The sequence below is a fragment of the Mesorhizobium sp. M0676 genome, assembly GCF_040320535.1.
GTDB lineage: Bacteria > Pseudomonadota > Alphaproteobacteria > Rhizobiales > Rhizobiaceae > Mesorhizobium.
Genome location: NZ_JAMYPU010000036.1, coordinates 1 through 43,866 on the forward strand (window position 1 = coordinate 1; position 43,866 = coordinate 43,866).

41 protein-coding genes, 1 tRNA gene and 2 pseudogenes are annotated in these 43,866 nt (G+C 63.7%); 15 read left to right on the top strand and 29 right to left on the bottom strand.

Translation table 11 applies throughout. The annotated features are described in order from the left end of the window. Positions 1-181: 181 nt before the first annotated feature. From ppa to NKI35_RS27640, 7 genes and pseudogenes are all read right to left on the bottom strand, one after another. A complete protein-coding gene (ppa, locus tag NKI35_RS27610) occupies positions 182-715 on the bottom strand; it encodes an inorganic diphosphatase (protein WP_023668623.1) in 534 nt (177 codons plus the stop codon). A 123-nt stretch (positions 716-838) separates the two neighbouring features. After that, a complete protein-coding gene (locus NKI35_RS27615) occupies positions 839-1,345 on the bottom strand; it encodes a GNAT family N-acetyltransferase (RefSeq protein WP_023668622.1) in 507 nt (168 codons plus the stop codon). A gap of 168 nt (positions 1,346-1,513) precedes the next feature. Continuing rightward, complete coding sequence (locus tag NKI35_RS27620) at positions 1,514-2,152, bottom strand: TPM domain-containing protein (protein WP_023755945.1); 639 nt, start codon at positions 2,150-2,152, stop codon at positions 1,514-1,516. A gap of 6 nt (positions 2,153-2,158) precedes the next feature. Continuing rightward, positions 2,159-3,049, bottom strand: a complete 891-nt coding sequence (locus NKI35_RS27625; protein WP_352741951.1) for a TPM domain-containing protein — start codon at positions 3,047-3,049, stop codon at positions 2,159-2,161. Positions 3,050-3,084: 35 nt separating this feature from the next. Beyond that, a pseudogene (locus tag NKI35_RS27630) lies at positions 3,085-3,540 on the bottom strand (TPM domain-containing protein); the annotation flags it as partial. Positions 3,541-3,589: 49 nt separating this feature from the next. After that, positions 3,590-4,360 (bottom strand): TPM domain-containing protein, encoded by a 771-nt coding sequence (locus NKI35_RS27635; RefSeq protein ID WP_196813610.1) that lies wholly within the window; start codon positions 4,358-4,360, stop codon positions 3,590-3,592. A 239-nt stretch (positions 4,361-4,599) separates the two neighbouring features. Next, a complete protein-coding gene (locus tag NKI35_RS27640; RefSeq protein ID WP_023755947.1) occupies positions 4,600-5,232 on the bottom strand; it encodes a LemA family protein in 633 nt (210 codons plus the stop codon). Positions 5,233-5,394: 162 nt separating this feature from the next. Between NKI35_RS27640 and NKI35_RS27645 the strand changes: the two genes are divergently transcribed. From NKI35_RS27645 to NKI35_RS27670, 6 genes are all read left to right on the top strand, one after another. Then, positions 5,395-5,646 carry a hypothetical protein gene (locus NKI35_RS27645; RefSeq protein ID WP_023818268.1) on the top strand — a complete coding sequence of 84 codons (252 nt, stop codon included), beginning with the start codon at positions 5,395-5,397 and terminating at the stop codon, positions 5,644-5,646. A gap of 133 nt (positions 5,647-5,779) precedes the next feature. Next, a complete protein-coding gene (pdxY, locus tag NKI35_RS27650; protein WP_352741953.1) occupies positions 5,780-6,664 on the top strand; it encodes a pyridoxal kinase PdxY in 885 nt (294 codons plus the stop codon). Further along, a complete protein-coding gene (locus NKI35_RS27655) occupies positions 6,661-7,425 on the top strand; it encodes a DUF429 domain-containing protein (protein WP_352741955.1) in 765 nt (254 codons plus the stop codon). Before pdxY ends, NKI35_RS27655 begins: the two co-directional genes overlap by 4 nt. A gap of 149 nt (positions 7,426-7,574) precedes the next feature. Next, positions 7,575-8,219, top strand: a complete 645-nt coding sequence (locus NKI35_RS27660; RefSeq protein WP_023668613.1) for a carbonic anhydrase — start codon at positions 7,575-7,577, stop codon at positions 8,217-8,219. Between the two features lie 67 nt (positions 8,220-8,286). Continuing rightward, entirely contained in the window at positions 8,287-8,700 is a 414-nt protein-coding gene (locus NKI35_RS27665) for a hypothetical protein (protein ID WP_023668612.1), read from the top strand. Between the two features lie 88 nt (positions 8,701-8,788). Next, complete coding sequence (locus NKI35_RS27670; RefSeq protein WP_352741957.1) at positions 8,789-10,843, top strand: M3 family metallopeptidase; 2,055 nt, start codon at positions 8,789-8,791, stop codon at positions 10,841-10,843. Positions 10,844-10,972: 129 nt separating this feature from the next. Here NKI35_RS27670 and NKI35_RS27675 read toward each other — a convergent pair whose 3' ends face one another. From NKI35_RS27675 to NKI35_RS27690, 4 genes are all read right to left on the bottom strand, one after another. Continuing rightward, a complete protein-coding gene (locus NKI35_RS27675) occupies positions 10,973-12,448 on the bottom strand; it encodes a M81 family metallopeptidase (protein WP_352741959.1) in 1,476 nt (491 codons plus the stop codon). Positions 12,449-12,473: 25 nt separating this feature from the next. Beyond that, positions 12,474-13,298 (bottom strand): carbohydrate ABC transporter permease, encoded by an 825-nt coding sequence (locus NKI35_RS27680; RefSeq protein ID WP_023668609.1) that lies wholly within the window; start codon positions 13,296-13,298, stop codon positions 12,474-12,476. Beyond that, positions 13,295-14,164: a carbohydrate ABC transporter permease gene (locus NKI35_RS27685; protein WP_352537773.1), complete on the bottom strand. Its 870-nt coding sequence runs from the start codon at positions 14,162-14,164 to the stop codon at positions 13,295-13,297. Before NKI35_RS27685 ends, NKI35_RS27680 begins: the two co-directional genes overlap by 4 nt. A gap of 441 nt (positions 14,165-14,605) precedes the next feature. Next, complete coding sequence (locus NKI35_RS27690; RefSeq protein WP_023726097.1) at positions 14,606-15,838, bottom strand: ABC transporter substrate-binding protein; 1,233 nt, start codon at positions 15,836-15,838, stop codon at positions 14,606-14,608. A gap of 177 nt (positions 15,839-16,015) precedes the next feature. On the opposite strand from NKI35_RS27690, the gene NKI35_RS27695 reads away from it, so the two are divergent. Genes NKI35_RS27695 through NKI35_RS27705 form a run of 3 tightly spaced genes read left to right on the top strand, consistent with a single transcriptional unit; the run spans position 16,016 to position 18,788 of the window. Further along, entirely contained in the window at positions 16,016-16,786 is a 771-nt protein-coding gene (locus tag NKI35_RS27695; RefSeq protein ID WP_352538949.1) for an SDR family oxidoreductase, read from the top strand. A 2-nt stretch (positions 16,787-16,788) separates the two neighbouring features. Beyond that, positions 16,789-17,856, top strand: a complete 1,068-nt coding sequence (locus NKI35_RS27700; protein WP_352741961.1) for an ABC transporter ATP-binding protein — start codon at positions 16,789-16,791, stop codon at positions 17,854-17,856. 50 nt (positions 17,857-17,906) lie between these two features. Further along, positions 17,907-18,788, top strand: coding sequence for a MurR/RpiR family transcriptional regulator (locus tag NKI35_RS27705; protein ID WP_023681445.1), 882 nt, complete (start codon positions 17,907-17,909; stop codon positions 18,786-18,788). 117 nt (positions 18,789-18,905) lie between these two features. Here NKI35_RS27705 and NKI35_RS27710 read toward each other — a convergent pair whose 3' ends face one another. Continuing rightward, on the bottom strand, positions 18,906-19,217 hold the full coding sequence (locus tag NKI35_RS27710; RefSeq protein WP_352538947.1) for a DUF167 family protein: 312 nt from the start codon (positions 19,215-19,217) through the stop codon (positions 18,906-18,908). A gap of 13 nt (positions 19,218-19,230) precedes the next feature. Continuing rightward, a complete protein-coding gene (locus NKI35_RS27715) occupies positions 19,231-19,521 on the bottom strand; it encodes a YggT family protein (RefSeq protein WP_023668602.1) in 291 nt (96 codons plus the stop codon). 148 nt (positions 19,522-19,669) lie between these two features. Here NKI35_RS27715 and NKI35_RS27720 point away from each other — a divergent pair. Continuing rightward, a tRNA-Ala gene (locus NKI35_RS27720) sits at positions 19,670-19,745 on the top strand. Positions 19,746-19,792: 47 nt separating this feature from the next. Here NKI35_RS27720 and NKI35_RS27725 read toward each other — a convergent pair. After that, a complete protein-coding gene (locus NKI35_RS27725) occupies positions 19,793-21,754 on the bottom strand; it encodes an acyltransferase family protein (protein ID WP_023834657.1) in 1,962 nt (653 codons plus the stop codon). A gap of 103 nt (positions 21,755-21,857) precedes the next feature. Then, on the bottom strand, positions 21,858-22,466 hold the full coding sequence (locus NKI35_RS27730) for a TetR/AcrR family transcriptional regulator (protein ID WP_352520792.1): 609 nt from the start codon (positions 22,464-22,466) through the stop codon (positions 21,858-21,860). 107 nt (positions 22,467-22,573) lie between these two features. Between NKI35_RS27730 and NKI35_RS27735 the strand changes: the two genes are divergently transcribed. From NKI35_RS27735 to NKI35_RS27745, 3 genes are all read left to right on the top strand, one after another. After that, on the top strand, positions 22,574-23,260 hold the full coding sequence (locus NKI35_RS27735) for a PspA/IM30 family protein (RefSeq protein ID WP_352520791.1): 687 nt from the start codon (positions 22,574-22,576) through the stop codon (positions 23,258-23,260). Positions 23,261-23,371: 111 nt separating this feature from the next. Beyond that, positions 23,372-23,659, top strand: a complete 288-nt coding sequence (locus tag NKI35_RS27740; protein ID WP_023668598.1) for a YiaA/YiaB family inner membrane protein — start codon at positions 23,372-23,374, stop codon at positions 23,657-23,659. A 131-nt stretch (positions 23,660-23,790) separates the two neighbouring features. Next, a complete protein-coding gene (locus tag NKI35_RS27745) occupies positions 23,791-27,177 on the top strand; it encodes an acyl-[ACP]--phospholipid O-acyltransferase (RefSeq protein ID WP_352741964.1) in 3,387 nt (1,128 codons plus the stop codon). Between the two features lie 48 nt (positions 27,178-27,225). On the opposite strand, the gene NKI35_RS27750 is transcribed toward NKI35_RS27745, so the two are convergent. The 12 genes from NKI35_RS27750 to exbB form a co-directional block, all read right to left on the bottom strand. Further along, on the bottom strand, positions 27,226-28,437 hold the full coding sequence (locus tag NKI35_RS27750) for a hypothetical protein (protein ID WP_023730197.1): 1,212 nt from the start codon (positions 28,435-28,437) through the stop codon (positions 27,226-27,228). Between the two features lie 49 nt (positions 28,438-28,486). Beyond that, complete coding sequence (locus NKI35_RS27755; protein WP_352626012.1) at positions 28,487-29,437, bottom strand: hypothetical protein; 951 nt, start codon at positions 29,435-29,437, stop codon at positions 28,487-28,489. A gap of 128 nt (positions 29,438-29,565) precedes the next feature. Continuing rightward, positions 29,566-31,347 (bottom strand): ABC transporter ATP-binding protein, encoded by a 1,782-nt coding sequence (locus NKI35_RS27760; RefSeq protein ID WP_023698727.1) that lies wholly within the window; start codon positions 31,345-31,347, stop codon positions 29,566-29,568. 187 nt (positions 31,348-31,534) lie between these two features. Further along, positions 31,535-32,479: an acetamidase/formamidase family protein gene (locus NKI35_RS27765; RefSeq protein WP_352741966.1), complete on the bottom strand. Its 945-nt coding sequence runs from the start codon at positions 32,477-32,479 to the stop codon at positions 31,535-31,537. Further along, positions 32,469-34,064, bottom strand: a complete 1,596-nt coding sequence (locus NKI35_RS27770) for an ABC transporter substrate-binding protein (RefSeq protein ID WP_502897179.1) — start codon at positions 34,062-34,064, stop codon at positions 32,469-32,471. The genes NKI35_RS27765 and NKI35_RS27770 overlap by 11 nt, the downstream gene beginning before the upstream one ends. 76 nt (positions 34,065-34,140) lie before the next feature. Then, positions 34,141-35,061, bottom strand: a complete 921-nt coding sequence (locus tag NKI35_RS27775) for an ABC transporter permease (protein WP_023815305.1) — start codon at positions 35,059-35,061, stop codon at positions 34,141-34,143. Positions 35,062-35,074: 13 nt separating this feature from the next. Then, entirely contained in the window at positions 35,075-35,977 is a 903-nt protein-coding gene (locus NKI35_RS27780; protein ID WP_023693235.1) for an ABC transporter permease, read from the bottom strand. Beyond that, on the bottom strand, positions 35,955-36,554 hold the full coding sequence (locus tag NKI35_RS27785; protein WP_352741970.1) for an ANTAR domain-containing response regulator: 600 nt from the start codon (positions 36,552-36,554) through the stop codon (positions 35,955-35,957). Before NKI35_RS27785 ends, NKI35_RS27780 begins: the two co-directional genes overlap by 23 nt. Then, positions 36,551-37,645, bottom strand: a complete 1,095-nt coding sequence (locus tag NKI35_RS27790; RefSeq protein ID WP_023824328.1) for a transporter substrate-binding protein — start codon at positions 37,643-37,645, stop codon at positions 36,551-36,553. The genes NKI35_RS27785 and NKI35_RS27790 overlap by 4 nt, the downstream gene beginning before the upstream one ends. A gap of 171 nt (positions 37,646-37,816) precedes the next feature. Next, positions 37,817-38,779 (bottom strand): energy transducer TonB, encoded by a 963-nt coding sequence (locus NKI35_RS27795; RefSeq protein ID WP_352445022.1) that lies wholly within the window; start codon positions 38,777-38,779, stop codon positions 37,817-37,819. Then, complete coding sequence (exbD, locus tag NKI35_RS27800) at positions 38,776-39,234, bottom strand: TonB system transport protein ExbD (protein WP_023726082.1); 459 nt, start codon at positions 39,232-39,234, stop codon at positions 38,776-38,778. Before exbD ends, NKI35_RS27795 begins: the two co-directional genes overlap by 4 nt. A gap of 6 nt (positions 39,235-39,240) precedes the next feature. Further along, positions 39,241-40,218: a tonB-system energizer ExbB gene (gene exbB / locus NKI35_RS27805; protein ID WP_352445020.1), complete on the bottom strand. Its 978-nt coding sequence runs from the start codon at positions 40,216-40,218 to the stop codon at positions 39,241-39,243. Positions 40,219-40,562: 344 nt separating this feature from the next. Between exbB and NKI35_RS27810 the strand changes: the two are divergent. Continuing rightward, positions 40,563-41,236: pseudogene (locus NKI35_RS27810) on the top strand (cysteine hydrolase family protein). A 214-nt stretch (positions 41,237-41,450) separates the two neighbouring features. On the opposite strand, the gene NKI35_RS27815 reads toward NKI35_RS27810, so the two are convergent. Beyond that, positions 41,451-42,437 carry an LLM class flavin-dependent oxidoreductase gene (locus NKI35_RS27815; protein WP_352741973.1) on the bottom strand — a complete coding sequence of 329 codons (987 nt, stop codon included), beginning with the start codon at positions 42,435-42,437 and terminating at the stop codon, positions 41,451-41,453. A 157-nt stretch (positions 42,438-42,594) separates the two neighbouring features. After that, positions 42,595-42,750 (bottom strand): hypothetical protein, encoded by a 156-nt coding sequence (locus NKI35_RS27820; protein WP_023670454.1) that lies wholly within the window; start codon positions 42,748-42,750, stop codon positions 42,595-42,597. Positions 42,751-42,984: 234 nt separating this feature from the next. Between NKI35_RS27820 and NKI35_RS27825 the strand changes: the two genes are divergently transcribed. Further along, the gene (locus tag NKI35_RS27825; RefSeq protein WP_023686096.1) at positions 42,985-43,752 is read left to right on the top strand and encodes an SDR family NAD(P)-dependent oxidoreductase; all 768 of its coding nucleotides are present in this window, start codon (positions 42,985-42,987) and stop codon (positions 43,750-43,752) included. Positions 43,753-43,866 lie beyond the last annotated feature (114 nt).

A 43,866-nucleotide genomic window follows, 5' to 3' on the forward strand; every position in this document is an offset into this window, starting at 1 on the left:
CCCTCAAGGGGGGAGATTGGCAGCTTCGCTGGCGGCGCTTTTTATTTCGGCGCGGAAAATTGACGAAAGCCGTTGCGACATCCGATCTCCCCCCTTGAGGGGGAGATGGCCGGCAGGCCAGAGGGGGGTGCCTCGCTGGCGTTTGCCGCTTACTTGAACGAGACGCAGGCCTCTCTCGGCGCTACTTTGCCGCCTTCGCCCGTGCGATCGCGTCGACGATCATCTTCTTGGCGTATTTGGAATCGTGCCAGCCTTCGATCTTGACCCATTTGCCGGGCTCGAGATCCTTGTAGTGCTCGAAAAAGTGCTGGACCTGGTCGCGGGTGATCTCGGGCAGCTGCGTGTATTCGGTGACGTTTTCGTAGCGCAGCGTCAGCTTCGGCGACGGCACGGCAATGACCTTCTCGTCCTGGCCGGCATTGTCTTCCATCACCAGCACGCCGATCGGTCGCACATTGATGACGCAGCCCGGCACCAGCGCGCGCGTGTTGCAGACCAGCACGTCGATCGGGTCGCCGTCGCCCGACAGCGTGTGCGGCACGAAACCGTAATTGCCGGGGTAGCGCATCGACGTATGTAGGAAACGGTCGACGAACAGCGTGCCGGCCTCCTTGTCCATCTCGTACTTGATCGGCTCGCCGCCGATCGGCACCTCGATGATGACGTTGATGTCCTCGGGCGGGTTCTTTCCGATGGCTATGGCTTCGATTCGCATGGCTTAAATCCCTCTCTCGATGTCCAAGATCGATAGCGGGCGGCGCGGCATGGTGCAATGCGGCGATTGGTGCGAAGCGCTAACGGAAGCGCACGGTTTATGATGATTTGTAACCGAGGCCGGTCATTCCCAGACGAAGGCGACCTTCTTGAGCGCCCTCTGCTCGAAAATCTCGACGCCTTCGGCGACGTCACGGCCACCCGCGCCGGCATAGAAGGAAAGTGCGTTCTGGTTGTCTTCCAGCGCCCACACCACCATTCCCTTCAGCCCGTGGTCGGCAAGCCGCGCCCGCGCCGCCTTGAACAGCCGGCTGCCGAGCCCGATGCCTTGATATTCCGGACGCAGGTAAAGTTCGTAGATTTCGCCCTGTTGCTTCAGCTCGCGGGCGCGGTTCTTGCCGATCGTGGCATAGCCGGCGATGGTGCCGCCGATCTCGACCACCAGAACGGTGGCGGCGCGGCGGATGGCGTTGGCCCACCAGTCGGCGCCGCGGCGGTTGATCATGGAGGTCAGCGAGCGATGCGGGATGATGCCGGAATAGGCGCCCTCCCAAGCCTGCTGGTGCACGTCCGCAATGGCGCCAGCGTCGCGCGGTTCGGCTTTCCTGATGTCGATGCTCAGCGTATTCATGATTTGTTAACCATAAACCCGCATCGGCCATTTGCAAGAGTCGAGGTCAGCCCGCCGACCGCTTTCTCACAGCCGATCGCGACACTGCTGACAATGGGCAAAGCCTGCCTGGAAAACGCACCCAGCCGGCGCGGTCAGGCGTCCGTCCGGGTAGCGCGTGCTGGCTTTTCAGATCTCGACGAGATGATCGTCCAGTTCATTGGCATCGCCCAACGTCACCGGGAAATGCTCGGCCAGCACCGCGCCGACCTGCCCGATCGCCTTGACGAAGCCGTCGGCGAGCCGGTCGTGACCGGCATGCTGCAGGAGATCGCGCACCACGCCGTCCCAGACATGCTGGCCGACCTTGCTGTCGATGCCCGAATCGGCGACCACTTCGGCATAACGCTCGGCGATCGACACGAAGACCAACACGCCGGTGCGCGCCGTGGTGCGGTGGACATTGCGGGCGAGGAACTGCCTGAGCGCATTGTCATGTGCCGCCTGATAACGCTGCCGGCGCGGCACCAGATGGATGCGCAAGCCCGGCAGCGCCCACAAAAGCACCAACACCGAGGCCAGTGCCAGCAGTTGGACAATGACGAAATGCGGCAGCCGGATCGACAGCCACCAGGCTTCCAGCCCATAGGCGACGGCGAGGCTGGCAATCAGCATGCCTGATGTCGCCATGAAGGCGGCGGGAAAGAAATAGCCGTCGCTGGCATGCGCAACGACGCAGTAGATCTCGCCGTCGGTTTTGGCCTCGGCCGCGCGGATCGCGGTGGCGATGCGCTCATGGTCCTGTGGGCTGATCGGTCGTGTTGCCATCTTCTCTCACCAGCTCCCTGAAGACCCGCCACCGCCAGACGAACCGCCGCCGCCTGAAAACCCGCCGCCGCTGCTTGAGCCCGAAGACCAGCTGCTGCCCGAACTTCCCGATGACCATCCGCTGCCCGACGACGAACTTGTTGTCCAGCTGCTGGAGCCCGAGGACGCTCCGCTCGGCCCCTGGCCGTAGCGAAAGGTCATGCCCAGCCATTTATACACGCCCGGCGACAGCTTGGTGCCGAAGATCGGCGGCATCAAGGCCATCGCCAGGCCGCCGAAGAACATCGCCGCCCACAGGATCAGGAAGACCGCGACGACGGGATCGATGGGCGTGCTGCGGTCGGCCGGGTTGCGCTTGCCGCGCGCCTCCAGCTCTTCCGGGTTGCCTTCCAGCACCATGACCATGTCGTCGACGGCCTTGGAAATGCCGCCGGAGAAATCACCGGCGCGGAACGCCGGCACCATGTCGTTTTCGATGATCAGTTTGGTGTGCAGGTCGGTGAGCGTGCCTTCCAGCCCGTAGCCGACCTCGATGCGCATCTTGCGGTCGTTCGGCGCCACCAGAAGCAGCACGCCATTGTTCTCGCCGGCCTGGCCGAGCTTCCAGAAGCGGAACAGCCGGTTGGCGTAGGGTTCGATCTCCTCGCCGTCGAGGCTGTTGATCGTGGCGACGACGATCTGGTCGGAGCCTTTGGTCTCGAAATCCGCGAGCTTCTGCGTCAGTGCCGCCTTGGTCGCGGCGTCGATAATACCGGCATTGTCGACCACCCGCCCGGTGAGTGCCGGCAGGTCTGCCGCCAAGGCTACAAACAGCATGGTGAGCATCGTCAACAGGGCGATGCCGATCGTCGCGGCTGCGCGGCCAGGTCTTGGCGGATTGAAGACGCGTACTGTCATGCCGTCACCAGTTCCCCTCAACCACCATGACTGTCCTCAATCACCATGATCATGTCGTCGACCGCTTTGGAAATACCGCCGGAGAAATCCCCGGCGCGGAAGGCCGGCACCATGCCTTCAATGATCCGTGTGGCGTGCTGGTTGGTGAGCGTGGCTTCCAGCCCGTAGCCGACCTCGATGCGCATCTTGCGGTCGTTCACGGCCACCAGCAGAAGCACGCCATTGTTCTTGGCCTTCTGGCCGAGCTTCCAGGCGTTGAACAGCCGGGTGGCGTAAGGCTCGATCTCCTCGCCGTCGAGGCTGGGAACCGTCGCGACGACGATCTGGTCGGAGCCTTTGGTCTCGAAATCGGCCAGTCTTTGGGTGAGCGCCGCCTCGGTCGCGGCATCGATGATGCCTGCATTGTCGACGACACGACCGGTGAGGGCGGGCAGTTCCGCCGCCAGCGCCGCGAAGCTGACGAGCAAGACCAGCAAGGCAGCGCCGGTCATCGTGGCGAAGCGGCCATGCCAGGGATTGGCGATGCGTGTTGTCATCTCGTCACCAGCTTCCCGAGGAGCCGCCGCCGCCGGACGAACCGCCGCCGCCGGAAAAGCCGCCACCACCGCTTGAACCCGACGACCAGCCGCCCCCGCCCGAAGACCAGCCGCCGCTGGACGACCGCCGGCCCGGCTCGAATGTCATGCCGAGCCAGCGATAGCGGCCGGGACCGAGTTTTTGGCCGAAGATCGGCGGCAGGATGGAGGCGGCCATGCTGCCGAAGAAGATGATTGCCCAGATGCTGATGAAGACGCCGAAGAACAGATTGTCGGTATTGATGGGCGGCTTCTGGTTGCGCTCGCCGCGCGCCTCCAATTCCTCCGGATTGCCTTCCAGCACCATCACCATGTCGTCGACGGCCTTGGAAATGCCCCCGGAGAAATCGCCGGCGCGGAACGCCGGCACCATGTCGTTTTCGATGATCAGCTTGGTGTGCAAATCGGTCAGCGTGCCTTCCAGCCCATAGCCGACCTCGATGCGCATCTTGCGGTCGTTCGGCGCCACCAGCAGCAGCACGCCGTTATTTTCCTTGGCCTGGCCAAGCTTCCAGAAGCGAAACAGCCGGTTGGCGTAAGGCTCGATCTCCTCGCCGTCGAGGCTGGGGATGGTGGCGACGACGATCTGGTCGGAGCCTTTTGTCTCGAAGTCGGCGAGTTTCTGGGTGAGCGCGGCTTTGGTGCCTGCATCGATGATCCCGGCGTTATCGACGACGCGGCCGGTCAGCGCGGGGAGGTCGGCGGCGAAGGCGGTGAGGGGCAGGAAGACGGCCAGAAAGGCGAGAAGAACACCAAGGTTGGCGTTCCTTCGCGTCCCCCTCTGTCCTGCCGGACATCTCCCCCTCGAGGGGGGAGATTGGCAATCTCGCTGCCGACGCTCAGCCGGCAACGCTGATATTTGGCGCAAGGACAGAAGACAGCTGATCTCCCCCCTTGAGGGGGAGATGTCCGGCAGGACAGAGGGGGGTGTGAAGGAACGCAAGGCTGGCAAAGGCCAAGCTCACCCAGACGTCATCACCCGCCCTGCTTCGTGCCGAAATCGACCTTCGGCGGCTGCATCTTGTCTTCTTCGACGGTGAAGTTGGCGAAGGGCTCGTTGCTGCGGAACCAGAAGGTTGCCCATAGCACCGACGGAAAGGTCCTCAGCGTCAGATTGTAATCCTTGACCGCCAGGATGTAGTCGCGCCGCGCCACGGCGATACGGTTCTCGGTGCCTTCGAGTTGCGCCTGCAGCGCCAGGAAATTCTGGTTGGCCTTGAGGTCGGGATAGGCCTCCGACACCGCGATCAGCCGCGACAGCGCGCTGGTCAGCCCTGATTGCGCATCCTGGAACTTCTTGAGCGCTTCGGGGTCCTTCAGCGTTTCCGGCGTCACCGTGATCTGCGTCGCCTTAGCGCGCGCCTCGACCACCGCATCGAGCGTGTCCTTTTCATGCGAGGCATAGCCCTTCACCGTCTCGACCAAATTGGGAATGAGGTCGGACCGACGCTGATACTGGTTCAGCACCTCGCTCCATGCCGCCTTGGCGTTTTCCTCCGCCGTCGGGATGGTGTTGAAGCCGCAGCCGGCGAGCAGAGGCAGCACGACGGCCAACATCAGCACGGCCGGCAGACTGCGGAAAGGGAAGGCAAGGCGCTGGGCAAACATGGTGAGGTCCCTCGACAGAAGTTGCATGCGAAGCATTAGCACAATCCGCGCTCAAGAAAATGTCTGCCGCTGGCGCGCATTCCTGGCGCGCATTCATGCGCCGGCGAGGCCTGTGATTGATCGCGCGAACACGGTATGGTTGCCGGCAAACAGGACAGGATCATGGCGGAAGGCCGCGACGATGACAGCGAATCGCGCCGCATTATCGAGCGCGTGGCGAACGAGGGCGGCGTTGGCGGCGCATCGCTGGTGTCACGGGCAGCGAAAGGCGCGCGCGATCATGTTACCGCAGCCGAGGCCGACCGATCCGATCCGATCGAGGTCTGGGGCACCCGCATCGGTCGCGCACTTGGGCTCATCGTCGCCCTCGGCCTTTTGATCTGGCTCGTGTACTACGTCTCCCGGGGCAGCTAGAGCATGATCCTGAAAAGTGGGAACCGGTTTTCTCGGACAAACGGGAACCGTTTTGTCCGGAGATCATGCTCCAACCAAAGAGATAGATCAGGATGACGATTCAACGAAAAATTATCCGTATCTAGGATTTTCCATGAACAGCGAAAAAGCCGACGCGCCGCGCGCGGTCATCGTCATTTCCAGCCATGTCGCCCGCGGCTCGGTCGGTAACCGCGCCGCCGTGTTTGCGCTGGAGACGCTGGGCTTTCCGGTGTGGGCGGTACCGACGGTCATCCTGCCCTGGCATCCGGGCCATGGCCGCGCCACGCGCATCGTGCCGCCGCTCGACCAGTTCAAGCCGCTGATGGCCGATCTCGAGCGCGCGCCCTGGCTGAGCGAGGTGGGCGCGGTGCTGTCGGGCTATCTCGGCGAGGCCGGCCAGGCCGAGGCCGTCGCCTCGCTGGTTGCGGCGGTCAAGGCCAAGACGCCGGACGCGATCTATATATGCGATCCGGTGATGGGCGATTCCGGCGGGCTCTATGTGCCCGAGCCGACGGCCGCCGCGATGCGCGACCGGCTGATGCCGATCGCCGACATCGCCACCCCCAACCGCTATGAGCTGGAGTGGATGGCCGGCGCGCCTTTGCCCGATCTGAAATCGGTGATCTCGGCCGCCCTCCATGCCGGACCGTCAACAATGCTGGTGACGTCGGCACAGTCGATGATGACCGGCGGCACCGGCAATCTGCTGCTTGACGGCACCCAGGCGCTGCTGGCCGAACACCGCCTCATCGACAAGCCGCCGAATGGCCTCGGTGACCTGACTGCGGCCGTCTACCTCGCCCGCATCCTGTCGGGGCAGCCGCCGATCAAGGCGCTGCAATCGACCACCGCCGCCGTCTACGAAATCCTGGCGCGAACCGCCAAGCGTGGCGGCGACGAGTTGCAGCTTGAAACCGATGCCCAGAGCCTGTCGCATCCGATGGCGATGGTGCAACTGCGCCACCTCACGCATCCGGGGCGGGACCGCCGGGCGTGACCTCGACCGTGGTCGTCGGCGTCGACGGCTGCAAGGCCGGCTGGATCGCCGTCCGCCGCGATCTGGATGCCGCGCCGTCAGTCCGCGTCTTTCCCAGCTTTGCGACCCTGCTCGACGCCTTGCCCGCCGATGCGACAGTGGTCGTCGACATGCCGATCGGCCTGCCGGACGTCTCGCAAAGAGGCGGGCGCGGGCCGGAGACCTTGGTACGGCCAATGCTCGGAGCACGGCAATCCAGCGTCTTCTCTATCCCGTCCCGCCCGGCCCTCTACGCCGACACCAGCGGCTTCACCACGGTCGAGGCCTGGTATGAGGCACATCGGCGCGCCAGCGAGGTGGCCAAGGCGACCTCCGATCCGCCACGCGGCGTCTCGATCCAGGCCTTCGGCATCTTTGCCAAGATACGCGAGATCGACGCGCTGCTGATCGCACGTCCGCAACTGCGCCGCCGCGTCTTCGAATCGCATCCCGAAGTGGCCTTCTGCCGGCTGAACGGCGAAAAACCGATGACACTGCCGAAGAAGATCAAGGGCGCCGTCAATCCTGCCGGGATGGAAGAGCGCAAGGCACTGCTCTGCCGGCACGGCTATACCAGAGCTTTCCTTGACCAGCCGCCGCAACGCGGTGCTGCCGCCGACGATTTCCTCGACGCCGCAGCGATGATGCTGATTGCCGGACGCATTGCCGGCGGCGAGGCAAAGCCGTTTCCCGACCCGCCGCTTGCCGACCGTTTGGGCATTCCCCTGGCGATCTGGGCGTGAGGCAAGCGGCGAGCCATGCGTGCGGCATGGCGATTTGCGACGAACCCATCCGCAATTCGGCATTGCCCGCGACGGGCATTTGCCGTTAGAGCCTTTCTAACTTGAAATGAGCTGCCGTCGCTAACCCCGAAAGGCTTCATCCCTAGCCCATGCCCCATCTCCCCGAACATCTTTGGACCGGCTACCGCAACTTCATGAATGGCCGCTATCTCACCGAGAGCGGACGCTATCGCGAGCTCGCCCGCGAAGGGCAGGCGCCCGAAACCATGATCGTTGCCTGCTGCGATTCCCGCTCTGCCCCCGAGGCGATCTTCGACGCCGGTCCGGGCGAACTGTTCGTCCTGCGCAATGTCGGCAATCTGGTGCCGCCCTATGCGCCGGACGGCGAGTTCCACTCGACCTCGGCCGCGCTCGAATTCGCCGTGCAGAGCCTGAAGGTGAAAAACATCGTGGTGATGGGCCATGGCCGCTGCGGCGGCATCCGCGCCGCGCTCGACACCAATTCGGCGCCGCTGTCGCCCGGCGACTTCATCGGCAAATGGATGAGCCTGATCGCGCCGGCGGCCGAAACCGTTTCGTCCAGCACGTTCATGACGACAACCGAACGGCAGACGGCGCTGGAGCGGATTTCCATCCGCTATTCGATCGCCAATCTCAGGACCTTCCCTTGCGTCTCCATCCTCGAAGGCAAGGGGCGGCTGTCGCTGCATGGCGCCTGGTTCGACATCTCGACAGGCGAGCTCTGGGTGATGAACAAGGACACTGGCGACTTCGAGCGGCCGGATTTGACGTAGACCCATGATCCCGAAAAGTGGGAACCGGTTTTCGGATAAGGGCATGGTCAAATAAGAGGAGGGAAGAATGCGGGTTTGGCGTGCGATCGCTTTCGCCGTAGCGGCGCTGCTGATTTCGCTCGTCCCTGCCCGCTCCGATGACGGCGCCATTATCGACCGCTGGTATTCGGCGCTGCTGGTCGCCGATCGCACCGAATTGTCGGACCTGCTCGCCGACGATGTCCGCATCAAGCTCGACGATCTCGGCGTCGTGCAGTCGAAGCAGGAGTTCATCGCGTCGATCGACGAATGGAAGGGCGCGGTCGCCGGCGCCGCAATCCGGCATCGCGTCGAAAAGAGCGAGGCCGGCGTCACCACTGTCATCGCCTGCTATGATTTCCCCAACAATGACATGCTGATGCAGGAAACGTTCGCCGTCACCGGCAACCGCATCACCGCCAGTTCGCAAGCGGCGATCGCGGAAAATTGCGACGGCTTCTGACGCGGGCTTGAACGGCCGCGCTGTTGCGCCGCGCCAGTCATCGCCCTACATCGGTCAGCAAGCTCCGCCAATCATCGAAAGATCCCCCATGCCGTCCACGAAAACCGTCGATCTCGCCGCCCATCCGCTGACCAAATGGCAAGGGCCGCTCGGCCTGCCGGATTTTGCCAGCATCGGCGACGACGATTTCTCCTCGGTGTTCGACGCGGCGCTGAAGGCACATGAGGCCGAAATCGATGCGATCGCCGGCAACAAGGATGCGCCGACCATCGAGAATACGCTGGCAGCCCTCGAACTCGCCGGTGAGCCGCTCGACCATGTCTCGTCGATCTTCTGGTGCCGGGCCGGCGCCCACACCAACGATGCGATCCAGGCGCTGGAGCGTGAGATCTCGCCGAAGATGTCGCGGCATTTCTCGGCGATCTCGATGAACGAGAAACTGTTTGCCCGCATCGACGACCTCTACCAGCGCCGGGAGACGCTAAAACTCGACGTCGAGACGCTGCGGGTGCTGGAGAAGACCTGGAAAGGCTTTGTGCGATCGGGCGCAAAACTCGACGCCGACGGCAAGAAGCGGCTGGCCAACATCAGCGAGGAGCTGTCCTCGCTCGGCACCACTTTCGGCCAGAACGTGCTGGCCGACGAGCGCGACTGGGCGCTGTTCCTCGACGAGGCTGATCTTGCGGGCCTGCCGGACTTCGTGAAGAGTTCGATGGCCGAAGCCGCCGAGACGCGCGGCCAGAAAGGCCGCTACGCAGTCACCTTGTCGCGCTCGATCTATGAGCCGTTCACGACCTTCTCCGAACGCCGCGACCTGCGCGAGAGCGCCTTCCGCGCTTTCACCATGCGCGGCCAGAATGGCGGCGCCAGCGACAACACCGCAGTGGTGCGCGACATGCTGAAACTGCGCGCCGAAAAGGCCAGGCTGCTCGGCTATGCCTCGTTCGCCGCGCTGAAACTCGACGACACCATGGCCAAGACGCCGAAGGCGGTGCACGACCTCCTCGACCCGGTCTGGGAGAAAGCGCTGGAGAAGGCCGCCGCCGACCAGAAGGAGCTGGAGCGGCTTGCGACCAAGGCAGGCAGCAACGAAAAATTCGCCGCCTGGGACTGGCGCTTCTACCAGGAGAAATTGCGCGCCGAAAAATTCGACTTCGACGAGGCGGAACTGAAACCCTATCTGCAACTCGACCGGGTCATCGACGCCTGCTTCGACGTCGCCACAAAACTGTTCGGCATCACTTTCGAGGAGAAGAAGGGCATCGCCGCCTGGCATCCCGACGCGCGCGTCTTCGTGGTGAAGAACGCCGATGGCAGCGAGCGCGGCCTGTTCCTCGCCGACTATTTCGCGCGATCCTCGAAGCGTTCTGGCGCCTGGATGAGCGCGCTGAAGTCTGGCTACAAGCTTGGGGATGGCTCCAAGCCGGTGATCTACAACATCATGAACTTCGCCAAGCCGCCGGCGGGGGAAGCGGCGCTGCTGTCGGTCGATGAGGCCAAGACCCTGTTCCACGAGTTCGGCCATGCTTTGCACGGCATGCTGACCGACGTCACCTGGCCGTCAGTGGCGGGCACGTCGGTTTCCCGCGATTTCGTCGAACTGCCTTCGCAGCTCTACGAGCACTGGCTGACGGTGCCCGCAGTGCTGGAAAAGCATGCGCTGCATGTCAAGACCGGCAAGCCGATGCCGAAGTCGCTGCTCGACAAGATGCTGGCCGCCCGCACGTTCGGCGCCGGTTTCGCCACGGTCGAGTTCACAGCGTCGGCGCTGATCGACATGGCGTATCACGCGCGGCCGGATGCGCCGGCGGAACCGCTGCGTTTCGAAGCCGAAACGCTGGAAAAGCTTGATATGCCCGACATCATCGCCATGCGTCATCGCACCCCGCATTTCGGCCATATCTTCTCCGGCGACGGTTATTCAGCCGGCTACTATTCCTACATGTGGTCGGAAGTGCTCGACGCCGACGCCTTCGCCGCCTTCGAGGAGACCGGCGATCCCTTCAACCCGGCGCTGGCGGAACGGCTTCGGAAGAATATCTATGCCGCCGGCGGGTCGAAGGATCCGGAGGAGCTGTACACGGCGTTCCGCGGCAAGATGCCTTCGCCGGAAGCGATGATGGTGAAGCGGGGATTGCTATAGCGCCAGCTTATCTCCCCCCTCGAGGGGGAGATGGCCGCAAAGCGGCCAGAGGGGGTCGGTCCGACTGGGCTCGACCTCCTGCGGCAGATGAAGGTCGGCGCTTCACGCGAGGCGACCCCCTCAAGGAGATTAGACCTTCCAAGGATCCGCCACCCTTGGCCAAACCGGCCGCGTCAGCTTCTTGTAATCCGTCACCGCCGGATTGCTCGGATACGAGCTCGGCGCCGAGACATAGATGATCTCCGCCGCGATCGGTTCAAAGCCGGCGTAGAAATGGTTGGTCGACTTGATCAGCAATATGCCCTTGCTCATCGGATCGATACCGATGTTCGAGAAAATATCCGGCTCGAAGGTCTGCGTGCGGTTGGTGTTGAGGATGATGTCGATTTCCGTGCCCTCGACGCGCACCAGCGCCGTTGGCCCGAGCGTCACCCGGCTTGGCCCGAAGCTCTGCCAGCCCTCGCGGACAGCCTTCAACACCTTGACGCGCGCATCGATCGGTTCGCCGGCCAGCGGCCCGGCCTTGCCGCCGAAGCGCAGGTCGATGACGGCGCCTTCGCCTGCCGCCTGGCAAAAGGTGACGGCGATCGGGTCCCAGATCGTCGCCACGCCAAAATTGTCAACGTCCTGTTCCAACATGGCGCGCAGCACAACGGTACCGTCGCCGGCGACGCCACCGCCGGGATTGTCCCAGATGTCGGCAATCACAACCGGCTTGCCGGGGTTTCCCTTGCGCACCGCCAGTGCCCGCGCGATGCCATCCTCGGTGTTCAGCATCGTCATCGCCGTCCTTTCGCGCATGGCGTAAAGCTCGCGCCCTAGCCTCTCCGCCAGCGCATCACCCTTGGCCTTGTCATTGTCGGTCACGACCAGGATGCGCGTGCCCATTTCGGGCACGTCCGCGGCCATGAAGCCATGGATGACCGACACCGACAGCACGCCGTCCTTGCCGTGCAGCGCCTTGATGCGGTCGACGAAGGAGCGCATCGGCTTGCGGCTGGTCGGCAGCACCTGGATCATGCGGCAGTCGAAGGTCGAGATCACCGGCTTGATCTCGTCGCGCGCCGCCGCCAATCCAAGCTCGACGACATGTTCGCCGCGCTCATAGAAGTCGGTGTGCGGGAATTCGAGGAAATAGGCCATGACATTGCATGCCGCGACGCGCTTTGGGGTCAGATGACTGTGCGGGTCGAGCTCCACCGCGATCACCACGTCGGGCCCGACGATTGCGCGAACCCGTTCCAGCAGATCGCCTTCGCAATCGTCATAGCCTTGCGCCACCATGGCGCCGTGCAGGCCGAGGATGACGGCGTCGACCGGCAAGGCTGCCTTCAACTGGCCGAGAATCTCGTCACGCAACGCCTCATAGGTCTGCCGCTGCACCAGCCCGCCCGGCTCCGCCCAGGTGGCGGTGCCTTCGATGACGGTCAGCCCTTCGGCAGCCGCACGCCGGCGCAGCGCGACCATCGGCGAGGAGCACAAGGTCGGCGTGTCTGGATGCTTGCCCGGCCCGGCATAGAACGCCATCTCGAACGACGCCCGGTCGGTCGGCACCGGCGAGAAGGTGTTGGTTTCGGTCGCCAGCGAGGCGGTGAAGATGCGCATGAAAGCTCCGTTGTGAATGGCGCGGTTATTTGACCGCCCCGAGCGCCAGCCCGCGGACGAGATAGCGCTGCAGCCAGATGAACAGAATCGCCACCGGCAGCGTCGCCAGCAGCGTCGCCGCCATTACATGGTGCCATTCGATCGTGTAGCGGCCGGCGACCAGCGAGAACACCTGGATCGGCAGCGTGTAACTTTCCTGGCTGCGCAGCATTGTGAGCGCAACGACGAACTCATTCCAGGCGTTGATGAAGGTGAAGATGGCGGTGACCGCGATTGCCGGCAGGCAAAGCGGCAGAAACACTTTTCGCAAGGTCAGCCAGCGGCCGGCGCCCTCCATCCACGCTGCTTCCTCGAGATCGCGCGGGATGGTGTCGAAATAACTCTGCAGCATCCACACGGTGAAGGCGACGTTGAAAGCCATGTAGATGACGCCGAGCGCCGTCGTCGATTCGATCAGGCCCCAGGCGGCCATCAGCCGGAACAGGCCAAGCACCAGCACGATCGGCGAGATCATCTGCGAGATCAGCAGGAACTGGCGGAAGGCGCCATACCCGGCAAAGCGAAACCGCGACATGGCATAGGCGGCCGGCACCGAGATCAGGATGGCGCCGACGGTGGCGATAACCGAGACATAGAGCGAATTGGCTAACGCCTGGCCGAATCCCGTCGCCACCCACATGTCGGCAAAATTCGACCAGTGGAATTCGCTTGGCCACCAGGTCGGCGACAGCACCTCCTGCCGCGGCTTGACCGCGGTCAAAAACATCACCGCGAAGGGGAAGATCGTCACCACGAGCAGCGGCGAAAGCAGCAGCCAGGCGATGATCGTGCGCTTCAGCTTGGGCGTCATGTACGCTGCTCCCGCATGGCGAGGCGCACATAGATCATGGTGAAGATCAAAAGGATGGCGAACATCAGCAGCGATACCGCCGAGGCCTCTCCAAGCTTGCCGATGCGGAAGGCCAGTTTGTAGAGGTGGGTGACCAATATGTCGGTCGAGTTGGCCGGCCCGCCCTGCGTCATCACCCAGATGATCGGGAAGGAATTGAAGACGTAGATGGTGTTGAGCACGATGGCGATGTTGATGAACGGCTTCAGCAGCGGAAAGGTGATCTCGCGAAACTGCTGCAGCGGCGTCGCCCCTTCCAGGGCGGCCGCCTCGTATAGATCGTCCGGGATTGATGACAAGCCGCCGAGGAAGATCGTGGTGGTGAAGGGCACCGTCACCAATATGCCGATCAGCACCTGCATCGGAAAGGCGGTCTCGGCGCGCGCCAGCCACTGGATGTTTTCATGGATCAGGCCGAGCCCGATCAGCGCCGAATTCAGCATCCCGCTTTCGCCGTTGAGCGCCCAGCGCCAGACCACCGCCGTCATCGTCAGCGACACCGCCCAGGGCAGCATGATGATGACGCGGGCAATGCCGCGGCCGTAGAAATCGGTATTGAGGATCATCGCCACGGGAACGGACAACAGCAGCGCGCCGCCGACCACCAGCACGGTCCATACGCCGGTGCGCCAGAGTGCCGCCAGGAAATCGGGATCGGCGAGGAAGGCGGAATAATTGGCGAAATCGTTGAAGTCCCGCAGCTGCCCAAAACGGCTGACATCATGCGTCGATATCTGGATCAGGTCCCAGACCGGCCAGAAGATGACGACTGCGGCCAGAAACAGGCTGGGCAAGGTCAAGAGATAGGGCAGGTAGCGATTTTGCATCGGCCGGATTCGTACCGCGTTGGACATAAGTGGCGCTGGCGTGCCAGCTCGGATCAATCTCGCATATCGGTCTAAGGCAGCGCTTCAGGGTTTGAATCTCCTGCGGACGTTTGCGCTGTCCCTCACCTGCCTGCCCATCCTCCGCAACGGTTGCGGAAGGGAGCCCTTCCTCTCCCCCGTCGATCGGGGGAGAGGTGTCGAGCGAAACTAGACCGAGTGGGGGTCGACGGAGTGGGGGTCGACGGAGTGGATGTCGACCCTTGGGGCGCAAGGCGAGGTGATGTTTGCCCCTATTGCCCTTCCTATGTCCGTTCGCGGCGGTTGCCAGGTGGTTCCCCCACTCCGTCTCGGCTTCGCCGAGCCACCTCTCCCCCTCCGGAGGGAGAGGAAAGTGTGGCGCGCCCCGATCTCAGGGGCGCGCCGGGCGCAGGGAGATACGCCCTATTTCTTGATCACGGCGTTGGCCTTGGCAGCCGCTTCCTTCAAGCCTGCCTCGGGGTCGCCGCCGAGATAGATCTTCTGCATGGCATCCGAGGTGATCTGGGCGACTTCTTCCCAGCCGGGGATGACCGGCGCAAAGCGGGCGTCGGGCAGCAGCGCGGTGAACGCTGCCAGATCGGCATTGTTGACGTAATAGTCCATCTTGGCTTCTTCCTTGTTCACCGGCAGGAAGCCTTCCCCTTGCGTGAACTTGGCGCGCTGTTCGGTGGTGAACAGGAAGTCGAGCAGCTTCCAGGCCTCATCCTTGTTCTTGGAATTCTTGAACATGATGATGGAATCGGTGACGCCGTACGTGCCGCGCGCGCCGGTCGGTCCGGCGGGGATAGCGGCCACGCCGTATTTCAGGTTCGGCGCCTCGTCCTTGATCTGGTTGGACAGGAAGGGCGCGGTGATCATCATGCCGACCTTGCCCTGCTTGAACAGGTTCTGGACGTCCTCGCGGTTGTTGGAGGTGACGCCGGGTTCCGTCAGGCCTTCGTCGATCATCGACTTGTAAAGCTTGGCGGCTTCGAGCGCGCCCGGCGTGCCGAGGCCCGACGTGCCGTCCTTGTTGAGGATCTCGGTGCCTTGCGACCACATCGCATAATAGTAATAGACGTCGGTCTCGATCTCCTTGCCCTGCAGGCCGAAGCCGAAGGATCCGGTGCCCAGTGCCTTGATCTTGCGCGCATCCTCCTGCAACTCGGTCCAGGTTGCCGGCGGGTTGGCGATTCCGGCCTTCTCGAACAATTCCTTGTTGTAGTACATGGCGCGCGCCGAGGCCGCGATCGGCAGGCCGTAGGTCTTGCCCTCCATGATCGAGGGCGACAGGAAGGTGTCGATGAAGCGGTCCTTGAACTCCGGCTTGATATAGCCGTCGAGCGGCTCGGCGACATCCTGCTGGACGAAATCGATCAGCCAGCGGGTGCCGATGATCGACAGGTCGGCATTGGTGCCGGCCGTGATGTCGGTGGTCAGCTTCTGCAGCAGCACGTCCCACGGCACAACTTCGAACTTGACGGTGATACCCGGATTGGCTGCCTCGAATTCCTTTTTCACCGCTTCGAAATACGGGCCGGTCTTGGCGCTGTATTCGGCGACGGTTACGCGCACCTCGCCCGCATCTGCCTGCGCGGCCAGGGCGAGCAGGCTCATTCCGGCCATCAGGCCGACAGTCCATTTTGCAAGCTTCATTCGATCTCTCCCATTGATTGGCGCCTGGGCTATTGCGGCTTTCAGGCGGCCAAGGCTTTATGTGACTTTCCTACATTATCCTTCATTTCACCCCGTGCAAGCGGATTATCCTGTTGCTTAATTACATTTCTTAAAATAGCGTTTTCCGACTATCGTGGATCCCAGGAGGCGCGCAGCGTGGTTTCAACGGCCGAATTCGCAGGCAAGACCGTGCTGGTGACCGGCGCCGGCGGCGGCCTGGGCTCGGCCATCGTGGCGCTGCTGACCGAACGTGGCGCGCGGGTCGTCGGCTGCGACCAGTCGGAAGACGCGTTGCGCAGCCCGCACCTCGCGTCGCGTCACGTCTTCGACCTCCTCGACCCGCCTTCCATCGAGGCGGCGATACCAGCGATCCTCGAGAAAGATGGCGTTCCCGACATGCTGATCAACAATGCCGGCTGGACGCGCGCAGAGACGCTTGCCGCATTGACACCCGATAAGATTGAGCACGAGCTCGACCTCAATCTGACCGGGGTGATGCTGTTCGCCGATCCACTGATCAAGGCGATGGCCGCGCGCGGTTCGGGCAGCGTCGTCTTCATCTCTTCCGTCAACGCCATCGCCCATTTCGGCAACCCGGCCTATGCCGCAGCCAAGGCCGGCATCAATGCCTATGCGAAATCGGTCGCGGTGGAGCTCGGCCGCAGCGGCCTGCGCGCAAATGTCGTCTGCCCCGGCTCGATCCGCACTGCCGCCTGGGACCATCGCCTGGCCAAGAACCCGGATGTTCTCGGCAAGCTCAAGCGGCTCTATCCGCTCGGCCGCATCGTCGACGCCATGGAAGTGGCCGAAGCGGTGGCTTTCCTTGTTTCGGATCGCGCATCGGGGATAACCGGCGCGGTGGTGCCGGTCGACGCCGGACTGACCGCCGGCTTCCTGCCCTTCATCGACGACATATTGGGAGCCTGACCATGACCGATGTCGAGTTCCGCGACCTGTCGAAATCCTTCGGACGCCATAAGATCCTCGAAAACATCAGCCTCGACATCAAGAGCGGCGAGTTCGTCGTGCTGGTCGGCCCTTCCGGCTGCGGCAAGTCGACCTTGCTGCGCATGCTTGCCGGGCTGGAGCCGATCACCTCAGGCGACCTCTTGATCGGCGGCGTGCGCGCCAACGATTTGCCGCCACAGCAGCGCAATATTGCGATGGTCTTTCAGTCCTATGCGCTGTTTCCGCATCTGAGAGCTGCCGACAACATCGGCTTTGGCCCAAAGATCCGCGGCGAAAGCCGCACGGCAATCGACGACAAGGTGAAAAAGGCCTCCGGCGTCCTCAACCTGTTCTCCTATCTCGACCGCTATCCCCGGGAACTGTCGGGCGGCCAGCGCCAGCGCGTCGCCATGGGCCGCGCCATCGTGCGCGAACCCTCGGTGTTCCTGTTCGACGAGCCGCTCAGCAATCTCGACGCGCAATTGCGCGTGCAGATGCGCACCGAGATCAAGGCGCTGCACCAGCGGCTGAAATCGACCATCGTCTATGTCACCCACGACCAGATCGAGGCCATGACCATGGCCGACCGCATCGTGGTGATGGACCGCGGCAAGATCCAGCAGGTCGGCGCACCGCTGGAACTCTACGACCGTCCCGCCAACAAATTCGTCGCCTCCTTTATCGGCTCGCCGTCGATGAGTTTTGTCTCCGGCGCCCTGAAGACGACGCCCGAGAAAAGCTGGCTCGAATCGGCCGGGGGCGGACGTCTGGCACTTGCCGGCAAGACGGTGCCGGCTGGCAGCACGGTCGAGGCCGGCATACGGCCCGAACACTTCGTCATCGGCGAGGCTGTCGACGCGATGGCGATCAAGGTCGATGTCGTCGAGCCGACCGGCTCGGAAACCCATGTCTATGGCGTCATCGGCGCTGACACGGTGCGCGCCGTGTTCCGCGATCGGATACAGGTCAAGCCGGGTGAAATGCTGCCGGTCTCGGTCGCGCCTGCAAACATCCATCTGTTCGACACGGCGACAGGCCTGCCGCTATGAGAGCGCCGGCATGAAAACGAAAACACCACGATGAAGACGACAACCCAGAAATGAAAACGCCGGCCGACATCATCACGCGCCTGCAGCTGATGTCGCAGGACGGCACCAAATCGGACCGCCGCCTGGCCGGCCTCGTGCTGACCGATCTCGACTTCGCCTCCAAGGCGGCAATCTCGGAAATTGCCGCGCGCGTCGGCGTCAGCGAGCCGACGGTCACCCGTTTCTGCCGCAATCTCGGCTGCGAGGGTCTGCGCGATTTCAAATTCTACCTGGCGCAGGCGATTGCCATTGGCGGCCAGTATCTGTCGCCCGAACCGCTGAACCGCGACGCGCGCGAGCAGCGCATTGCGTCGGCCATCACCGAAGCGGCAATCGCCGCCATCCAGCGCGCCAGCGAAAACCTCGACATGAAGACGCTGGTGGGCGTGGCCGCGCGCATCGTCAGTTCGGGCAATGTGCTGTGCATCGGCTCCGGCGGCATTTCCTCGATGATGGCGACCGAGATGCAGAACCGGCTGTTTCGGCTCGGCGTGCCGGTGCTGGCGCAGATCGACGGGCAATTGCAGCGCATGTATGCCGCGGTCGCCACATCGGAGACGACGTTGATCGCGTTCTCGGTGTCCGGCTATGCGCGCTCGGTGATCGACGCCGTTCAGGTGGCCCAGCAATATGGCGCCACCACCATCGCCGTAACCCCGCCGGAATCAGCGCTGGCCAAGGCCGCCGATACCGTCATCCAGTTCCAGTCGCTGGAAGACGGCAACATCTACAAGCCGACCTCTTCGCGCTACGCGCTGCTGTCGATCGTCGACATGATCGTCACCTCCGTGGCCGAAACGCGCGGACCCAGGGTTCTCGAAAACCTGCGCCGCATCAAGCAGAGCGTGAACACGCTGAAGGTCGATGATCCCAAATTGCCGCTGGGGGATTGAGAGTGGGGCGGAAGCTGCCAATCTCCCCCCTCGTGGGGGAGATGTCCGGCAGGACAGAGGGGGGCGCTGTTCCGCCGACAGATCAAGGGGCTGCATGCCGCAACGCTGGATCTTCGATCAGCCGCTGAGCGCCCCGATACGCTGCGCCAGCACCGCCGGATCACCCCCGACACGCACCGTCTTCAGCCGCGCCGTGCCGCCTGCAATGACCGACACGACCGATGCCGGAACGCCCAGCGCCTTGGCCACCAGCCGTTCCAGCGCCGCATTGGCCGCGCCATTCTCCGGCACGGCGCGCACGCGCGCCTTCAAATGGCTGCGCCCGTCGGCCGATGTTTCGGCGCCTCCGAGCCTGTCCACCGAACACTTCGGTGTCAGCCGGATAAACAGGTCGATGCCGTCGACGCGCAAGCGGAATGGCGCGCTCATGCCATCGTCAGGCTCACAGGACCAGCGGCGCTATCGTGGTGAGAATGAGCTGCCTGAGAAAGAACAGGAGCAGAAGCAGGATGATCGGCGAAATGTCGACGCCGCCGAGGTCGGGCATGAACCGACGGATCGGCCGCAGCGCCGGCTCGGTCAGCCGGTAGAGCATGTTGCCGATGCTGCCGACAAACTGATTGCGCGAGTTGACGACGTTGAACGCATAGAGCCAGGAAAAGATCGCCGAGGCGATGATGACCCACCAGTACAGGTCCAGCGCCATGACGATTGTTTGAATGAGGGCGAGCATGCCGGTCTCCGATTGTTGCCGACATGTAGCCATTGCGCGCGAAACCGGCAAGGGCCGGTCGCCTATAAGCACCGGGCACAAGGGATTTCCGCAAAACCCCGCCTTGACAGGAAACCGCAGCCTTCGATAAATGCGCCATCCGCTGGACGGGGCTGTAGCTCAGCTGGGAGAGCGCGTCGTTCGCAATGACGAGGTCAGGAGTTCGATCCTCCTCAGCTCCACCAGCGGAATTTTCCTGCCTGTCGACACATCTAAGTTCCGAGACGTCTCGTCAAAGCCCCGCCTTCGCTGCGAGATAGGGCGCCAGGGCAAGCGAGTAGCTGGCGGTCAGATGATGACTGTCCCGCCAGACGATGATGTTGCCGACAACTGCCGGGCATAGTTGCGGCCCGCAAATGGCATCGAGCATATCGATGGCGCGCACATTTTTCTGTCCTTCCGCGGCCAGCGCCAACACGTTGCTCCGCTCAATATCGCTCAGTTTGGTGACGCATTTCGTTGGGGTCGAACTCAGGCATTCGCCCGGGTCGAATTTCATATAGGGCGTGTTGCGGATGGCAACGATTTGCGAGCCGGCGTCCGTCAGCCCGCCCCAGAGACTTCGCAGCCCCTCGATCATCACGTCTTGCTGAACCGCTCCGTAATTGGACTGGCTGGTGAAGATCAGATCCGGTTTCAGCTTTAGGATCTCGGCCAGCACCTTTTCGTGCCACTGCGCGCATAAGACGTTGGGTTTGCCATCCGCCGTGATGGCCACGCGGGTGAATGGGCAGGCGGATTTTGTAAAGGTAACCAGTTTGAAGTTGCGGTCCTTTGCGATCTTGTCCAGTGCCGGCACCCACTGGGCTGCATGAGAATCTCCCACCAGAACCATTGTTTTCGCACCCGTGGGATCGCCTAGAGAGCATCGTTTGGGCTCCGAGCTTTCCTCCTGGTGGCACTTCCTTGCATACACGACCGGCACGTCCCGCCTCAGCCGGGCCAGCGGCGGCAGAAGGTTCACACCGTCCGGGACCACGGCGCCGGATACGAGAGCGGCGGGCCCAGGGTAGGAAGGCGTGCCGATCAGCGCGGTGTCGATGCGTTCGGTCTTCAGAAAGAGCAGCAGGCTGCCGGATGCGGCCACGCATGTGAGAACCGCCGCGGTGCCGTATCCCAGCGGCTTCCACCAGGCGCCGCCCCGAGCTTGCCGGTAGCGCTGCTCAACATATCGATAGGACAGATCCGATAGAAGCAGGGTCGCCGCAATCAGGCCGAAACCGCCGGCAAGGGTCAGCGAATGACCCTGCGCCTGGGAGATGGTGATCAGCGGCCAATGCCATAGATAGACCGAGTAGGAGCGATCGCCGATGAAACGAAGTGGCAACGAATCGAGCCCACGAAACCGGCCGACTTCAACCTCGCCAGCCAGGATGACCAGCACTGTGGCCAAGGTCGGCAACAACGCACTGACGCCGGGAAATGGAGTTGCAGCGGAAAACAGCAAGGCGGACGCAACGATGCCCAGGATGCCGGCGATCGCCAGCCACTGTCTAGTGAGTGCCGCCAGTCGAAACTGGTGTTCGGTCAGCACCAGCAGACCACCCAGCGCCAATTCCCACAGGCGGGTATGGCTGACGAAATAGGCCTGGGCCGGATCCGTCGCCGTCAAAACGACAGAGGCAACAAGTGATGCCGCGAAAATGAGCGACAACGCCCCGATCAAGCAGGCCCTCAGCGGAAGGTCACGGCGGCGCGCCAGCCAGATCACGCCGATCATCACCAACGGCCAGGCGATGTAGAACTGCTCTTCGATGGAAAGCGACCAGTAGTGTTGCACCGGGCTCGGCAAGGTGTCGGCCTCGAGATAGCTGACCGCAATCGAGGCCAGCCGCCAGTTCTCGACATAAAGAGCGCTCGCCACGATCTGGTTGCCTATTTCCTCCCAGCGCGCCTTTGAGATGAAAAGCAGCGTGCCCAGCAATGCCACCAGCAGCACCAGGGTTGCTGCCGGCAACAACCGTCGCACCCGTCGCGAGTAGAATTCGATCAGTGAAATCCGGCCGCCGCGCAGCGCCATCTGCGCCAGCAGGCCCGTGATCAGATAGCCCGAGATGACGAAAAAGACGTCGACGCCGACATATCCGCCAGGCAGCACATCCGGCCATATGTGATAGACCACGACAAGCGCGACCGCCAAGCCGCGCAGCCCCTGTATTTCGGGTCGAAACCGACGGTTCTGATCGATTGTCACCGGACATCCCCAACAGTCTCAGCCGGCCTGGATCAACCGGCCAGTCCCCGCCACGATCTTCATAAGGGCAGAGTGCCGTGAAGCAAGAGCCGATCGCAGCAGCTCATTCTCTCTCCGCCTTCAGCCCGCTTACCAGCGTGTCGACGAAACCCAGCAGCTCACTTTCGAGATCGGTGGACGCCAGGCCAATGAAACGGTCTTCGAGCGAGATGGTGACGATCCCATGCACGGCGGAGAACAGCGTGCGCGCGCGGGCCAAAAGCTCCGGCGTTGCCGCCGCCGGGAGCAGCTGGGCCAGCGGCTCGACCAGATGCTGGATCAGCACGGCATGTTCGGCCAGATGCCATCCGGGCACCGCCACGCCTGGCGCCATGCGATGCTCGAACAGCGCCTTCCACGCCATGCGATTGCCGCGGGCGAAGCCGAGATAGGCCTTGGCCAGTGCCTTCAGCTTGGCCCTTGGCTCGGCGGCGGCGGTCGCCTCTTGTTCCAACGCCGCCCCAAGTCTTGCCAGCGTGATCGAATTGACATGCAGGATGAGCTCGTCCAGGTCGGCGAAGGCGGTGTAGAGCGCGCCCAGCGCGCAGCCGGCATCGGCCGTGATGTCGCGCGCACGCAGACCGGCGAGCCCCGAGGACTGGATGCGCGCTTGCGCGGCCTCGATCAGCCTGCCTTTGAGGTCCTCGCGTTTGGCGTCCCGTTTTGCGGTCATTAACCTTCTCTTATGCGCAATCATGAACACCGTTCATTTTCTCCTTGAACGCCGTTCACAATGTGCTACTTTGCCTCATGAACAACGTTCATAGAGGAGAAACGGAAATGTTGAAACAGTTTTTTGCTCTCGTTCGCGGCCGAAGCTACGAAGCCGCCGAGGCGGTCGTCGACCGCAACGCGCTGATAATCCTGCGCCAGCAGATCCGCGATTGCGCCGACGCTATCGCGGCCGCCCGCCGGGCGGTTGCAATTGCCATCGCCCAGAATGAACAGGAAGTCGCGCAGTACAAGAAGCTTGTCCTCCGCATCGACGATTTGGAGAAGCGCACGATCGCCGCGATCGAGCAGGGACAGAATGAACTGGCCCGCGAAGCCGCCGAAACCATCGCCATGCTGGAAGCCGAACGCGACGCCTCCGCCGAGGCGCAGAAAAGCTTCGGCGCCGAGATCGAGCGTCTCAAGCGGATTATCCGCGTCTCCGAAATGCGCCTGCGCGAATTGCAGCGCGGCCAGCGCATCGTTGCCGCGGTCGACTCGACCCAGCGCCTGCGAGAAAGCGCGCCCGGCTCCAGCCTGTCGGCGCTCAGGGACGCCGAGGAGACGCTGCTGCGCCTGCGCACCAGGCAAAAGCAGATCGACGCCACCGCGGCCGCCATGGCCGAGATGGAACAGTCGGGCGATCCTGCCGCGGTCTCAGAGAAGCTTGCGGCCGCCGGCTGCGGCGCGCCGCTGAGAAGCAGCGCCGACGCCGTGCTCGAACGGCTCACGAAGACCATGACCAAGCCGGCCTGATCGTACCCGGCCTGATTGTTATCCAGTCTGATTGTATCCGGCCTGATTGTATCCAGCCTGAAACAGACCCACGCCCAACCAACCTAACCTTGAAACGAAAGGACCATATCGATGACCCCGAACACCTATTCCCCCAAGGACTCAAGCGCCTGGAAGACCTTCACCATGGCCAGTTTCGCCGTTGCCGCCACGATGATGGCCGGCGGCATCTACTTCATGGAGGCGAGCTTCGCCGCCAAGGGGTTTTATGCGATGGCCGCCATCATGCTCGTGCACACCTCGATCACCATCACCAAGACGCTGCGCGACTCGGAAGAGGCAAGCCGCTTCATCAACCGGCTGGAAGACGCCAAGACCGAGAAGTTGCTGATGGAAGTCAGCCGCAGTAACGAAGTGTAACCGGGTTCCCGCTAAACAAGGCTCAACGCGCAAGACCGCTGATCAATCCAGCCAGGATTTTTAATCGGTCTTGCCCAATGGAAGTCGCCGCTATGGAAATCGCCCCGATCAATCGTCCGACAGCTCATCTGATGACATCCAGGCGCTTTGCGCCCTTGTTCTGGACGCAGTTCCTGTCCGCCTTCAACGACAATTTCCTCAAGAACACGCTGGTGTTCCTTATTCTGTTCACGCTGGCGGCGGACCAGGCGGCATCACTGGTCACCTTGGCGGGCGCCGTCTTCATGGCCCCCTTCCTGCTCCTGTCGGCGCTCGGCGGCGAGCTCGCCGACCGCTTCGACAAGGCGCTCATAGCCAAGCGTCTGAAATTCGCCGAGATCGCCGCGGCGGGTGTCTCCGTCGTCGGCATCGCCCTGTCGTCCATTCCCGTGCTGATGACGGCGCTGTTGATGTTCGGCATTATCTCGGCGCTGTTCGGACCGATCAAATACGGAATCCTGCCCGATCACCTCGAACGCAAGGAACTGCCCAAGGCCAACGCCTGGATCGAGTCAGCCACGTTTGCCGCGATTCTCGGCGGCACCATAGCCGGCGGCGTCGTTTCCGCCGATGGCATCGGCGTCGCGGTGTTCGGACCGATCATGATGGCGCTCGCCGTCGGTTGCTGGCTCGTCAGCCGCTATATCCCGTCCACCGGTTCGGCGGCGCCCGACCTTGTCATCGACAAGAACATCTTCCGCTCGACCTGGCGCCAGGTCGCCGAATTGCGCACCGACACGCGCATCTGGCGCGCCGGCCTGATGACGTCGTGGTTCTGGCTGATCGGCGCCATCGTGCTCTCGCTCCTGCCGGTCCTGATCAAGGATTCGCTCGGCGGCAACGAAATGGCCGTCACCGTCTACCTCGCCGTGTTCGCCGTCTCGATCGCCATCGGTTCGGCCATCGCCGCCTGGATGTCGCAGGGCCGCATCGTGCTGTTGCCGGCACCGGTCGGCACGGCGCTGCTCGCCCTGTTCGGCCTGCATCTCGCCTGGACCATCTCCAGTATGACGCCGTCGCCCCAGGCGGAAACCCTTGGCGCATTCTTCGCCGGCCCAAACACGATCCGCGTCGCCATCGACCTCGCCGGCATGGCCATTGCAGCCGCTTTCCTGGTGGTGCCGACCTTCGCCGCCGTGCAGGCCTGGTCGCCCGAAGCGCGGCGCGCCCGGGTCGTCGCCGCCGTCAGTATCGTCAATGCCGGCTTCATGACTGGCGGCGGCATCATCATGGCCCTGATCCAGACGAAGGTCTCGACCGGCGGCATCCTGTTCGGCCTCGTCGCGGCCAATGCGATTGCCGCCTGGCTGATGCTGAAATATTTGCCGACGAACCCCTTCCGTGACTTCGTCTCCATCCTGTTCCGCGCTTTCCTGCGCCTCGAAGTCGAGGGCATGGAAAACCTCAAGGCGGCCGGCAAGGCGCCGATCCTGGCGCTCAACCATGTCAGCTTCCTCGACGGTCCGCTCGCCTTGACGCTGACCGATGAGGAACCGGTCTTCGCCATCGACTACACCATTGCCCAGGCTTGGTGGATGAAGCCGTTCATGAAACTTGCCCGCGCTTTGCCGCTCAACCCGGCCAAGCCGATGTCGACCCGCACGCTGATCAAGATCGTGCAGGGCGGCGACCCGCTGGTGATCTTCCCGGAGGGACGCATCACCGTGACCGGCGGCCTGATGAAGGTCTATGACGGCGCCGCCATGGTTGCCGACAAGACCGGCTCGATGGTTGTGCCGGTGCGCATCGACGGGCTGGAGAAGACCTACTTCTCGCGGCTGAGCTCGCAGCATGTGCGCCGCCGCCTGTTCCCGAAGGTCAGGGTGACCATTCTGGAACCGGTCAAGCTCGAGGTGCCGCAGGAGCTGAAGGGCCGCAAGCGCCGCGCCGCGGCGGGTTCCGCGCTCTACCAGGTGATGTCGGATCTCGTTTTCCGCACCCAGGACATCGACAAGACCGTACTGGAAAAGATCATCGAGACTGCGAACGAACGCGGCATGAAACAGCTCGCAGTTCAGGATCCGGTCACCGGTTCTCTCAGCTACAGCAAGCTGCTCACGGCTGCCGCCGTGCTTGGTGAGAAGTTCCAGAACCTTTATGCCGACCAGCAGACGCTGGGCATCATGCTGCCCAACGCCAACGGCTCTTGCGCGACGCTGCTCGGCGTCATGTCCGCCGGCAAGGTTCCGGCGATGATGAACTTCACCGCAGGTGCTGCCAATATTCTGTCCGCTTGCAAGGCCGCCGAAGTCCGCACCGTGCTGACGTCCCGCGCGTTCGTCGAACAGGCAAAGCTCGGCGCTGTAGTCGAGGAACTCGGTCGCTCGGTCCACATCGTGTGGCTCGACGATCTCAGAAAGACCATCAGTCTCAAGGATAAGCTGCTCGGCTTGCTGCGCAAGTCGACGCCGCGCGCGAAACGCAAGCCCGGCGATGCGGCGGTGATCCTGTTCACCTCGGGTTCGGAAGGTACGCCGAAGGGCGTCGTTCTGACGCACCGCAACATCCTGGCCAACGCCGCCCAGGCGGCGTCGCGTATCGACTTCCATTCGGGCGACAAGGTGTTCAACGTGCTGCCGATCTTCCACTCCTTCGGCATGACCGCGGGCACGGTGCTGCCGTTGATCTCCGGCGTGCCGGTCTATTTCTACCCCTCGCCGCTGCACTACCGCCTCGTGCCGGAACTGATCTACGGCTCGAACGCGACGATCATCTTCGGCACCGACACCTTCCTCTCCGGCTACGCGCGCACCGCGCACCCCTACGACTTCCGCTCGATACGCTACTGTTTTGCCGGCGCGGAACCGGTCAAGACAGCGACGCGCATGACGTATATGGAGAAGTTCGGCCTACGCATCCTCGAGGGCTACGGCGTCACCGAGACGGCGCCGGTGATCTCCATCAACACGCCGATGTACAATCGCTCTGGAACCGTCGGCAAGATCATGCCCGGCATGGAATACCGCCTCGATCCGGTCCCCGGCGTCGACGAAGGCGGCCGGCTGTTCGTGCGCGGCCCCAATGTCATGGCCGGTTATCTCCGGGCCGAGAAGCCCGGCGTGCTCGAACCGCTCGAGGACGGCTGGCATGATACGGGCGACGTCGTCGCTATCGACGAAGGCGGCTTCATCACCATTCGCGGCCGCGCCAAGCGCTTCGCCAAGATCGGCGGCGAGATGATCTCGCTCGCCGCTGTCGAAGCGCTGGCCGGCGAATTGTGGAAGGGCTCGCTGTCGGCGGTCGCCACGGTGCCCGACGCGCGCAAGGGCGAAAAGCTGATCCTCATCACCGAGGCATCTGGCGCCACACGAGCGGAATTCCTCGCCAACGCCAAGGCCAACGGCGCCATGGACCTGATGGTCCCGGCCGAAGTGCGGGTGGTCTCAAAGGTACCGGTCCTTGGCTCCGGCAAGCTCGACTTCGCCGCCGTGACAAAAATGGTGCGCGACGAAGAGGCCTTGAAGACCAAGGCCGCCTGACCCGGCTACGGCAACGGGCCGACGCAAGAGCCGGCCCGTTCAGTATGATCAACCCTTCGCATGCCGCTGCGAGATCAGCATCGCCATGCGCTGGACTGCCCGCAGCTCCATTTCCACGCCCGGCGACGATGCCAGCGCCGGCATGTTGAGCGCCACCACGGTCAACGGCTCGAGCGTCGCCAGCAGCACATGGGTCGCCTCAAATTTCTCGAACAGCCATGCCAGCTGCTCGCGTATATCCTGGTCGACTGGCGCCCCCGGCTGCGTATCGGCGAGCGAGCGCACGGGCTCCTGCTCCAGTGCACGGGCCAGCACCTTCAGGTCGAAATCACCGAGGTCGGCTGCCGGCAGGATCAGCGCACCGTCGACAAGAATATGGCTCTGCAGGCCGCGCAGGAAGCGCGCCGAATCGGTGAGGTCGCCCTCGGCCATATGCTTCAGCAACGAGTCGCGGCGCTTCTCCGCGGTGAGGCTGACGCTGTCATTGTAGATGACTGCCAGCAGCGTCGCCGACAGCACGATCACCACGCCCTGCACACTGCCGCGCCAGCCGAGATCGTCGATGCCGCCCAGCGCCAGCCCGGCGAAAACCGAGCTCAGCGTAATCACGGTAAAGGCGCCGATCGTGTCGCGATGGCCGAGGCTGGCGCGTCCAAGGCCGATCGTCAGCCAGCACAGGAACAGGATGGCGATGCCGCCAAGCCGAACCGGCACTTCGAACAGGCCGGGCCGGTAGTCGGTGACCATGAACGGAATGATCAACAGCAGCGACAGCGCCATGCGCTCGACCGTGCGGTTTTCGGCCGCCGACAGGCTGTCGCGATCGCGCGTCATCACCAGCCAGCCGATGGCGAGAAAACCTCCGAACTGGAAGGCAAGTAGTACCGCCATCCGCCATGGCTCGGCAAAGCGTTCCGGGATCGGCGCCAGCAGTAGAAACAGCAGGGCGCCGCCGGCGGCAAAGAACTTTAGCGCAAACGGCGCGTGCCGGCGTAGCAGGCCTTCGGTCAGCAGCAGTGCGGCCAGCGGCAGCAGGCCCGCCGCCGCGATGGTGACGAAGCGGAAGAGTGCGAGGCCGGTAGTCCAGTCGAGGATGCGGCAGGCGAGCAGAACCGTCAGCACCCGCAAACCGAACAGAAAACGCCGCGACAGCGGATCGCCGGTGTCGCGCCCGCCGACGACCGATATCACGATCAGCAGCCCGAACAGCGCCGCCAGCGAGGTGATGGTGTCGGCCACGAGCGTGTCGTCGAGGTTCATCGGTCAGCGCCCATCAGCTCACACCCAGGCATCATCACGGATGAAGCCATCAGCGTGTCCATGGTCTCAGCACATTCCATTGGCGGCTGCTATCCGCCCAGTGTACCACCGGCAAAACCAGCCGCTGCAGCGTGGCCGCCGCACCTGCTACCGCAAGGGCGGCAAGCGAGCCGCGCGGAACCGCGTCGGCGAGATAGGTGCGCGCCGACTGAAAGCTCATCTGGCCGATCTGCAGCACATCATCGCCGCGCGTGTAGTCGAGTTCCTTGCGGCAGAACTCGTTAAAGGTCTCGACGCGGTGCTTGGCCGCCTCGTCGAAGGTCTTCTTCAGATCGTCCGAGCCGCCCGTATAGGCGTTGGTGATGACGAAGCGCTCTTCGTCGAAACCAGCTTCGGGGCCGACACCGAAGACATGGCGATGGCGCGCCATGATCTGCCGCGCCAGAAGCACATGGGTAAGCGAGCGGCGCGCGCCGGCATGCGGTCCTGGGAACACATTGCTGAACGCCTCCGCGACCATGCCGACGACAGCGGGTACCTGGGTGACATTGGAAATCCAGATCGGCCGCAGTTGATTGCGCAAAAACATCAGGAAGCAGGTCAGGCCGTAAAGGATCCAGCTCAGCCCGCGGCTGCGCTCGTCGGGATCGATCATGACCAGACCGAGGTGCAAGACTTCATAGGGCTTGCCGGCGAGCGATATCTCCATCAGCGCCAGCGCGTTGAAGGCGATCGGCTGCCGGTCGCTGCGCCGGTAGACAATGGTGATGATGGAATGTTCCAGCCGGCTGCGGTCGCCGGAAAACACGCCATAGGTCAGGCTGCCGAACTTCAGTGTCTTGGACGCTACCAGCCGCAGATCGCTGCTCAGCTGCTCCAGTTCGGCAGCCTTCATCCAGCGCCCGGGCCGCTCCACGACGCGCGTCTCGTAGTCGGCGGATACGCGCATGCGCACATCCATGAACCGACCCGGCAGCAGCTGCAGAACCGCCTTGAGCACTATTTTTCCCCTTTGCAAGAACTCCGACCGTATAGTGGCCGCCGTCCACCTAAGACGCGGTAAACCCGAGACGGCAGTTCTTGGTTGTACTCAACAAAGTAAAAGAACAGCTGCCAGCCAGTGCGGGCTCAGCTTTCCGCAGCAACCAGATGGCCGCCGCCGACATCGTTCAGCGCCAGCTTCAGCGGCGCCTCCCCGATCCTGCGGGTGGCGCTCGGGATTTCCTGGTCGAGGCGCGCGAAGCGCGTTCTGCGCTGCGCCGGATCGGGCACCGGCACGGCGTCGATCAGCCGCCTGGTGTAGGGATGGCGCGGGTTGGAAAACACCTGGTCGCGCGTGCCCATCTCGACGATCTGGCCGAGATACATGACGGCAACGCGGTCGGAAATGTTCTCGACCACCGCCATGTCGTGCGAGATGAAGAGATAGGCGACGCCGAATTCGCGCTGCAATTCCTTCAGCAAATCGAGCACACGCGCCTGCACCGAGACGTCGAGCGCGGAGACGCTTTCGTCAGCGATGATCAGTTTTGGTCGTAGCGCCAGCGCTCGGGCGATGCAGACGCGCTGGCGCTGGCCACCGGAGAATTCGTGCGGGTAAAGCTCCATCTGGTCGGCCGACAGGCCGACGCGCTCGAACAGCGCCCCCACCCGTTCGCGGCGCTCGTCCTTGGAGGCGATGCCATGGATCACCAGCGGCTCGGCGACGAGCTCGCCGACGCGCATGCGCGGATCGAGCGAAGCGAAGGGATCCTGGAAAATCATCTGGACGTCACGGCGCACCGCCTTGCGCTCGTCGCGGCCAAGACCGGAGAGATTGCGCCCGCCAATGACGATGTCGCCGCTATACGGCGCCAGTCCGGCCAGCGCCTTGGCGGTCGTCGACTTGCCGCAGCCGGATTCGCCGACCAGAGCAAGCGTTTCGTTGGGCGCGATCGAGAAGCTGACGCCCTCGACGGCGTGGACGCGGCGGGTGACCCGGCCAAAGATGCCGCCACGCAGATCGAAGCGGACATGCAGGTCGTTGACCTCGGCGACATTGGCCGGTTTCAAGACGTCAATCGCATCCCTGGATTTCTGTCGACCGACACCACTGCCGATGCGCGGCACGGCAGCCAGCAGTTCGCGCGTATAGTCGGCCTGCGGGCGGGCAAAAATATCCGATGTCGTGCCTTCTTCGACCATGCGGCCGTCGCGCATGACGATGACCCGGTCGGCCATTTCGGCAACCACGCCCATATCGTGGGTGATCAGGATGACGCTGGTGCCATGCTGGCGCTGCAGGTCGCGCAACAGCTCCAGCACTTCGCCTTGCACGGTGACGTCGAGCGCCGTCGTCGGCTCATCGGCGATCAGCACGTCGGGCTCGAGCGCCAGCGCCATGGCGATCATCACCCGCTGGCGCATGCCGCCGGAGAGTTCGTGCGGAAACTGCTTTAGCCGGCTTTCCGCCTCCGAAATGCGCACCGCCTTCAACGCCTCGATCGCGCGCTGGCGGGCTTGCGCCGACGACAGGCTGGTATGCGCTTCGATGGATTCGGTCAGTTGCCGGCCGATCGACAGCACCGGATTGAGCGAGGTCATCGGCTCCTGGAAGATCATGGCGATGCGGTCGCCGCGAATGCGCCGCATCTGGCGTTCGTCGAGGGTTGCTAGGTCGGTGTCGCCCCGATTCCCATCCCGAAGACGGATCATGCCTGACGATATGCGCGCCGCCGGCTGCGGCAAAAGCTGCATGATCGCCAGCGCGGTCATCGACTTGCCGGAGCCGGATTCGCCAGCAATGCAAAGCGTCTCACCGCGCGCCAGCGTCAGCGACAGGTTGGAGACTACATTGCGCTCGCCGTCCTCGCCGCGCACGCTGACGGAGAGGTTGGCGATGGAGAGGACGGGGGTGTCGGCGAGGGTCATTGTGGGTGGAGCCCTGCGACGGATTGGTTCCGTCGCACCATTCGCACAAACCTTGGCGCTGCCCCCCACCCGGACCTCCGGTCCGACCTCCCCACAAGGGGGGGGTAGGGTGGCAGCGCTTTACCCTCCCCCTTGTGGGGAGGGTCGCTGCGAAGCAGCGGGGTGGGGGTGCGGCGCCGACGTACCGTCATTCAAACACGCAACGCGGAAAATAGAACGACACCACCCAGTTCGGCATGTCGACGATCTCGCTGATACGCAGGTCGCCGCACACCGAAACCAGCATGTAGGCCTCGACCGGGTCGATCTTGTAGCGGCCGGCGAGCAGATCGACCATCTGCGCCACCGCCTCCTTCGCGCCCGCTATCAGATCCGGCCCAATCCCCGTCGTCACCTCGTAACCCTTGGCGTCGAGATGGCGCGTCACCGGACCGGCGGTGGTGAAGCGCGGCGTCTTCAGCCTGGCGTCCTTGACCAGGTCCAGCTTGAGCACGACGTCCATCGGGCTTTCGATCGCCGTGCCGCAGACCTCGCCGTCGCCTTGTGCGGCGTGCGTATCGCCGACCGAAAACAGCGCGCCGGCCACCTCAACCGGCAGATAGAGCGTCGTGCCGGCAGCGAGATCGCGGATGTCGAGATTGCCGCCGACCCGCCGTGGCGGCACCACCGAGTGAAGCCCCATCTCAGCCGGCGCATTGCCGATGGTGCCGGCGAACGGCTTCAGTGGCACGCGCGCGTTTTTCCCGAACAGCGCCGGTTCGAGCGCGGCTGCATCGTATTTCCAGATGTTCAGCGCCGGTTCCGTGAAGTCATCGGCGAGCAGGCCGAAACCGGGAATGTTCGCCGTCCAACCGAAGCCGGACGGTTTGAACATCTCGATCGTCACCTTGAGCGCGTCACCCGGCTCGGCGCCCTCGACGAAGATCGGCCCGGTCACCGGGTTGACCCCGGCGAAGTCGAGCTTGACGATTTCGGCGACCGTGCTGTCGGCGTTCAGCTGGCCGCCGGCGGCATCGAGGCACTGGAACTCGATGGTCGCGCCGGGCGCCACCCGCTCGGCCGGGACAAAGGAATTGTCCCAGCCGAAATGGTGATGGCGCCCATGGATGGTGTAGTCGCAGCTATTGCACATCTTTTACGTACACATTGTCATAGTTGATCGGGATATGGACCGGGTCGACATAGAGGTTGTCGGCGCCGCCCATTCGGGCGGATTTCATGGTGAAGCGCTGTTCGTTGAAGACCGGCGCCCAGGGCGCGTCTTCCATCACCTTGTCGTAGATGGCGCTCCACATCTTGTCGCGTTCGCCGGCCTTTGCCGGGTCGACCACAGAATCCGCCTCGGCCGCCTTGGCGTCGAGGTCCTTATTGCAGTACCACGACCAGTTCCAGCCGCCCGGCACCGCGCCGGCGCAGCCGAGGATCGGGCCGTAGAAATTCGACGGATCGGGGAAGTCGGCGATCCAGGCCATGCCGCCCGACCAGATCATCGGCGCGCCGGCCTTGTCACCGCCGGCGGCGATGACATTGGCCTGCGCCAGCGACTGGATGCTGGCCTTGATGCCGATCGCCGCCAGGTCCTGCTGGATCGCTTGGGCAATGCGCGGGTTGGGATCGGTGTTCATGGCGAACAGCTGCGTGTCGAAACCATCGGCATGACCGGCCTCGGCCAGCAGCGCCTTGGCTTTGGCTACGTCATAGGGATAACCCTTGTAGTCCTTGTCGTAGCCCGGCATCGACGGCGGCAGCGGCTGGTTGGCCGGCACGGCGCGGCCGTTGATGATCTGGATGATGCGCGCCTTGTTGAGCGCCATGTTGACGGCCTGACGCACCTTAACATTGTCGAACGGCGCCATGGTGGTGTTCATGGTGACGTAGCCGGTGTGCAGCTGACCGCCTTCGACGACACGCGCCTTCTGCTCGGGATCGGCCATCACCTCCTGGAACTTGGCCGGCGGAATGCCGTCGCCGGGAACATCGATCTCGCCCTTCTGCAAGCGCAGCAGCGCCACGATCGGCTCCTGGCCGATCTCGAAGGTGATCTTGTCGAGATGCGGCAGGCCCTTGTGCCAATAGTCCGCATTGCGCTCGAAGACGATGCGCTGTCCCAGCGTCCACTCGGCGAGCTTGAAGGCGCCGGTGCCGACCGGATGCTTGCCGAAATCGGCGCCATATTTCTCGACCTCTTCCTTCGGCACGACATGGGCGAAATTGATGGCCATGACATGCAGGAAGGTGGCGTCGGGCCGGGTCAGTTCGAACTTGACCGTGTAGGGGTCGATGACGGTGACACCGGACAGGCCTTCGGCCTTGCCGGCGGCGACATCGTCATAGCCCTTGATCGAGCCGAAGAAGCCGGCGCCGGGGCTCTGCGTCTTCGGATTGGTGACGCGGTCGAGCGAATATTTCACGTCGTCGGCCGTCATCTCGCGGCCATTGTGGAATTTCACGCCATGGCGCAGCTTGAAGGTAAAGGTCTTGCCGTCGGGCGAAATCTCGTAGCTTTCGGCGAGGTCGGGCTTCAAATTGGTGGTGCCCGGCTCGTAATCCATCAGCCCATCGAACAGGCTCTTGATCATCGACCAGTTCTGCCAGTCATAGCCGATCGCCGGATCGAGGGTCGCAACATCGTCCTTGTAGGTGATGGTGATGGCGCCGCCTTGCTTGGCGTTGGGATCGACCGTGTCTTCGGCGCGGACGCTTGTCATGCCGAGCATGAGGGCCAAGGCGGATGCCGCGACTGTGGATGCGAGAAACTTTTTCATTGTTGTGTGCCCTTTCTCTGTTTCATTTTCATCTGAGCTTGATGCGGGGATCGATGAACGGCGCGATGATGTCGGCGAGCAGATTGCCGAGCACGATGGCGAAGGCCGACACCAGCGTGACGCCCATGATGATCGGAATGTCGACGCGCTGGATCGCCTGCCACGCCAGCTGACCGATACCCGGCCAGCCGAACACGCTTTCGACGACGACGATGCCGCCCATGAAGATGCCGATGTCGATGCCGATCATGGCGATGACCGGCAGGATGGCGTTGGGCAAGGCATGGCGGAATATGATGGCGCTGCGCGCCAGGCCCTTGGCCCGCGCCGTGCGGACATAATCCTGGCGCAGGACGTCAATCATCGACGAGCGCATCATGCGCGCGTACCAGCCGGCGCCGAGTATGCCCATCGTCAGCGACGGCAGCACCAGATGGCGCCATGTGCCGTAGCCGCCGATCGGGAACCAGCTTAGCCGCACGGCAAAGACGTAGAGCAGCAACAAGCCGACGACGAATTGCGGCGCCGAGACGCCGACGAAGGAGGCGACCATCAGGGTCTGGTCGGTGGCGGTGCCGCGCTTGACGGCGGCGATCAGGCCCATGGAGAGCCCGATCAGCAGTTCGCACAGGATGGCGCCTACCATCAAAAGCAGGCTGGCCGGCAGCCGCGAGACGATGAGCTCGGTGACCTCGGAGCGCTGTATGTAGGAGCGGCCGAGATCGCCGCTGACGAGCTTCGTCAGATAGTGCCAGTACTGGACCACGAAAGGCTGGTCGAGGCCGAGTTGCTGGCGGATGTTTTCCACCGTCTGCGGCGTGGCACTGCGGCCGGCGATCTGCCGCACCGGGTCGGCCGGCAAGAGGTAGAGCAGCGCAAAAGTGATCAGCGAGACGCCAAGCAGGATGAGCAGCGACTGGATCAGCCGGCGGCCGAGATAGGCGATCATGACCGGCCCCCCATTATTCCCGGCCCCTTTGCGTCGGATCGAGGATGTCGCGCAACGCGTCGCCGATCAGATTGAAGGCCAGCGCCAACGCGAGGATTGCGGCGCCGGGGAAGAACACCAGCCAGGGCGCGGCCTGGAAATAGGTCTGGTTCTCGAAAATGATGTTGCCCCACGACGCGGTCGGCGGCTGCACACCGATGCCGAGGAAGGAAAGCGTCGCCTCCAGCAGCACGGTAGTCGAGATGCCGAGCGTGCCCCAGACGATGATGGTCGGCAGGAGATGCGGCAGGATGTGGCGAAATAGGATGCGCGGCGCACTCGCCCCGATGCTGCGCTCGGCATCGATGAACTCGCGCTCGGCCAGCGATGAGGTCTCGGTGTAGATGACACGCGCCGTCTGCACCCAGTTGACCAGCGCGATGACCATGGCGACGATCCACAGACTCGGCTGAAACACTGCCGCCAGGCAGATGGCGAGCAGCAGCGCCGGGAACGCCATCATCAGATCAGTGAAGCGCATCAGCGCACTGCCGATCCAGCCGCGGAAATAACCGGCAGTGACGCCGACCAGCGTGCCGATCAGCAATGCCACGCCATTGGCGACGATGCCGATGATCAGCGAGGTGCGGGCGCCGTAGAGGATGCGGGTCAAGAGGTCACGTCCGAGCAGGTCGGTGCCGAGCCAATACTGTGCGCTGGGCGGCAGCGGCGAGCCCTCGATGGTCAGGCCGTCGAACATCTGCTCGTTGGGATCGTAGCCGGTCAGCCGGGGCGCCAGCACAGCGCCGGCGACAACAATGGCGACGATGACCAGCCCGAGCAGCGCCAGGCGGCGTTTGACCAGCCGACGCCAGACGCCGGCGCGCGGTTTTGCCGGCATGCGTACCGGGAGATCAGGCGCGATGGGACTGGTCATCGCCGCCTTCCTCATCCGTCATTGCCACGATCCTGCGCGCTGCATCCTCGACGCTGATCTGCCAGCTCATCGCCAGCGAACGCAGCTGCGCATAGGCGCGCTCGTCATCGCTGCCTTTCGACAAGGCCGTCACCGCGCGCACAATGGTCTGGCGCTCGGCGACGCGCTGGCGCAGCGACGCTATCTCGCCAGCTAAATGCTTGCGTGCCTCGAAGCTCTGCCTTGCGATCAGCAATGCGCTGTACACACCGGCATTGCCGACCGGCTTCAGCAGCTGCGCATCGGCCTTGTGCGACAGCGCCCATTCGATACGCCCCGGCGCCTCGGAACCGATCAGCGCCACCAGCGGCATCGGTGCTTCACCGGCTTTCCACGGGAATTGCTCGTCGAAACCGAGATCGGCATCGAAGAAGACGAAATCGGCGGCGAGAGCTTCCGGCGGCAATTCCGGCCAGCAGTCGATCGTAGCCAGGCCGATGGCCGACAACTGCCTGGTGATGGCCTGCACTGTCGGATGCGGGCGATGCAGGATAAAGGCTCTGGCGCCACCGAGATTGGGGATGCGCGTCCGGGTCACGACACCACCCTCAGGCGTGGACGGCCGAACGTTTTTGCCGGATCGTAGCGCGACAGATATGGATCCGGCGCGACCTCATCCTCCTGGCTGACGACCTCGAAGAAGCCATCGGCGATCCGGCCGATGATCACCGGCAGCGTCGCGTGCTGGGAATGCGCGTCGATGGCGATCGGCCCGAGCCGGGTCGAGAAGCGCCGTTCGGCGAAGGCTTTGGAAAATTCCGCCGGGCCGGCATCGGCATCGCGCGACAGCACGTCGGCCATCACCTGCACCGAGGCATAGGCGGAGGCCTCGAAGGACGAAGCGAAGGCAGCCGGCCGGGGCGCGAAATAGGGCCCGACCGACAGATGCCCTTTCCCTGTCTCGCCGATCGCCGGCAACTCGCCTTCGGTGAGGTTGCAGGAGATGACGGGGCAGTTTTCCGGCCTGAATGCCGCATCCTCATCGCCCAACTCGCGGTAAGCCGCCAGGAAGGCATACGACGAGGTGCCGATCAGATTGTTGAGGATGAAGCTCGGCCTCGTCGCCCGGATTTCCGCGATCAGCCGCGACACGTCGGTCTCGCCGATGCGCAGATAGCGCTCGCCCAGCACTTTGCCGCCGGCATCCGCGATCAGGTCGCGCGCCACGCGGTTCATCTCCCAGCCCCAAATGTAGTTCGAGCCGAGCAGGAAGCCGTTGGCGCCGAAACGCGGCACGACATGCGCCATCAGCGGAACCAGATGCTGGTTGGGGCAGGCGTGCATGTAGACGACATGCTCGTTGGCCTCGAACCCTTCATAGGGGCAGGCATACCAGAGCATGCCGCCGGCCTTCTCCAGCACCGGGATGGTTTCCTTGCGGCTCCACGAGGTGACGCAACCGACGACATGGCGCGCGCTGCTGGTCCTGAAAATGTCCTCGCACAAAGTCGCGTAGCGATCGGCATTACTTTGCGGATCGCGCTCGACCGGAACCAGTTCGATGCCATAGCTCCGATCGGCATTGATGTCGGCGATGGCGCGCATGGCGCCCATCCGGCACGCATCGGAGACCAGCTGGTAGCTGCCCGAGCGGGAATACAGGATGCCGATCTCGATACGCCGTTTCAAACCGATCCTCAGAAATGACAATGCCCCGCAGCCAGCGCCGGAGGGCGAGGCATGCGAGGCATATTTGCCGCCCGGCGACCAAGGCCGGTATTTTGCGCTAGCGTATTCGGTCCGGCGGGTCAGTCAAGCGGGAAAGTACGTGGTCATGGGATCGGCCTTGTCCGACTGATTCTAGTTCCGCAGCGTGAACATCAAAGGCGCCACGACAGCCGTCCCGGCCTTCTCAGGCGGTGGCGCGGGCACCGTCGCACCCTGCAGAATGCCGAGCGCGGCGCGATCGAGATCGGCGTCCCCCGAAGATCGTGTCAGCCGGACGGAGGTCACCTTGCCCGAAGCGCTGACGACGAAGGTCACATTTGCGGTACCCACGGCGCGCCGCGACCTTGCCGCGCTCGGGTAGCGCTTGTGCCGATTGATCCATCCGATCAGCTGGGAGTTCCATTTGCTTGCACTGACTGATGATCCTCTCGATTGCGAAGCCTTCGGCGCCGACGCCTTCGCCGCTGCCTTTTGATCGACACTGGCGGTCACGACCGCTTTCGCCGGCGCGGCCTTTTCCTTCTTCTCTTTCGGTTTCGGATTGGGTTTTTCGGCAGCCTTCTTCGCCTTCTCGATCGGCTTGGCCTCCACCGGCTTGGTCTCCGCCGGCTTGGTCTGGGGCAGCGGGATGACCACATCCGGCGCTATGGTCGGGACGATGTCGGGCACCACCTCATCCAGCGGCGGCGATTGATCGGGCTGCTCGGCCGCTGCCGTCTCGATCGGAGCGGTCTTATCGAGTTGAGCCGCTTCCCTCTTCTCGGTGACCGGCTCCGGCTTACCGGGCTCGGGCTCTACGACGGGCTTCAGTTCGGCAACCGCCTCCTCAATCTGGTTCGGCGGCTCGGGCGTCACCACGTCGGCCGCTGAGTCCACCCGCACCGCCGGCGCCACCATCATCGGCGACAGCTCGATAGCCACAGCCGGCGGCGGGCCGCCATCGGCCATGTTGGCCAGGCTGAAGCTCTGGACGGCATAGACGATCGCGACATGCGCGCCGACAATGACAATGGCCGCAGCCGCCCACAAGCCAATTTCGCGCACGCCGGCGCGCGGCGGGTCGGCCGCGGGGGCGGCGGCGGCCAGTTGCGTCACGGGGCGGCGCCCGGGTGCGCCGCGGATGCGTCCGCCGGCACCGTCTCCAGCCCCACCAGCGCGATCTTCAGATAACCGGCGCCGCGCAGCAGGTTCATCACCTCCATCAGCTCGCCATAACCGACCGCCTTGTCGGCACGCAGGAAGATGCGGGTCTGCTTGTCGCCCTTGGTTCTGCCGTCGAGCACCGCGGCGAAAGCCTGGCGCGGCACGCTGTCATTGCCGATCGCGAGCGTCAGATCGTCCTTCAGCGTCAGGAACAGCGGCGTTTCCGGCCGGGGTGCTGGCGTCGCCGTCGAACCCGGCAGATCGACATTGACGTCGACTGTCGCCAAGGGGGCAGCGACCATGAAGATGATCAGCAGCACCAGGATGACGTCGATGAACGGGGTGACATTGATCTCGTGGTTTTCTTCGAGATCGCCATCGATAGCCTCGCGAATTCTAGCCGCCATGGCCCATCACTCCGCCGCCAGCGCGGGCGCCTGCGGCACCGTGCGGAAATCGAGATCGCGGCTGACCAGCCGTTCGACCCCGGTCGAGGCATCGGCAAGGAGCTGCCGGTAGCCGGCTATCGACCGCGCAAAGACGTTGTAGATGACCACCGCGGGAATGGCCGCGACCAGGCCCATCGCCGTGGCGAGCAGCGCCTCGGCGATGCCGGGCGCGACGACCGCGAGGTTGGTGGTCTGCGCCTGCGAGATGCCGATGAAGGCGTTCATGATGCCCCAGACGGTGCCGAACAAGCCCACGAAGGGCGCCGTCGAGCCGATCGTCGCCAGCACGCCGGTGCCGCGCGACATGCGCCGCGCCGCCGCCGCTTCGATGCGCGACAGGCGCGACGTCACGCGTTCCTTCAGCCCGTCGCCGGTGACATGGCCGAGCGCACCGGCCGAAAGGGCAGTCTCTTCCTCGGCCGCCCGCACCAAAAGCGCACCGGGGCCGCCACTGTTGCCAAGCGCGCGCCCGGCCTGGCGCAGCGTGGCGGCATTGCCGATGGCGCGCGCAGCGCGACGGGCGCTGAGCTTGCCGAAGAGAATCTCCAGCGATTTGGCCAGCCACACCGTCCAGGTGACGAGCGAGGCGAAGGCCAACCCGATCATCACCGCCTTGACGATGATGTCGGCGGCCATGAACATGCCCCAGGGCGACAGATCGTGCGGCAGCGTCAGCGATATTGCCGAAGCCTCGGCCTGCGCGGATGCACCGGGCTGGGTTGCCGGCTGTGGCGCGGTCGGCGCCGCCTGCCCGGCAGTTGGCGGAGCCGGCGGGACAGGCGCAGCCGGTGCGGGCTGTTCGACTACGGTTGGCGCCGACTGGGGATCTGCAGCGGGCACAGTCGTCACCCTGGGCTGCGTGTTTGGCTGCTCTTGCGCAGCAGCGCTGCCGGCCGACAGCATGACCGCGGCCAGCGCCGCCAACAAACCATTTCTGGACACGCTTCGTCCTCGCTTCGTCATTGCACGTAACCGATCGGCTGGCCGGTGACGGGATGCGGGAACACCCCCATCTCGACCCCGAAAACTCCAGCCACGGATTCTGGCTTCTCTCAAACGCGGCACCGCCGCTGGAAAACAATTCAGGCGGCCGAGTGCCCCTGCTTGACTATAAAACATGAGCTTTGTAGTCAACAAACAAGATGGCTTTTTGGCCGACGATTGTGGGCGCGATGTCTCAACGGCACATCGTCCTGGCATCGGTCTACCTGGTGTCGTCGCACCGAGGGATGGACGGCCCAGGGTTGCTGGGCCACGATGCCGAGCAGCAATTGAGGCAGGCTGCGATGATCAAGGCGATACCGTTCGATTTCCCCTATGACGGCCGGCTGGTGCCGGCAAACACCGCGCTGCTGGTCATCGACCTGCAGGAGGATTTCCTCTCGCCGACCGGCTATTTCGCCAGGAAGGGTTATGACCCGCGCCGCTGCGCGCCATCCTGCCTACGGTCAACCGACTGATATCAGCGGCACGCACGGCCGGCCTCACCATCATTCACACCAGGCAGGGATATCGCGGCGACATGGCCGACATGACGCCGTACGAGAGATGGCGCCGCAAGCGGGCGGGTCTCGAAGGCACCGACGTGCTGCTGCGCTCCGGCCCCGGCTTTCAGATCGTCGCCGAGATCGACGTCGCGCCGCACGACATCATCGTCGACAAGACCTGCAACAGCGCCTTCACCTATACGGATCTGGAGCTTGTGCTGCGCGCACGCGGCATCACCCATCTGATCTTTTCCGGCTGCACGACCGATGTCTGCGTGCACACGACGCTGCGCGAGGCCTGCGACCGCAATTTCCAGTGCCTGACCATCGCCGACGCCTGCGCCAGCGGCGACCAATACGCGCATGACGCGGCGCTGCATATGGTGACGGTGGAGGACGGGGTGTTTGGTGCGCTGACGGAATCTGGCGCGGTGCTGGAGGCGCTGGAGCGGTCGAGTGGGAAAGCTGGTTAGATTACCAAAGCGAAGGCGTTGGGAACCATTTGACGCTGGAGGGGCAGCACCCCCCTCTGGCCTGCCGGCCATCTCCCCCGCAAGGAGGGAGATCAAGTGCTCAACCGCTTTCGCCACTCTCCAACGTCGAAGAGCTGAGCGATACCTCGAAGCTGCCAATCTCCCCCCTTGCGGGGGAGATGCCCGGCAGGGCAGAGGGGGGTGTGAAGGAACGCTACGAAATAGCTTTCATTCCACCCGCAAATTCACCCTGCGTGAATATCCGACCCCCCCGCGAGGCAAACGCGCCGGGCTGCGGCACCTCCGCCTCCCGGCGTGCCAGCGAGTTGCGCAAGAGCGCGATCGTCTCGCGGCCGACGCTGGCGATCTCGCGCGGCCGGTCGACACCGACGATCATGAACTCGCTGATGCCCAGCGCCGCATAGGGCAGCAGCGACAGGGCGATCTGCGCCGGTGGTCCGGAAAGTTCGACCGCCTTGTGGCCGACGGTAGAGGCGCCACCCTCCGAGCGGACCCGGACCGGAAGCGCAAAACGCAGCTTGCCGGCGCGGCCATGCTCGGCGGCGGCGCTGCGCGCCCGTTCCATCAGCTGGCGGATCTCGTCGAGCGAACCAGCCGTGAGTTCAAACACGTCGGCATGGCGGCCGGCGACCTTGAGCGCGGTGCCGGACTGGCCACCCATGCGGATGATCACGTCGACGCCATGCGGCCCCTTGCGCGGCACATAGCCACCCTTGATGCTGTAGAATGCACCTTCATGGTCGAAGGGCCGGTCGTTCGACCACAGCCGCTTCAGCAGCACCAGATATTCGTCGATGCGCTGCCAGACCACGGTGTGGCCGACCGGACGCGTCTCGGCATCGTCGTCATCCAGCGGCTCGCTCAGCATTCTCAGCGCCAGCCGGCCGCCGCTCCTGGCGTCGAGCGCCGCCAGTTGCCGCGCCGCAACGGCTGGCGCGATCACGCCGGCCCAGTGCGTCAGCACCACTTCCAGCGACGAGGTGCGGTCCAGCGCCTGGGCGGCGATGTCCATATTGGTCAACAGCCCGGCCGGGTCGTCGACGACGATGTTCTGGAAGCCGGAATCCTCGATCAGCGACAGCTTGGTCGCCGTCTCGACGAAATCATAGAAGAACGGTACGGCCGAACCGGCATCGGCGGCGTGCGTTTTACCGGGAACATGCGTGAACTCGATCGGCATTGCCATCTCCTCCATCACGTTGGATGTATGTCGCCCCCGGTTTTGAGCGACGACATGCGTAAAAACAAGCATCAGCGCCAAAGCGCGTCCGCGTTCGGTTCATCAACTCCGGTCACTCACTGAAAGCGCTAGGTCGCCACCCTTTCGGCCTGATCGGTCAGGGAATCAAGCCGAGCACGACTGCCCCGGTGAACACGAACGCAAGGGCAAAGACGAGATAGGCGAAAGCGCCGGCATAGGCCGGGCGGAAAGCCTGGCTATTGGCCAGCCTCTGGCTGGTGCGGTCCGTCTCGGCGTTCTGGATATAGGACATATCGACCTCCGTCTTGCGGATTAATCTATAAAATCAGTAGACTTTGTCGAGTGCTATTTTTTGGAGATATGTAGAATGATTTTCTCAGTATTCCTTATTATTTGGTTTGGCATTGCTGGGAGACCCCCTGTTGGAGACAAGCGAGCGACAAGCTTGGCCGACGTCTGCATAGGCGATAGCATCGCCATTCCGGCGTAAATGCGGATTATTTCGATCGGGAACGGGGAACAGAACATGGGTACAAGACTAGCCGGCAAGATTGCAATCATCTCGGGCGGCGCGACCGGAATGGGCGGAGCGGCCTCGGAATTGTTCGCCGCCGAAGGCGCCAAGGTGGCGATCATTGACCGCAATGGCGAGGCGGCGGCAGCCACTGCGGCGGCGATACGCGCGCGGGGACATATCGCCGAACACTGGGTGGCCGACGTCTCGGACGAGGCGCAGGTCGAGGCCGCAGTGAAGGCGGCGACTGCCAGGCTCGGCCCGGCCACGGTGTTGTTCAACCATGCTGGCACCATCGTGATAAAGCCGTTCCTGGAGACGACGGTGCAGGAATGGGACTGGCTGCATGCGGTCAATGTCCGCTCGATGTTCCTGATGACGCGCGCCGTGTTGCCGGGCATGATCGCTGCCGGTGGCGGTTCGATCGTCTGCACCTCGTCGATCTCGGCTGTGGCGGCCACACCCATGGAGGTGCTCTACGACACCACCAAGGGCGCCTGCCACATGTTCGCGCGCGCCATCGCAGTCGAATTCCGCGACCGCAACATACGCTGCAACGCCGTCTGTCCCGGCTTCATCCGCACGCCGCACGGCCTGCGCGAGGTCGCCGATCTCGGCAAGCTCGGCGTCGACGTGTCGGACGCCGCATTGGCCGCACAGCAGGGCCGCATCGGTGAGCCGGAGGAAGTGGCCAAGGCAGCGCTGTACCTCGCCAGCGATGAGTCCAGCTTCGTCAATGGCACGCATCTGTTTGTCGATAATGGTTTTACGGCGATGTGAGTATCCCAGGCTTGGCGCCCCAAAAAAAACCCCGCGAGGGGGGGGGAAGGTAGGGGCCCAGGTCAAAAAACTTAAAACAGAAATAACGACAAAAGCGTGAAAACACCCCCCCGC

Coding starts and splice junctions, on each gene's coding strand:
- NKI35_RS27615 (WP_023668622.1), bottom strand. CDS start 1,345: ATGAATACGCTGAGCATCGACATCAGGAAAGCCGAACCGCGCGACGCT.
- NKI35_RS27620 (WP_023755945.1), bottom strand. CDS start 2,152: ATGGCAACACGACCGATCAGCCCACAGGACCATGAGCGCATCGCCACC.
- NKI35_RS27730 (WP_352520792.1), bottom strand. CDS start 22,466: ATGACCGCAAAACGGGACGCCAAACGCGAGGACCTCAAAGGCAGGCTG.
- NKI35_RS27760 (WP_023698727.1), bottom strand. CDS start 31,347: ATGACCCTCGCCGACACCCCCGTCCTCTCCATCGCCAACCTCTCCGTC.
- ppa (WP_023668623.1), bottom strand. CDS start 715: ATGCGAATCGAAGCCATAGCCATCGGAAAGAACCCGCCCGAGGACATC.
- NKI35_RS27705 (WP_023681445.1), top strand. CDS start 17,907: ATGAAAACGCCGGCCGACATCATCACGCGCCTGCAGCTGATGTCGCAG.
- NKI35_RS27645 (WP_023818268.1), top strand. CDS start 5,395: ATGGCGGAAGGCCGCGACGATGACAGCGAATCGCGCCGCATTATCGAG.
- NKI35_RS27670 (WP_352741957.1), top strand. CDS start 8,789: ATGCCGTCCACGAAAACCGTCGATCTCGCCGCCCATCCGCTGACCAAA.
- NKI35_RS27625 (WP_352741951.1), bottom strand. CDS start 3,049: ATGACAGTACGCGTCTTCAATCCGCCAAGACCTGGCCGCGCAGCCGCG.
- exbD (WP_023726082.1), bottom strand. CDS start 39,234: ATGGCGGCTAGAATTCGCGAGGCTATCGATGGCGATCTCGAAGAAAAC.
- NKI35_RS27640 (WP_023755947.1), bottom strand. CDS start 5,232: ATGTTTGCCCAGCGCCTTGCCTTCCCTTTCCGCAGTCTGCCGGCCGTG.
- NKI35_RS27665 (WP_023668612.1), top strand. CDS start 8,287: ATGCGGGTTTGGCGTGCGATCGCTTTCGCCGTAGCGGCGCTGCTGATT.
- NKI35_RS27700 (WP_352741961.1), top strand. CDS start 16,789: ATGACCGATGTCGAGTTCCGCGACCTGTCGAAATCCTTCGGACGCCAT.
- NKI35_RS27715 (WP_023668602.1), bottom strand. CDS start 19,521: ATGCTCGCCCTCATTCAAACAATCGTCATGGCGCTGGACCTGTACTGG.
- NKI35_RS27770 (WP_502897179.1), bottom strand. CDS start 34,064: ATGCTCGGCATGACAAGCGTCCGCGCCGAAGACACGGTCGATCCCAAC.
- NKI35_RS27745 (WP_352741964.1), top strand. CDS start 23,791: ATGACATCCAGGCGCTTTGCGCCCTTGTTCTGGACGCAGTTCCTGTCC.
- NKI35_RS27825 (WP_023686096.1), top strand. CDS start 42,985: ATGGGTACAAGACTAGCCGGCAAGATTGCAATCATCTCGGGCGGCGCG.
- NKI35_RS27750 (WP_023730197.1), bottom strand. CDS start 28,437: ATGAACCTCGACGACACGCTCGTGGCCGACACCATCACCTCGCTGGCG.
- NKI35_RS27820 (WP_023670454.1), bottom strand. CDS start 42,750: ATGTCCTATATCCAGAACGCCGAGACGGACCGCACCAGCCAGAGGCTG.
- NKI35_RS27690 (WP_023726097.1), bottom strand. CDS start 15,838: ATGAAGCTTGCAAAATGGACTGTCGGCCTGATGGCCGGAATGAGCCTG.
- pdxY (WP_352741953.1), top strand. CDS start 5,780: ATGAACAGCGAAAAAGCCGACGCGCCGCGCGCGGTCATCGTCATTTCC.
- NKI35_RS27660 (WP_023668613.1), top strand. CDS start 7,575: ATGCCCCATCTCCCCGAACATCTTTGGACCGGCTACCGCAACTTCATG.
- NKI35_RS27740 (WP_023668598.1), top strand. CDS start 23,372: ATGACCCCGAACACCTATTCCCCCAAGGACTCAAGCGCCTGGAAGACC.
- NKI35_RS27775 (WP_023815305.1), bottom strand. CDS start 35,061: ATGATCGCCTATCTCGGCCGCCGGCTGATCCAGTCGCTGCTCATCCTG.
- NKI35_RS27735 (WP_352520791.1), top strand. CDS start 22,574: ATGTTGAAACAGTTTTTTGCTCTCGTTCGCGGCCGAAGCTACGAAGCC.
- NKI35_RS27680 (WP_023668609.1), bottom strand. CDS start 13,298: ATGACGCCCAAGCTGAAGCGCACGATCATCGCCTGGCTGCTGCTTTCG.
- NKI35_RS27710 (WP_352538947.1), bottom strand. CDS start 19,217: ATGAGCGCGCCATTCCGCTTGCGCGTCGACGGCATCGACCTGTTTATC.
- NKI35_RS27685 (WP_352537773.1), bottom strand. CDS start 14,164: ATGCAAAATCGCTACCTGCCCTATCTCTTGACCTTGCCCAGCCTGTTT.
- NKI35_RS27780 (WP_023693235.1), bottom strand. CDS start 35,977: ATGACCAGTCCCATCGCGCCTGATCTCCCGGTACGCATGCCGGCAAAA.
- NKI35_RS27675 (WP_352741959.1), bottom strand. CDS start 12,448: ATGCGCATCTTCACCGCCTCGCTGGCGACCGAAACCAACACCTTCTCG.
- NKI35_RS27815 (WP_352741973.1), bottom strand. CDS start 42,437: ATGCCGATCGAGTTCACGCATGTTCCCGGTAAAACGCACGCCGCCGAT.
- NKI35_RS27765 (WP_352741966.1), bottom strand. CDS start 32,479: ATGTGCAATAGCTGCGACTACACCATCCATGGGCGCCATCACCATTTC.